The following is a 56,450-nucleotide window of genomic DNA, read 5'->3' as shown; positions in this document are numbered from 1 at the left end:
ACGATCCCGGCCGGCGTTTCAAGCCTGACGGTGACAGCAGACAAAGTTGACCGCAGGATCAGCACTGCCTCTGGAGCATGACGGCCACGCGCCAGCGCCACTGTGATTTCCGTCTGCCAGCACCTATCTATGTTGCAGTGCAAAAAGAAAGGTCGCGAGCGGTGGCACGCGAAGGGTATTTGTCATGGACCGCGGATTGTTTTTCGTAATCGGTGATTTTCTAACCACGTTCGGCAGCGCCGCAGCCGCATCGCGCTCCGTCGAGGCCGGCCGCAAGCCGCGCCGCGGCGATCTGAAGAAGCTCGGCATCGACCCTACCGCCTTCGACAAGATCGGGCGCTTCTAAATTAGGGGGCAGGTGACTGGGGCGCTTCGCCCTCTGAGATTTCCGGGGCTACTTCCGGATAAAGGTCAAATAGGCAGGCCGCCCTCCCTCGCGGATAGCCTTGGACTCGTAGCGCGTGCCGGGCCAGCCCTGATAGGAGGTGTGCCAATCGGCGGCCTCGCTCGCCTGCCAGGCGAAGTTGCCATTGGCACGGCAGGCGAGCAGCGTCCAGTTCACGTAGCTGTCGATATCGGAGGCGAAGCGGAACCTGCCGCCCGCTTTCAGCACCCGGACGAACCGATCGAGATTGGCCGAGTTGACGAAGCGCCGCTTCCAGTGCTTCTTCTTCGGCCAGGGATCGGGATAAAGCAAATCGATGCCGTCGAGCGAGGCCGGCGGCAGCCAGTCGAGCAGGCGCGTGGCATCGTCGTCATAGACCCTCAGATTGGCCAGCGGCGCCTTGGCGAGCGCCGTCATCATCTTGGCCATGCCGTTGACGAAGGGCTCGACGCCGATGAAGCCGATCGCCGGCGCCTCCGTCGCGCGATGCAAGAGATGCTCGCCGCCGCCGAAGCCGATCTCGAGCTGAAGAGCCGAAACGTTCGCCTTGAACAGCGTGTTGAGATCCGCCGGAGCCTCCGCCGTCAGGTCGAGCCGGTAGGTGCGCAGGCCGCTTTCAAGCGCCGCGGCCTGCTGCGGGCGGATGGTCTTGCCGTGCCGGCGGCCGAAAAATCCTTCGGTCGCGCGGCTCGGCCTGTCGTTTGGCACCATGAATAGGCTTGGCGACGCCGTCAGGCGGCAATCGCATCGGCAACCGCGTCCTTGAGGGCCTTGGCGAGGTCCGTCTTCTCCCAGGAGAAGGAACCGTCGCGGCCGGCCTTGCGGCCGAAGTGGCCATAGGACGAGGTTTTCGCGTAGATCGGCTTGTTGAGGTCGAGATGACGGCGGATGCCGGAAGGCGACAGGTCCATCACCTTGCGCAGCGCCTCCTCCAGCCTGGCCTCGTCGACCTTGCCGGTGCCGTGCAGGTCCACATACACCGACAACGGCTGGGCGACGCCGATGGCGTAGGACAGCTGGATGGTGCAGCGGTCAGCGAGCTTGGCCGCCACCACGTTCTTGGCGAGATAGCGTGCCGCATAGGCGGCCGAACGGTCGACCTTGGTGGTGTCCTTGCCCGAGAATGCGCCGCCGCCATGGGGTGCCGCGCCGCCATAGGTGTCGACGATGATCTTGCGGCCGGTGAGGCCGGCATCGCCGTCGGGACCGCCGATCACGAACTTGCCGGTCGGGTTGATGTACCAGTTGCAGTCTTCGGCGACCTTGAGATCGCCAAGCGCCTCGCGGATATAGGGCTCGACGACCTTGCGGACCTTCTTGGAATCCCAGCTCGAATCGAGATGCTGGGTGGAAAGCACGATCTGCGTCACTTCCGCCGCCTTGCCGTTGGCATAGCGCACGGTGACCTGGCTCTTGGCGTCCGGGCCGAGCTTGCCGGCCTCGCCATTGCCTTCATGGCGCGCGGCGGCCAGGAGTTCGAGAATCTTGTGGCTGTAATAGATCGGCGCCGGCATGAGGTCCGGCGTCTCGCGGCAGGCATAGCCGAACATGATGCCTTGATCGCCGGCACCTTCCTCGCCCTGACGGTCGGCGGCATTGTCGACACCCTGGCCGATATCCGGCGACTGGCCGTGCAGCAGCACTTCGATCTTGGCCGTCTTCCAGTGGAAGCCTGCCTGCTCGTAGCCGATCTCGCGAATTGCCTTGCGGGCGACCGATTTGAACTTGGCCGGATTGACGACAGGGTGGCCCGACGCATCCTTGAGGACGTTGCCGGCCTTGTCCTTCTTCAGCAGGGTCTCGGGAACCCTGACCTCGCCGGCGATGACGACGCGGTTGGTGGTGGCCAGCGTCTCGCAGGCGACGCGCACCTTCCACGGGTCCATGCCCGTCTTCTTGGCTTCGCGATAGACGAGATCGACGATTTCGTCGGAGATACGGTCACAGACTTTGTCGGGATGGCCCTCGGAGACCGATTCCGAGGTGAAGAGATAGTTCTGCCGCGTCACGGGTGTCCCCTCTTGAAAAAAAGATCGGCAGGGCTGCCGATTTTTTGGCGCGCCACGTGTTAGCGGTGCCGGGCGCCGCTCGTCAAGCGGCGCGACGGATCTGGCATGAATGTCGGCACAAGTGGCTTGTGCCACCAGCGGCAGGCACCGCCGGTAGCAGAGCCTGGAATTACTCGGCGTCATCCGGGGAAAGGGACTTCACAAGATCGATGATCCTGCGCCGCACCTTGACGTCGGGTATCTTGACGAAGGCGCGATTGAGCTGAAGTCCCTCCGGGCTGCCGCAGAATTCGATGGCGAACGCCATCGAAGCATCTTCGGCGAATCCTCGATTGCCGGCCCCGGCCTCCTGCCCCGGGGCATCCTCGAAGAAGAACGCGACGGGCACGCTCAGGATTGAGGCGATCGCCTGCAGACGACTGGCCCCAACCCTATTCGTCCCCTTTTCGTACTTCTGGATCTGTTGAAACGTGATACCGAGATTTTCACCCAGCTTTTCCTGGCTCATTCCAAGCATATTGCGACGCAGCCGAATACGACTCCCGACATGGATGTCGATCGGATTCGGCTTCTTCTTGTTCTCTTCTGTCATTTTTTCCTCGCCGAATTTTTCCGGCTTTTTCTATTTTTGCCGCCCAAACGAAGCCGGAGCCACCTGCCCCAACAGACCCCTCCAGCCGACTTCGAGAAAATTTTAGGCGTTACAGTATGAGTTTCTAATGTGCCGACTGTCAATTCACCCGTAGCCGCTGCCTTACATTCAATGTGAAGGCGGCCAGGGCAAACAGCAACATGATCAGCAATCCGTTAATGCGCCGCTGATCGGCGGACAGCAGGGCGTGCCCGGAAATCGGTACATGCGCATCGATGGCGCCGCGCGCGTCGACCGCCAAGGCATCGACGATGCGTCCCCGCGAATCGACAACGGCGGAGATGCCGTTGTTGGCGGCACGCAACAAAGGCAACCCGTTCTCCACCGTGCGAATCTGCGCCTGCCTGAAGTGCTGATACGGGCCTGGAGTGTCGCCAAACCAGGCATCGTTCGTAACGTTCACAATAAGTTCAGATGACGCCGCGTCAACCGCCACAAGGTCAGGAAAAATGACCTCGTAGCAGATGAAGGGCGCGGCGCTGAGGCCGTTCGGCACCGCGATCGGATGCCGCTCGTTGCCGGCGGCGAAATTCATCGGTCCGGCGACGAGCTGACCTATGCCGAAACGCTCGAACAGCTCGGCAAAAGGCAGATACTCGCCGAACGGCACCAGATGCACCTTGTCGACGGCATCGACGATCTCGCCCTTGTCGTTGATTGCCACCACGGAATTGTAATAGCGAGTGCCGGCGTTCCCTGCGCCGCCCTCCTCGCGCACGACGCCGGCGACCAACATCTGGCCCTCGCCCAGCATGTCGCCCAGCGCCGTCAGCGCATCCGGACGCTCGGTGAACAGGAACGGCACGGACGTTTCCGGCCACAGGATCAACTGCGGCTTGGCGTGGCCCTGCTCCGGTGCCTTTGCCGATATCCCCATCAGCGTGGCGAAGATGCGGTCGCGCACCGAGGCATCCCACTTCTCGCTGAGGTCGACGGCGGGCTGGACGATGCGAACGTCGATCGAGCGGGTAGCCGGCTCGGCCGGGGTTGCAAGCCTGAAATAGCCGAAGCCGACATCGGCGGCGACAAGGATGACGGACAGGGCAAGGCCCAACCTCAGATGCCGGCGCGCGGCGACAAGAGCGGGAAGCGAAAAGACGAAGACGGCAAGCGCGTTCATGCCGATCATGCCGGTCACCGACACGCTTTGCATCAGGAGCGGCACCGGCATCGCGGCATAGCCGACGGCGTTCCAGGGGAAGCCGGTGAAGAGGAAGTCGCGCAGCCATTCGGCGAGGCCGAAGCCGAAGGCGAGCGCCGCGATGCGGCCGATATCGCTGCTCCAGAAAAGCCGCGCCACAACTGCCGCAAAGCCGTAGAAAAAGGCGAGCGCGAAGGGGATGCCGACTACTGCCAGGGGCAAAGCCCAGGCGAAGGTGTCGGCCTCGACCAGAAGCGCCTGGCCGATCCACCAGAGGCCAGCGAGGAAATAGCCGAACCCGAACCACCAGCCGATGGCGAAAGCCGGACGGAGGCGACGCAGCCAGCCGTCGGAGGCCTCACCCGTCGAGCCGTCGAGCAGCCAGACCAGTACCGGAAACGAGACGAAGCAGACGGCGAAGAAATCGTAGGGCGCCTGGGCGAGGACCGCGAGCGCTCCGGCGGCAAACGCCACCAGCGCCCGCCGCCACCCCCAAAGCAGAATTATCCGGCCGGCAAAGCGCTGCATATAGCTTCCCAAGTCGCGCGAATCAGGGTGCCAGAGATTTAACAGGCCGCGCCGCCTGCTCCAAATGGCGGTGATTTGAGGGACGGCTTTCTAAGGCGCGTAGCATCGAAGCGCCACACACCTCGGGCGACATGCATCAGCGATGCCAGCCCTCGATCCGCAGACCGCTCAGCCGCTCGGCCTCCTCTTTGGGCACCACCCGCATGGTTTGCGTGAAGGTCCATATATGCCCTTCGGGATCGCGGGCACGGTATTGCCGCTCGCCATAGAAATGGTCGACGGGTTCTTCGAGAATTTCCGCGCCCGCCGCGCGCCTTCTCGCAATGGGCGTCGAGGTCTTCCTGCAAACGGATGTAAACCGACTGAGTGTTCCTGCCGCCGACCGAAGCCGGGCTGGCAATGTGCTCGGCCCATTCGGAATCGACGATGATGTAGCCATCGCCGAACCGCATTTCGGCATGGACGAGCCGTCCATCCGTATCGCTGACCAGCATGCTCGGCTCGAAGCCGAACGCCGCCTGAAGCCAGGCCAGAGCCGTATGCGGATTTTGATAGAAGACGCCGGAACCGAGGACAGCATGCTTGAACGGATCGTCGACCGGCATGACGCGACGAAATCAAGCCTGCTCGGTGCGCGCGGCGCGGCGGCGCTGCCGTTCGCCCTTCGGGCTCTGCACGATGCGCACACGCTTGACGCGGCGCGGATCGGCGTCGAGCACGTGGAATTCGAAGCCCGGTATGGCCTGCACCACTTCGCCCCTGGCCGGGACTCGGCCGAGCGTGTTGAAGATCATGCCGCCGATGGTGTCGACATATTCGCCATGCTCGCCGGCGGCGAAATCCTCGCCGATCATTTTGGCGACCTCGTCGATCTCGGCCTTGCCGTCGACCACGAAGACGCCGTCGCCGGCCTGGGTGATCATCGGCTCGTCGTCATCGTGCTCGTCCTCGATGTCGCCGACCACCATCTCGACGATGTCCTCCAGCGAGGCGAGGCCGTCGGTGCCGCCATATTCGTCGATGACGAGCGCCATCTGGGTGCGCGTCGTCTGCATGCGCCCCATCAGGTCGGAGGCAAGCATGGAGGGCGGCACGAACAGCACCGGTCGGATCAGGTCGAGATCGCCGATGGTGCGCGCGAGGTCGACCTGGGCGAGATCGAGAACGATCGGCGCCGGGGTCTTCCTGTTGGCGCGGCCCTTCTTGACGCGGGCGACCTTGGTGATGTGGGCAAGAACGTCGCGGATGTGGACCATGCCGCGCGGATCGTCGAGCGTTTCGGAATAGACCGGCATGCGGGAATGGCCGGATTGCTCGAAAAGGCCGAGCAGATCGCCGAGCGAGGTGGTGATCTCGACCGCCTCGATGTCGGCGCGCGGCACCATCACATCCTCGACGCGCACCTCACGCAGGCGCAGGATGTTGTTGAGCATGGCGCGTTCGCCGGGCGAGAAGGATTCGGCATCGGTGGCCGTCTCGGCGAGGGCGTCGGCGATCTCCTCGCGCAGGTTGGTGCCGTTGCGGTGCCGGAACAGGCCGAGCACGCGATCGAAGAGCGAAGGACCGGCATGCGAAGGCTCAGCGGCCGCGCTGCCGGTCGGAATACTCGGACTGGAGCCTTCTTCCGACTTTTCGGAAGGCTTGGCCGCACTGCCGGCGTCCGGAAGGGCGGCAGTTTCTGGTTTGTCGTTCATCGCCATCAGGTCAATTGGTCTTTTTTGTTACGCGTAGGGATCGGGAATGGCAAGCCTCGCGAGCGCGGCGCGCTCGATCGCTTCCATCTCCTCGGCCTCGGCGTCGGTCTCGTGATCATAGCCCAGAAGATGCAGCAGGCCATGGATGACGAGATGGGTGATATGGTTCGCCAGCGGCTTGTCTTCCAGTCCAGCCTCGCGCGCGACCGTCTCGGAGGCCAGCACGACGTCACCCAGCATCGGCGGCAGCGGACCGCCTTTCGGGAAGGAAAAAGCCGGGAAAGACAAGACGTTGGTCGGCTTGTCCTTGCCGCGCCACTCGGCGTTGAGGGTCTGGACATGGGCATCGTCGGAAAAAACGATGCTGAGCTCGGAGGCGCCGCTTGCGCCGGTTTCGGAAAACGCTGCCGCGACGGCGCGATCGACGAGGCGCGTCAGCTCGGCCTCCGCGGGCCAATCGCCGGCCTCGACGAAAATATCGATGTCGACCGGCGTCCCGCCGCTGGATTCCGGATTTTCAGCCATATGGCTTGATCAGTTCTCGGCGCCCAGGCCCCTGGCCAGCTTGCCGTCGCGGTCATAGGCCTTGACGATCTCGGCAACCAGCGGATGCCGCACGACGTCGCCCTCGTTGAAGCGGACCGTGACGATGCCCGGCACGCCGTCGAGGATGCGCAGCGCCTCGACCAGGCCCGACTTGGTGTTGGGCGGCAGGTCGATCTGGGTCGGATCGCCGGTGACGATCATGCGCGAGTTCTCGCCGAGACGCGTCAGGAACATCTTCATCTGCATCGGCGTGGTGTTCTGCGCTTCGTCGAGGATCACCGCGGCGTGCGCCAGCGTGCGCCCGCGCATGAAGGCGAGCGGCGCGATCTCGATGACCTCGGCGGCGATCGCGCGCTCGACCTTGTCGGCCGGCATCATGTCGTAGAGCGCGTCATAGAGGGGCCGCAGATACGGATCGACCTTCTCCTTCATATCGCCGGGCAGGAAGCCCAGCCGCTCGCCGGCCTCGACGGCCGGGCGCGACAGCACGATGCGCTCGACCATGCCGCGCTCCAGAAGCATCGCCGCATGAGCCACCGCCAGATAGGTCTTGCCGGTGCCGGCCGGGCCGATGCCGAAGACCATTTCGGAGCGCTCCAGCGCGCGCATATAGGCGTCCTGGTTGAGCGAACGGGCATAGATCGTGCGCTTGCGCGTCGCGATCTGGGCGGCCGAGACCTTGCCCTTGCGCTCCATGGTCGGCAGCGTCAGCTGGTCGTCGGCGGCGATCGCCATGCGCACGGCGCCGTCGACGTCCGACTGGCCGATGTCGGCGCCCTTCTGCAGGATGCCGTAGAGCGTATCCAGCGCGCGGCGCGCCTGCTCGGCCGCCGAAGCCGATCCCTTGATCGCAAGCTGGTTGCCGCGCGAGCGGATGTCGACGCCGAGCTTCTGCTCGAGCCGGGCCAGGTTCTCGTCGAACTGGCCGTAAAGGGCGCTGGCAAGCTTGTTGTTGTCGAAGGTCAGTACGATGTGCGCCATGTCGGAGGCCCCGGATGCCTGGTTCTGGGGCGGGTTCTTCAGTTCAGCAGCGCTCAACCGTCTCTCCTCATCTGCCGAGGCTTGTGGCTATGCATGTCGTTGTCCCAAACCGCGAGCACTTTGGGCGACATGCATCAGGCCAACTCGGCGAACAGGCTGTTTTGACCTGTCTCCGTGATTCGTACGTCAATAATGTCACCGATTCCGCCGGCCTTGTCGTCAACAATAACCGGCTGCAGCCATGGCGATCGGCCAACTTTCTGGTGGGGACGGCGGCCCGGCTTCTCGATCAGCGTGCTGACCGTGCGGCCGACCATGCCGGCGATGAAATCCTTCTGCTGCTCGTTGATCAGCGCCTGCAGGCGCTGCAGCCGCTCGTCCTTCACGGCTTCCGTCACATGACCGTCCATTTCGGCGCCCGGCGTGCCGGGACGCGGCGAATATTTGAACGTGAAGGCCGAAGCGTAATTCACCTCTCGCACCAGCTCGAGAGTCGCCTCGAAATCCTCGTCCGTCTCGCCGGGGAAGCCGACGATGAAATCGCCGGACATGGCGATATCGCCGCGCGCGGCGCGGATGCGCTCGATGAGGTTCAGATAGTCGCGTGCCGTGTGCCTGCGGTTCATCGCCTTCAGTATCCGGTCGGAGCCCGACTGCACTGGTAAATGCAGATAGGGCATCAATGTCGGCAGGTCACGGTGCGCGGCGATCAATTCATCGTCCATGTCGCGCGGATGGCTGGTGGTGTAGCGCAGGCGCGCCAGGCCGGGGATTTCCGCCAGGCGGAAAAGCAGGCGGCCGAGACCCCATTCCTTGCCGCTCCCACCCTCGCCGTGCCAGGCGTTGACGTTCTGCCCGAGCAGCGTCACCTCGCGCACGCCGGCCTCGGCCAGGCGCTCGGCCTCGGCGACGATCTGGGCAACCGGCCGCGAGACTTCCGAGCCGCGCGTATAGGGCACGACGCAGAAGGTGCAGAACTTGTCGCAGCCTTCCTGGACGGTGAGGAAGGCGGTGACGCCGCGCCTGGCCACCTCGGCGCGCTTCGGCTGCGGCAAATGCTCGAACTTGTCCTCGATGGCGTAGTCGGTCTCGACGATCTTCTGCCCGCCACGGACCCTGGCCAGCACATCGGGCAGACGGTGATAGGTCTGCGGGCCGATGACGAGATCGACCGCCGGCGCGCGGCGGATGATCTCCGCGCCCTCGGCCTGCGCCACGCAGCCGGCGACGCCGATCAGCAGCTCGCGTCCGGCCTCGGCGCGCTCAGCCTTCATGTCGCGGATACGGCCAAGCTCGGAATAGACTTTTTCGGCCGCCTTCTCGCGGATATGGCAAGTGTTGAGCAGCACCAGATCGGCATCGTCGACGACATCAGTCGCGACATAGCCGTCGGCGGCCAGCGCATCGGTCATGCGCTGGGAATCGTAGACATTCATCTGGCAGCCGTAAGTCTTGACGAAGACTTTTTTCGGCGCCGGGACAGTGCTGGCCGGGTGCTCGGGCGCCGTGCCGATGTCGTGGCTTTCAATCGTGTTCAATTCCATCGGGCGGCTTCTAACGCCTTTCCGTGACAAAAAACAGACGATTCTGGCGGGTTACGGCGCCGGGCGTCCGGTCTTCAGGCTATGCGCTGGCGACTAGGACGCGGATCGGCGAGCGCCGCCTGCATCATCTCGCGCACCTTGGCTTCCATAAATCTTGCCGTTTCCTTGCGGTTCGAGCCCTTCGCGAACGGCACCGGATCGCCGAAATGCACCTCGGCATCGACGGCGCCTTCGGCAAGCAGGACCTTCAGATGCGGCATCAGATCCTGGTCGCCGATCCAGGCGGCCATCGGCCGGTGGCGGCGGCCCATCGGCACGCCGTGCAGGCGCGTATAGGCGATCGCCACCGGCTGGATGAACACCTGCTCCGCAGCCCCTTCGGAAATCGCCATCGATGCCGCGCCGAACAAAGTGCTCTTGAACGGCAGCACCAGATTGCCGTCACCGGTCGAGCCCTCGGCGAACAGCACCATGGCATCGCCCTTGGCCATGCGCCTGGCGATCTCGCTCGCTTGGTCGCCGGAGGTGCGCCTGCGCTCGCGCTCGATGAAGACGGTGCGCTGCAGCTTGGACAGCATGCCGATCATCGGCCAGCCCTCCATATCGGCCCGGGCGATGAACTTCACGTCGACAAAGGAGCCGAGCACCATGATGTCGGTCCAGGAGATGTGATTGGCCGCGATGAGCAGGGGGCGCTGCTTGGCCAATGCGCCCTTTACGTGCACGCGCATGCCGAGCGCCTTGAGGATCATACCGTGCCAGATTTTCAGGACGACCGTCTCCGGCCAGAGCCCGGTCTTCATCGACAGGAGCTGCAGCGGCACCATCACCAGCGTGCCGGCGGCGACGAGGCCGAACGCCATGAAAATCCGCAACCTCTTGATCATTCGCTCCGGCCCTATCATTACAGCGCCGCGCGCCCTCTCGGGCGCACAAACGACGCTGTAACACCCCAATTTGGCGCATGATCCTGAACCTTCGGTTCGGGGTCATGCGCCATGTCGCTAGCGAAGATCGCGGCGCATGACAAGCGCGCCCGTCGGGCCGTGCTCGGTCGACCGGTAGTAGTTCGGACGCTGGCCGACCTGGCGGAAGCCGAGCCTGCGGTAGAGCGCGATCGCCGGCGCATTGGTCTCGTCGACTTCGAGGAAAAGCGCCTCGGCGCGCTGCGCATGCAGTTCGCGCAGCACCGCATCCATCAGTTGCCAGCCGAGCCCCTGGCGGCGATGCGCGCGAGCCACGGCAACCGTCAGGATCTCGCCCTCGCCGGCCGCGAGACGCGCCAGAACGAAACCGACCGGAGGCTTCGATCCCTGTCCTGTCTCGCGCGCTGCGTAACCGAACACGGTGTCCTGTTCGAGCAGCGCTGCGAATTCGCCGTCGGTCCAGGGCCGGACAAAATCCTCGCGATGCAACACCGAAACGGCGGCGCTGTCGGCAACCGTCAGCGGCTCCAGCGCATAGTCCCTGCGGCGCGGTTGAAGGAAAGGTATGCGCATCAGGACTGTTTTCCCTTCGGACCGTGATCTCTTCGGTCTTGTCTTGGCAATATGAACCCGGCCTGCGGCTTGGCGTCGGCGCCGCGCAGATAGAGCGGCTTCGGCTTTTCGCCTGGCCCCTTGGCGGCGGCCAGCCGGGCATAGGTCGCGATATCCGCCGTTGCGGAAACCGGCCCGAAGTCGAAGCTGTTTCCGGCGGCCGCGGCAATCTGCGGCGCAGCGGTGCCGGCGAGGATCGCGGACGCGTTGACCGCCATTGCGGTCGCCTCGGAAAGCGTGGCCACCGCAGGACCGTAAGTCAAGACTAACGCTTTGTCGAAAAGGGCCGCGTGGATCTCCTCGCGGCCGGCGTCGAGCGCGGCAAGTACGGCGCGGCCGGGAAAGGCATTCGCTGCCTCCGCCGCCAGCGCTTCCAGGGTCGTCACGCCGATGGCCGGGATCTTCAAGGCCAAAGCCAGGCCGCGCGCGGTGGAGACGCCGACGCGCAGGCCGGTGAAGGAACCAGGGCCGATCGAGACGGCGACGGCGCCCAGCTCCCGATAGCCGATCCCGCCGGCCTTCAAGGCGGCCTCGATGACGGCCATCAGATGCTCGGCGTGCCCCTTGCCGAGGTCGAGCACCTTGCGGCCAAGCTCAGTGGCCGCACCCGCGTCGTAGACGCAGGCGGCACAGAGACTGGCGGCGCAGTCGATGGCAAGCAGTTTCATGCGGGCAGCTTCATACGGGCAGCTTCATGTGGCCGGTTGACGAACGCCTTCCCTCTGCCCGGCATGGCCCGCCGCCGCAAGTGCCAGGCCGCATAAATGTTAAGCGGCTTTGCTTCCGGGCGACACCAGGCACAAGGCCCGTCGGCGGTCAGGCAGCGCCCGTGATGCGCAGCATGTGGTTGTCCCAGACATAGTCGGGCTCGGAGCGCGCGGCACCGGCGCCGCCGACGATCTCACCGGCGCCCGTCGTCGCCATGAAGCCGGCGCGATCGGGAGCCAGGCCGCAAACTTCGACAAGCGATCTGGTCGCGACAACGCGCCCGCTGGCGGCATCAATGACCGCCAGCGAGTTCCCCTCCGGCGAAGTGACGGCGACCGTCCCGGCGACGGGATTGGCGGCTACGGAACCGATATAGTTGCGGAGGCTGGAGAGCACGTCCTGCGGCATCTCCAGCAGTTCGAGTTCCTTGCCGCGCGCGGCGCGCCCGACCAGAGCCGGACTGTCGGTCGCCGGTCCGCGATACTGGCAGCCGAACCAGACGGCGCCGGCCTGATCGCGGTCCATGTGGCGGATCGAGAGCTGGTGCAGCGCCGGCGGCAGCTCATGCTTCTCGATCAGGTCGCCGGTGACGCGGTCGACCAGCGTGTAGGAAGGCTTCATCGTCGCGATGTTCAGCTCGGCGCGACCATAGTCCGGATGGGTTTCGATGCCGCCATTGGCGATGGCGAGTGTGCGGCCATCGCCAAGCAAAAGCAGTTCATGCGGCCCCATGCCGTAGGTCGGGAACTCGCCGATACGATCGAATTTCGCCCGCGCGTCATAAACGCCAACGACGCCCGCGGCGTTATCAAAATCGTTCTCGGTCGCATAGAGCAGCGCGCCGTCGGGAGAGAACACGCCGTGGCCGAAGAAATGCCGGCCGGCGATGCTGGCGATGGTCAATGGCTTCTCGCGACCGGCATGGTCGAAGACGACGGCGAAGGTGCCGGGCTGGCGGGCAAAGACGACCGAACGCTTCGACACGAGATCGAAGGTGACGTCATGGCCGCGGTCGGGCAGATCGAGGATATGCAGGATCTTGCCGGCCTCGGAGAGCACGGCGGCGCCGAAGCCGCCGTCGCGCCTGACGAAGGCGGTGGCGAAGATCGCGTCCGCTGCCAGCGTGTCCGCCCAGGCGCGCGGCGCCATGGCCGCGGCGAAGCTCGCGCCGGCCGCCTTCAGGAAATCGCGGCGATCGATGAGCGAGGTCGTCACGGCATCAATCCCCGTCAAGCGACGAAAAGCCGGCGGTCAGGCCGAACTCGGCGGTCATCCTGGTGCCGATCAGGGTCGAGAGGCTGGAGGTGATCAGGGCGAAGTGCTCGAGCTTGGCGCGCAATGCCGGATCGGCGAGCGACTTGTCGATCGGGCCAGCGACAGACTTGGCCGTCGCCACACCATTGGTAAGCTGGATATGGATGGACTCTGCCATCCACCGCGCATCGGCGGGCAGCGCATCGCCGAGTTCCGAGGCCTGGAACAACTGGTCGATGCCGGACAGGTTCCCGGCCAGCGAATTCGTTGTGTTCTGCGAGCGCCAATAGATCGCCTGCTTCGGCTTGTCGGCGTCCGGCCTAGCGCCGAGGAAGCCTTTGAGCCGCACGTCGCGGATCATGTCCAGCTCGTTGATGAAGACGTCGACCAGTTCCGTCACCGCTTCGGCGCCGTCGTGATAGAGCGGGTTCTTCGGCCCCGGATTGGCCCAGAGCGAGGCAAAGCCGTCAGGCTTGTCCCAGGCGTCGCGGACCTCGCCGGCGATCGCCTCGATGTTGCCGGCCACCGCCGACCCATACGCGCATCGATAGGGCTCGTCCTTGCCGGCAAGCGTTTCGGCGCCATCGCCGAACAGCACGTATTCGAGCGCGCCGAGCCCCTGCATGGCGACACTCTTCCCGGCAAGCTGCGCCGGATCGGTGGCGGAGGGATCCTTGGCGGCGAGCGTCGCCTGCACCTGCCTCAAACCGATGCTCTTGCGGTCCGGCCAGTAGAGCATGCGCTCCAGGCGGTTGTTCTCCTTGACCGGTCCGAAGGCAATGATCTCGGCCACCGACCAGGCTTCGACCGTGGCGGAAAAGTCCGCGCGCGCCTCATCCAGATTTTGCCGTGATGGAGTATCGCAAAGCTGGTGTATTGCCTTGGTCAGGCTCGCGGCATGATCGTCAAGCCTGGCATAGGCGGGGCGGACGAAGCCGTCGATCGCGCGCCCGATAACGTCGGAAGCCTTGACCGCGGCCGAAGCCGGCCGAGCAACCACCAGCAGGAGGGGAAGGACAACCGCGGCGGCCAAGCGTTTCGACATCAGAGCGACTCCAGGAATTTGATCAGCGCATCGCGATCGGCCGCGGCGGCGCCAGCAAAGCGGTCGCGCGCCTTCCGGCTCTCGCCGCCGTGCCAGAGGATCGCTTCCTCAAGCGTGCGGGCGCGCCCGTCATGCAGGTAGAAGGTATTGCCGTTGACCGTCGCGGTCAGGCCGATACCCCAGAGCGGCGGCGTGCGCCATTCGCTGCCGCTCGCTTCCCCTACACGCTGGCCGTCGGCGAGGCCTGCGCCCATGTCGTGCAGCAGGAAGTCGGAATAAGGCCAGATCAGCTGGAAGGCCTGCGCCTTGTCGGGCGTGCCGCGCAGAGTGACGAATTTCGGCGTGTGGCAGGAAATGCAGCCCATCTCGTAGAATTGCCTCTTGCCGACAAGGACCTCCGGCTTGTCGAGGTCGCGCCGCGCCGGCACGGCCAGGTTCCGCGAGTAGAAGGTAACGAGGTCCATGACCGGGGGCGGCGCTTCTGCCGTGCCCAGCCGCTGCTGCACGCCGTTCGGCAGGACTAGGCAATCCTTTTGCGCTTCGGTGCAGTCGCCCCAATGCTTCGGCACTTCGGGCGTGGAAATGCCGATGTCGCCGGCAAAGGCATCGGCCGCCTGCTGGCGGATCGAGGCAGCCTGCGCCTTCCAGCCGAAACGGCCGAGCGTCAGTTCGCCGCTCAGCTCGTCGCGAACGATGTTCGGCCTGCCGGAGATGCCATCACCATCGCGATCGTCCGGATCGGCATGGGCGAGGATATCAGCCGGAGCGATCTGCTCGATCAGGCCGAGCCCGATCATCGGCGGCGTAAGGCGCGGCGACAGCGTGGTGCGAGGATCTAGCGGGCCATAGCCAAGGCCCTCGACCGAGTAGCTGGGCTTGCGCAGCCAAACCACGGTGCCGTCGCCGAGCCTGACCTTCTCTTCCGAATAGTCGACACGCATGCGGCCCTCGCCTTTGAGGCCAGGGACAGCGAGCTCCTGCAATTGCGAGCCATAGACCGGGTCGGGAAAGTTCACCAGCTTGTGGTCGGCGAGCTCGGCCCTCTCCTGCGCATCGCTTGCATCGCGCGCCAGCCGCAGGAACATGGAGGTCGAGCCGGTGGCATTTCCCGGTGGCCGCCCCCGACCGTCCTTCAAATGGCAATTCTGGCAGGCGCGTTCGTTGAACAGCGGACCGAGCCCGTCGGAGGCCTGCGTGGACGATGGCGACGACACCCAGTTCTTGCGGAAAAGCGCGTTGCCGAGCTTGAAGGTCGCTTCTTCCGCGAAGGTGATGTTGGCGGAGGATTGCGAGAAGGCATCGCGGTTGATGTCTTTCCTGGACGTGCCGGCGCCGCCCTGCATCAGCTCGAACGGCTCGGGTTTGGTAAAGTCGCTGGTTTGCCTGGTGACGGCCAGAACCCGCGCCTGGTCGTTCGGGGTCAGGTCAGTGCGGCTGGTCGACAGGCCGGCCGGCACGCCAGCCGAAGCGGATGCTAAGAGCGTGACCGCCAGCAAAAGCCAAGGCCCGCGACGGGTCCAATATCGCGGGTTCTTCGGAAGCGGCAGGCCAACATCTTTGGCCCGCCGCGAGCGACGCGAAAAATCTATGGGGCGCCGCATTCCCGCATGTCCTTACTCCGCCTCGTTGGCCGAGTCGGCGTTGAGCTGGCCGTATTTTTCCTCGCCGATCGAGGCGAGCAGGTCGAGCTGCGTCTCGAGGAAGTCGATGTGGCTTTCCTCATCCGCAAGCAAGTCCTCGAAGAGCTTCATCGACACGTAGTCGCCCTCATCCTGGCAGATCTCGCGCGAGCGCTTGTAGGAGATGCGCGCGTCATATTCGCCGGCGAGATCGGATTCGAGCACTTCCTTCACGTTCTGGCCGATGCGCAGCGGCGCGACGGATTGCAGGTTCGGATGCCCTTCGAGGAAGATGATGCGGGCCACCAGCCGGTCGGCATGATGCATTTCCTCGATCGATTCCGCCCGCTCCTTCTTTGCCAGCCTGGTGTAACCCCAGTCCTCGAGCAGACGATAATGGACCCAGTACTGATTGACTGCTCCGAGCTCCAGAAACAGAGCTTCGTTAAGCCGCTCGATGATCTGCGGTTCGCCTTTCATGGAATCTGCTCCCGTATTGGATGCGCAGGTTTCTCACGCGATCCAGGTGTGAAACGATGTCCGCGCCGCTCCCCTCTGAACGGGCGTGATAGTTCTCGGTGACCCGAATGATCGTTTCCACCACATTTGGGAAGCAGCCGCAACAGCGGCCGCGCTTGCCCATGGCATGATAAACCTTGGCCGGCACAATAAGCTGCCAGGGATCTTCATGCAGCAGACCGATGATCGTCTGCTCGATCTCCTTTTCGGTGATGATGTTGCAATGGCAGATCAGCATTTACTTGCTCTGGCTGACGGCGCCGCTTGGCTGTTATTGGCCCGACGATCCTACTTGAACACCTTGTCCGGCGCATCGAGGCTGTCGGAGCCCTCGAAGGCGATGGCGTTGAGCTTGAGCGAGCCGACGGCGCGCTCGATCGACTTGGTCTGATCGATCAGCGCGTCGATCGCCGCCTGCACCGTGGCATTGCCCTCCGCATTGCCTTCGGCGATCTGCTGGTCATAGGCCTCGCCGGCCAGCGCCTGCGCCTTGATAGCCTCCATCTTGGCGATGGTGACATCGAGCTTGTCGGACAGTTCCTTGTCGATCGCCGGATCCGCTGCCTTCACCATGTCGGAGACAGACGGGCCGGAAACCACGGTGCCGTCGAGCCGCGTGTAGCTGGCGTGATAGGCGGCGCGGATGCCGACGGCGTCGTAGAGATGCGAGTTGTAGGTGTTGTCGGAGAAGCAATCGTGCTCCTCCTCGGGGTCGTGCAGCAACAGGCCCAGCTTCATGCGCTCGCCGGCCAGTTCGCCGTAGGAGAGCGAGCCCATGCCGGTGAAGATGGTGGAGATGCCGGCATTCGGCTCGCCGTCGGTAAGGTTCTTGCGCGCCGCGCCGCCTTCCTTCCAGTTGTCGACCATCTCCTGCAGGTCGGACACCAGAAGGTCGCTCGCCGATTTCAGATATTCGGCACGCCGGTCGCAGTTGCCGCCGGTGCAGTTCTTGAGATCGTAGTCGGTGTAAGGCCGCTCACCGGCTCCGGGGCCAGTGCCATGCAGGTCCTGGCCCCAGAGCAGGAATTCGATGGCGTGATAGCCGGTCGCCACATTGGCCTCGACGCCGCCGGCCTCCTGCAGCGTGCCGGAGAGGAATTCGGGCGTCAGCTTCGAGGCGTCGACCTTCTTGCCATTGATCTCGATCTCTTTGTTGGCGATGACGTTCGCGGTATAGAGCGCGTTCTCGTCCGACTCGGTGCCGTAGCTCTTGGCGACATAGTCGATCAGGCCTTCGTCCAGCGGCCAGGAATTCACCCCGCCTTCCCAGTCGTCGACGATCTTGTTACCGAAGCGATAGACCTCGGTCTGCTGGTAGGGGACGCGCGCCGCCTTCCAGGCCTCGCGAGCGGCATTCAGCGTCACGGCCGAGGGCGTGGCGATGAGCGCGTCGACGGCCTTGTCGAGCGCCTGCGCGGTGGTCAGCGAGTCCTCGTACTTGGCCAGCGCGATGTCGGCATAGGTCTTGATCACAGCCTTCGCGTCGGTTTCGGCTTTCGCAGGCAGCACGAACACGGCGGCCGTCAGCGCCGCGGTGGCGCCGATCGCGGCAAGCCTGCCGCCCCAACGTGGCGTAACAATGCGCGGCATGATCGTCGCTTTCATCAATCTCATCTCCTCAGAAATTCAGTGACATAGGTGTACGGCCGCAGGCGAGCAGCGCCAGCGCGAGCACGAATGACCGGAAAGGCAAAATCGCCGCGCAATGGCGCGGCCAATCAGCAAAAGACACCGAAATGCCTCCAATCGAAAGGGTTCAAGGCCCAGACATCAAAGGAATGCGCCAGGAGCGCAGGCTCTCCATAAAGCGGCGGAAAGGCCGGAAGTCAACTGGCGAGGCAGAGAAAATTCAATTGAAACAACAGTTTAGAATTATTCTAAACTAGAATTATCAACTTTAGCCGGCGACGCGCCGAACATCCGCATTGACAGGCGGCCATCCTGGGTGCGACCCGGACCAAGGCTCTTGCGGCGGCGGCAGGCAATCGCCACTTGCCGGAAGATACTAGATTTCAAAGAAAAAAGGGCTGCCATGAGGAACGGGGTGGTGATTGTCGGCGCGGGCCATGCCGGCGTGCAGGCGGCAGCGAGCCTGCGCGACGAAGGCTATGACGGACCGGTCATCCTGATCGGCGACGAGAACGAGCTGCCCTACCACAAGCCGCCGCTGTCCAAGACCTTCATCAAGGATGCGGAAGCCAAACCGCAGCCTTTGCGCGGCGAAGCCTTCTATTCGGGCAACGCCATCGATTTCCGGCCGGGGGTTTGGATCGACAGCATCGATATTGGCGCGCGGCGGCTCGAGGTTTCCGGCGGCGGCGCAATTCCCTTCGACCGGCTGGTGCTTGCGACCGGATCGCGGCCGCGCTTCCTCAGGCTCGATGGCGCAGAGCTCGCCGGCGTGGTGTCGCTGCGCTCGCTGGCCGACGCGCGGCTGATCCGCGAGTTAAGCGCCCAGAGCGAGGACGTCGCCATCCTGGGCGGCGGCTTCATCGGGCTGGAGATCGCGGCGACGCTGAGGGCAGCCGGGCGCAGGGTCACGGTCGTCGAGGCTCTCGACAGGCTGCTCGGCCGTGCCGTGGCGCCGGTGATAGCGGCTCATGTGCGACAGCGTCTCGATGCGATGGGCGTGCGCATCCTGGCCGGCACCACGGTTGCCCGACTGGAAGGCGAAGGCGGCCGCGTCTCGGCCGCGATCACCTCGAGCGGCGAGCGCCTGGCGGCGCAGATGGTCATCATCGGCATCGGCGTGGTGCCCAATGTCGAGCTGGCGGAAGCCGCCGGCATCGTGATCGGCAACGGCATCCGCGTCGACCAGCATATGCGAAGCTCGATCCCGGAAATCCTCGCCGTCGGCGATGCCGCTTCCTACCGGCACTGGTTCACCGGCGCCGACGTACGGTTGGAATCGGTGCAGAACGCCACCGACCAGGCGCGGCTTGCCGCGCGCACCATCCTCGGCCATGCCGAACCCTTCTCCGCCCTGCCGTGGTTCTGGTCGGATATCGGCGACATGAAGCTGCAGATGGTCGGCCTGACGCAAGGCGGCGACAGCCATGTCGTGCTCGGCGAGCCGGCCGAGAACAAGTTCTCGATCTATCACTATGCGGGCAACCGGCTGCTCGGCATTGAATCCGTCAATCGCCCGGCCGACCACATGCTCGGCCGCAAGATGCTCGGCGCCGGCTTCTCGCCCGCGCCGCAGATGGTCGCGGCTGGGCCGGACGCGCTGAAGGCGGCACTTGCCGGCTTTCAGACCACGGAGACGGCCAAGGCAGATGCGTAGAGTTGCCAATTTTTGCCATACGCCATAAAATGGCAAAATGAGCACCATGAATATCTCACTGCCTGATAGCCTGAAGCATTATGTCGATCAGCAAGTGGCGGATCGCGGCTATGGCACGAGCAGCGAGTATGTGCGTGAATTGATCCGGAACGATCAGGATCGTCAACGTCTGCGCCGTTTGCTCCTCGAGGGCGCGTCGTCCGCGCCGGGCGCTCCAGTTGACGACGACTATTTCGCAGCGCTGCGAAAACGAGCCCAAGGCCAATAATTAGTGGCCACAAAGGCAATCATTCCTCGAAACCTTGCTTTGCGGGATATCGAGGACGCTATCGATTACTATGCGCGCGAAGTCGGTTCGCACATGGCGTTGGGCTATGTCGAGGATCTTCAAAATGCCTACGAACTGATAGCCAACCATCCGGCATCGGGCTCGCTGAGGCACGGCTACGAAATTGGATTACCCGGTTTGCGCAGCGTGCAATTCAAGCGCTATCCGTACCTGATTTTTTATCTCGAACAGGCCGACCATATCGATGTGTGGCGGGTTCTGCACGCCAAGATGGTTGCAGAATCCGGACTCCTGCCGGCACGTTCGCCCGGCTCTGTGAAAGCCGTCAGGAGAAATGCGAGGCCGCCCTTCACGCCGCGCGCGCCTCGCGGATCGAGCTCTCCAGGATATCCAGCGCCTCAGTCATCACGCCGTCCTGGATGGTGATCGGCGAAAGGAAGCGGATGACGTTGCCGTAGACGCCGCATGTGAGCAGGATGAGGCCCTTGTCGAGCGCCTTCAGCCGCACCGCATTGGCGAATTCTGCAGAGGGCAGGCCTTTGCTGACGTCGTTGAACTCGACGGCGTTCATGAAGCCCGGGCCGCGAATGTCGACGATCTCCGGCACATCCTCGCGGATCGAAACCAGGCGCTGCTTCAGCCTGGCGCCCAGCGCGTTGGCGCGGTCGCAGAGTTTTTCCTCCTCGATGACGTCAAGCACCGCATGGGCCGCGGCGACGCCGATCGGGCTGCCGCCATAGGTGCCGCCAAGGCCGCCGGGGCCAGGCGCATCCATGATCTCGGCGCGGCCGGTGACGGCCGAGAGCGGGAAACCGCCGGCGAGGCTCTTGGCCATGGTGGTGAGATCGGGCGCCACGTCGTGGTGCTCCATGGCGAACATCTTGCCGGTGCGGGCAAAGCCGGTCTGCACCTCATCGGCGACGAGCAGGATGCCATGCTGGTCGCAGATCTTGCGCAGCGCCGTCATGAAATCGCGCGGCGCCTCATAGAAGCCGCCCTCGCCCTGCACCGGCTCGACGATGATGGCAGCGACCCTAGCCGGATCGACATCGGCCTTGAACAGCTTGTCGAGCGCGGCGAGCGAATCCGCAACCGAAACGCCATGCAGCGCGACCGGGAACGGCGCGTGGAAGACATCGGCCGGCATGGCGCCGAAGCCAACCTTGTAAGGCACGACCTTGCCGGTCAGCGCCATACCCATGAAAGTGCGGCCATGGAAGCCGCCGGAGAAGGCGATCACCGCCTGGCGGCCGGTGGCGTTGCGCGCGATCTTGATGGCGTTCTCGACCGCCTCGGCGCCGGTGGTGACGAAGATCGTCTTCTTGTCGAACTTACCGGGCAGCATGCCGTTGAGCCGCTCGGCGAGGCGCACATAGCTCTCATAGGGCACCACCTGATGGCAGGTGTGGGTGAAGCGGTCGAGCTGCGCCTTGACCGCCTCGATCACCTTCGGATGCCGGTGACCCGTGTTGACCACGGCGATCCCCGAGGAGAAATCGATGTAGCGGCGGCCCTCGACGTCCCAGATTTCCGAATTCTCGGCGCGATCGGCATAGATCTGCGTGGTCATACCGACGCCGCGCGAGATCGACTGGTTCTTGCGTTCGGAAATGGCTGAATTCTTCATGTCGTCCCTCATCGGGCCTCCCTCATCGAGACTGGGCCCGTTCCGTTTGATGGAGCTCTTCTCGCCTTATTTCACGTTTTCCTCAAGTTGGCACCATGGCCCAGTCGATTGGGCCTGGCGCAAGGCGGAAATCGATCTTAACCAGCCGGCCGGTCGCCAGGCAGAAACAGTTTCCTTTTCCCGTCGATCGATTATCCTCATTTCATCCGCGACGTAGCGCCGTCAGGAGCGGCTCCCGCGGCCGAGGGGAACCATGAGCAGGATCGCGACGTCCGCCTTGCCGTCTTCGCCGCCCCCTCTTTCGTCTCGTCCAAACGTCCTGCTGCTCTTCATCTGCGCCGCAGCCCTTTCAGTGGCCGGCTGCCAGAAACAGCAGGCGGCGGAGAAGAGGCTGCCGGTGATGGTCACCACGCAGACGGTCGCGCTCGCCGACTACGCGCCAAGAACCTCGCTGACCGGCGTGATCGCCGCGCGCACGCTCAACAATCTGTCGTTCCGCGTCGGCGGCCGGGTCGCCGAGCGACTGGTCGATGTGGGCCAACATGTCGACCAGGGCGCGGTGCTTGCCCGCATCGATCCGCAGGAACAGGAATCGGACCTGCGCTCGGCGCAGGCCGATCTCGACGCCGCGCAGGCGCAGCTCACCCAGGCCGAGGCCACCTACCAACGGCAAAAGACGCTGCTTTCGCAGGGGTTTACGACCCGGCGCGACTTCGACAGCGCCGACCAGACGCTGAAAGTGGCGCAAGGCAGCGTCGAGGCCGCGCAAAGCGCCCTGGCCAACGCCAAGGAAAACCTGTCCTTCACCGAACTCAAGGCGGGTGCCCCAGGTGTGATCACCGCGCGCCAGGTCGAGGCCGGACAGGTGGTGCAAGCGGCGCAGACCGTCTTCACCATCGCCGAAGATGGCGACCGCGATGCGGTGTTCAACGTGCATGAGACGCTGGTTGCCCAGACGCCTTCGGCGCCGGCCGTGACGATCACGCTGCTCTCCGACCCGCAGGTCAAGGCGACGGGCAAGGTGCGGGAAATCTCGCCGGCAGTCGACACCGCGTCCGGATCGATCCGGGTCAAGGTCGGCATACCCGACACACCTACAGGTATGCCACTGGGTGCGGCCGTCATCGGCACCGTCAGCGCCAAGGCGGTGAAAGCCGTGCTGCTGCCCTGGCAGGCGCTGACGTCCACCGCCGGCAAACCGGCCGTCTGGATCGTCGACCCGTCGAGCAAGGCCGTGACGACGGCGCCGATCGAGGTGCTTGCCTTCGAGTCCGGCGTGGTCGTCGTCGACAAAGGGCTTGAGGCCGGCCAGAGCGTCGTCACCGCCGGCGGGCAATTACTCAGCCCCGGCCAGACGATCGATATAGCGGGAGCCGGTCAATGAACCCACGGCTTGGCGTTTCCGCTCTTGTTCTGCTCGCATCGCTCGCCGCCTGCTCGCGCTCGGAAGAGAAGCCGCCCGAGATCATCCGGCCGGTGCTGTCGATGGTCGTCGAACCGAAGTCGGTCGAAACCTTCGGTTTTGCCGGAACGGTCGAACCGCAATACAGCGCCGATCTTGCTTTCCGTCTGCTCGGCCGCGTCGTCTCGCGCGACGTCAAGGTGGGGGACATGGTCACCAAGGGCACGACGATCGCAGCGCTCGATCCGACGGCACTCGAGCTCGCCCTCCAGGCGTCGAAAGCGGATTTGTCGAACGCGCAGGCGCAATTCGCCAATGCGGCGGCGAGCGAGGAGCGGCAGCGCGCCCTGCTTGCCTCCGCCAACACTCCGCAGTCCGTCTTCGACGCCGCGCAGCAGGCCTGGCAAGCGGCGGCGGCCGGCGTCGAGCGGGCCAACGCCGCTTTGGCCAAGTCGCAAGAGCAGCTCGGCTATGCGCGGCTGTTCTCCGATTTCGACGGCGTCGTCACGGCGACAGGCGCGGAAGTCGGCCAGACGGTATCGCCGGGCCAGACGGTCGTCACCGTGGCGCGCACCGATCCGCGCGAGGCGGTGGTCGACATCCCCGACCAGCTGACCGGCGATCTCGCCGTCGGCACCCCGTTCCACATCATCCTGCAGTCACTGCCCTCGATCACCACCGAGGCCAAGCTGCGCGAGATCGCACCACTGGCCGAAGGCTCGACCCGCACCCGCCGCGTGCGGCTGACGCTCACCGATCCGCCGCCGGCGTTCCGGCTGGGCTCGACCATCACCGCGACCCGCATGACGAAGGTGGCGCCCACGATAGAGCTGCCGATGTCGGCGCTGCTCCAGGAGAACGGCGCCGACAAGGTGTGGATCGTCGATCCGCGGTCATCGAGCGTGAGCGCGCGCGAGATCAAGGTCGCTTCGAAGAACGGCGCCGCCTTCACGGTGGCGCAAGGGCTGGAGGCCGGCATGCGCGTGGTCACCGCCGGCGTCCACAGCCTCGTCGAGGGCCAGAAGGTCAAGGTGCCGGAGGGAGGGGTCTGATGAAAGGCTTCAACCTCTCCGACTGGGCCCTCAGCCACCGCTCGCTGGTCTGGTATTTCATGCTGGTCTTCGTCGTGGCCGGCATCTTCTCCTACCTTCACCTCGGCCGCGAGGAAGATCCGGCCTTCACCATCAAGACGATGCTGATCCAGGCGAACTGGCCGGGCGCTTCGGTCAACGAGACCGTGCGCCAGGTGACCGACCGGATCGAAAAGAAGCTCGAGGAGCTCGACAGCCTCGACTACACCAAATCGGTCACGACCGCCGGCAAGACCGTCATCTTCGTCAACCTGAAGCCGACCACCAAAGCGCGCGACGTCGTGCCGACCTGGCTGCAGGTGCGCAACATGGTCAACGACATCTGGGCGCAATTCCCGCAAGGCGTGCAGGGGCCGTTCTTCAACGACCGCTTCGGCGACGTCTACGGCAACATCTACGCCTTCACCGCCGACGGACTGACGCCGCGCCAGCTGCGCGACTATGTCGAGGATGTGCGCACCAAGATCCTGACGGTGCCAAATGCCGGCAAGGTCGATCTCGTCGGCGCCCAGGACGAGGCGATCTATCTCGAATTCTCGAGCCGCCAGATCGCGGCGCTCGGCCTCAACCAGCAGCAGATCGTCGCCAGCCTGCAGGCACAGAACGCCATCACGCCGTCTGGTGTCATCCAATCCGGGCCGGAGCGCGTCAGCGTGCGCGTCGGCGGGCAGTTCACCTCAGAGGAAAGCCTTCGCGCCATCAACCTGCGCGTCAACGACCGCTTCTTCCGGCTGAGCGACGTGGCGACGATCACGCGCGGCTATGTCGACCCGCCGACGGCCTTGTTCCGGTTCAACGGCCAGGATGCGATCGGGCTCGCCATCGGCATGAAGCCCAACGCCAACCTGCTCGAATTCGGCGAGGCGCTGCACAAGGAGATGGAAAAAGTGCTGGCCGACCTGCCGATCGGCGTCGGCGTGCACCTGGTGGCAGACCAGCCGGTCATCGTCGAGGAGGCGGTCTCCGGTTTCACCCGTGCGCTGTTCGAGGCGGTGGCGATCGTGCTTGCCGTGTCCTTCATCAGCCTCGGCCTGCGTGCCGGCTTCGTCGTGGCGTTGTCGATTCCGCTGGTGCTGGCCATCACCTTCACGGTCATGGCCTATCTCGGCATCTCGCTGCAGCGCATTTCGCTCGGCGCGCTGATCATCGCGCTCGGCCTTTTGGTCGACGATGCGATGATCGCGGTGGAGATGATGGTGGCGCGGCTGGAGGTGGGCGACAACCTGCGCAAGGCGGCGACCTATGTCTACATCTCGACCGCCTTCCCGATGCTGACCGGTACGCTGGTGACGGTCGCCGGCTTCATTCCGATCGGCCTCAACAACAGCGCCGCCGGCGAATACACCTTCACGCTGTTCGTCGTCATCGCCGTGTCGCTGCTCGTATCATGGATCGTCGCGGTGCTGTTCGCCCCGCTGCTCGGCGTCACCATCCTGCCGGCCAAGATGAAGGCGAAACATCACGACCAGCCTGGACGCTTCACCACGCTGTTCCGCCGCGTGCTCGTCTTTTCGGTGCGCCGCCATTGGCTGACCATCATCGCGACCGTGCTTTTGTTCGCGGCCTCCATCGCCGGCTTCGGTCTCGTCCAGCAGCAGTTCTTCCCGCCCTCGGATCGGCCTGAGCTGATCGTCGACTGGAACCTGCCGCAGAACTCATCGATCGCCGAGACGCGCGATCAGATGGAGCGCTTCGAGCAGCGCGCGCTGGTCGGAAACCCCGACATCGACCATTTCTCATCCTATGTCGGCCAGGGCGCGGTGCGTTTCCTGCTCGCTTTCGACGTGCAGCCGGCCAATCCGTATTTCGGCCAGACCGTCATCGTCACCAAGAGCATCGAGGCGCGCAACCGCGTCAAGCCGGCACTGGAGAAGCTGCTGCGTGAGGAATTCGTCGGCACCGATGCCTTCGTCAAGCCGCTCGAGCTCGGGCCGCCGGTCGGACGCCCCGTGCAGTACCGCGTCGGCGGCCCGGATATCCAGACCGTGCGCGAACTGGCGCAGCAGTTTGCCGGCGTGATCTCGGCCAATCCGAAGCTCGCGGCACCCACCTTCGACTGGAACGAGCCGCAGCGCGTGCTGAGGGTCGACGTGCTGCAGGACAAGGCGCGCCAGCTCGGCATCACCTCGTCCGACATCGCCAGCGCGTTGAACAGCACGGTGGGCGGCGCGACGATCACGCAGGTGCGCGACGCCACTTACCTGATCAATGTCGTGGCGCGCTCGCGCGAGGCGGACCGCAGCTCGATCTCCACGCTGCAGAACATGCAACTGCCGACCGGCAAAGGCGACGCGATCCCGCTCGCCGCGGTCGCCAACATCCGCTACGACCTGGAGCAGCCGACGGTGTGGCGGCGCAACCGCACGCCGACGATCACCGTGCGCGCAGGCATGGTCGGCGACGTTTTGCCGGCAACCGTCGTCAACGAGCTGAAGCCATCGGTCGACGCCTTCATCGCCAAGCTGCCGCCCGGCTACTCGGTGCAGACCGCCGGGTCGGTCGAGGAGAGCGCCAACAGCCAAGGGCCGATCGCGGCCGTCGTGCCGCTGATGCTGTTCATCATGGCGACCATCCTGATGGTGCAGCTGCAGAGCTTCCAGCGCCTGTTCCTGGTGGTGGCGGTGGCGCCGCTCGGCCTGATCGGCGTGGTGGCGGCGCTGGTGCCGAGCGGCGCGCCGCTCGGCTTCGTCGCCATCCTCGGCGTGCTGGCCCTGATCGGCATCCTGATCCGCAACTCGGTCATCCTGATCGTGCAGATCGAGGATCTCGTCGCCGAAGGGAAGGAGCGCTGGGCAGCCGTGATCGAGGCGACCGAGCACCGCATGCGGCCGATCGCGCTGACCGCAGCCGCCGCCAGTCTCGCGCTGATCCCGATCGCGCGCGAAGTGTTCTGGGGGCCGATGGCCTATGCCATGATGGGCGGCATCATCGCGGGCACGGCGATCACGCTGCTCTTCCTGCCGGCGCTCTATGTGACGTGGTTCCGGATCAAGGAGCCAAAGCGGGGACCGGAGGACGAGGCTGGGCACAACGAAGCGGTATCGGAGGGCGCGACGGCCTGAGGCGGTCGCCCTACACTCTCACAAACCCCTCGCTGGCTCTGAGCAAATTGCGCGTATAATCCTCGCTGACGCGATGGCCGATAAGCTGGCTGGCGGTCAGTGTCTCCACCGCCTCGCCGTTCTGCATCACCATCAGCCGCTCGCACATATGGGTGATGATGGCGAGGTCGTGGCTGACCATCAGGAAGGTGAGCTTGCGCCGCCGCCGCACCTCTTCGAGCAGGTTCAGCACCTCCGCCTGAACGGAAGCGTCGAGCGCCGAAGTCGGCTCGTCGAGCAAAAGGATCGAGGGTTCGAGGATCAGCGCCCGAGCGATCGCCACACGCTGGCGCTGGCCGCCGGAGAGCTGGTGCGCGTAGCGGAAGCGAAAGCCCTTGCCGAGGCCGACCTCGTCCAGCGCGCGTTCTATGCGCTTCTCGCCGTCGGCAATGGCATGGATGGCTAAAGGCTCCTGCAGCAGCCGGTCGACCGTCTGGCGCGGATGCAGCGAGCCGTAAGGGTCCTGGAAGACCATCTGCACGTCGCGGTAGAAGGCCTTGTTGCGGGTTCTGCCCAGCGTTTTGCCGTTGACGGTGATGGTGCCGCCGGCGACAGGAGCAAGGCCGGTGATTGCCCTAAGCAGGGTCGACTTGCCGGAGCCGCTTTCGCCGACCAGCCCGTAGGATTCGCCTTCCCTGACTTCAAGGTCAACACCCTTGAGCGCGCGAAAACGGTCGAACACCACCTCCAGCCCTTCGACGGAAAGCGCCGCGGTCATGCCGCCCACTCCGGCTTGCGGTCGAGCACCGGCAGCGGATGACGCTCGAAGCCGATCCTCGGCATGCAGTTGAGCAGGCCGCGCGTGTAGGGATGCCGGGCGTCACGCAGCTCGGACGCCTTAAGCTGCTCGACCACCTTGCCGGCATACATGACGACGACGCGGTCGCAGAAGGAGGAGACCAGGCGCAAATCGTGCGAGATGAAGATCAGCCCCATGCCACGCTCGGCGACCAGCCTGTCGAGGATGTTGAGCACATCGAGCTGCACGGTGACGTCGAGCGCCGAGGTCGGCTCGTCAGCAATCATCAATTCCGGTCCGGCGATCAGCATCATGGCGATCATCGCGCGCTGGCCCATGCCGCCCGAGACTTCATGCGGGTGAAGATCGAACACACGCGCCGGATCGCGTATCTGCACCGCCCGCAACATCTCCAGCGCCCGCTCGCGGGCTTCCGCCTTTCCGACCTTCTCATGCGTGCGCAGCGTCTCGACGATCTGGCGGCCGATGGTCATCACCGGATCGAGCGAATATTTGGGATCCTGCAGGATCATGGCGATGCGATTTCCGCGCAGCGCGCGGCGCTGGCTGGATGACACCGAGAGCAGATCGATGCCGTCGAAGCTGAGCTTCTTCGCCGACACCTCGGCCTGCGGCGGAGTCAGACCCATGATGGCACGACCGGTCTGCGACTTGCCGGAGCCACTCTCGCCGACAATGCCCAGCCGCTCGCGGCCGAGCGAGAAGGAGACGCCGCGCACCGCCTGCACGATGCCGGTGCGGGTCGGGAAAGTGACGCGCAGGTCGTCGACTTCGAGCAGCGTGGCTTTTGTCTGCTTGTCCGGACTGCCGCTCACTGGTCGCCGCTCCGTGGGTCGAGCGCGTCGCGCAGGCCGTCGCCGAGCAGGTTGAAGCCGAGACTGACGATGAGGATGGCAGCACCCGGCGCGGCAGCTACCCACCACTGGTCGAGGATGAAGCGGCGACCCGACGCGATCATCGCGCCCCATTCGGGCAGCGGCGGCTGCGCGCCGAGCCCGAGGAAGCCGAGGCCGGCGGCGGTAAGGATGATGCCGGCCATGTCGAGGGTCACCCGGATGATCAGCGAGGAGATGCAGAGCGGCATGATGTGGCGGAGCACGATGCGGAAGGGCGAAGCGCCCATCAGCTGCACCGCCTTGATGAAATCGGAATTGCGCACCGTCAGCGTCTCGGCGCGCGCGATGCGCGCATAAGGCGGCCAGGAGGTGATGGCGATCGCCAGCACCGCGTTCTCGATGCCAGGCCCGAGCGCCGCGACAAAGGCAAGCGCCAGAACCAGCTTCGGGAACGCAAGGAAGATGTCGGTGATGCGCATCAGGATGGTGTCGGTCCAGCCGCCGGCATAGCCGGCGACAGTGCCGACCAGCAGGCCGATGGGGGCGGCGATGACGGCGACAAGGATGACGACGTAGAGCGTCCAGCGCGAACCGTAGACGATGCGCGAATAGATGTCGCGGCCAAGGTCGTCGGTGCCGAACCAGTGGGCCGCGCCGGGCGGAAGCAAACGGGCATTCTTCAGATCACCCACGGTCGGCGAATAGGGCGCCAGCACGTCGGCAAAGGCGGCGACCGCCACCAGCGCGAGGATGATCAGCAGACCGACAAGGGCCAGACGGTTGGCCGAGAAGCGCCGCCACGCCACATAGGCGCGGCCGAGCCTTGCCTGCGCGCGCGAGGCCGGTCGCTCGCTGAGCAGCCACGCGCGGCGGGAGAGAGGACCGGCGTCGGAGGCGGTCATGATGATGCCTCTTGAAGCTGTCGACCCCCACTCCGGTCTGCTTCGCAGACCACCTCTCCCCCGCTCGACGGGGGAGAGGAAAGGCGCCAGGCGTGCGACCGGCCTTTCCTCTCCCCCTGGCAGGGGGAGAGGTGGCCCGAAGGGCCGGAGTGGGGGTGATTGGCCGCGGCCAAGCCCGAAAGTGCGATACCTCTGCTCATCCGGCCTTCGTCCTTGGGTCAAGAAGCCGATAAAGCAGGTCGGACAGAAGATTGATGGCGATGAAGACCGAGCCGATGATGATGGTGCCGCCGAGCACCGCGTTCATGTCGGCGTTCTGCAGCGAATTGGTTATGTAGAGTCCGATGCCAGGCCAGGAGAAAACGGTCTCGGTCAGCACCGAGCCTTCAAGCAGGCTGGCATAGGAGAGCGCGATCACCGTCACCATCGGCACTGCTGCATTGCGTAGCGCATGGCCCCAGATGATGCGCGTTTCCGACAGGCCCTTGGCGCGCGCGGCGACGATGTATTCCTGCGCCATTTCGTTCAGCATGAAGGAGCGCGTCATGCGGCTGATATAGGCGAGCGCGAAATAGCCGAGCAGCGAAGCCGGCAAGATGATGTGGCGGTAGGCGTCGTAGAAGACGTCCCACTGGCCCTGCATCGCCGCGTCGAGCAGGTAGAAGCCGGTGATCGGCGTGAACGTATATTCGTAGACGACGTCGAGACGCGCCGGGAAGGCGACCCATTGCAGCTTGGCATAGAACAGGACGAGGCCGAGCAGCCCCAGCCAGAAGATCGGCACGGAATAGCCGATCAGGCCGATGATGCGCACGACCTGGTCGATGAGGCTGCCGCGCCGAACCGCCGCCAGCACGCCGAGCGGCACGCCGATGACGGCGCCGATGATGGTGCCGAGCGTCGCAAGCTCTATGGTCGCCGGGAAGACGCGTCGGATGTCGGACATAACCGGATTGGTGGTCAGCACCGAGGTGCCGAAATCGCCGTTGAGCGCGCTTTTGACATAAATGTAGAACTGTTCGATCAGCGGCAGATCGAGCCCCATCTCGCGGCGCGTGCGCTCGACGACGGCGATGGGAGCACGGTCGCCGAGCACCGCCAGCACCGGATCGATGGGGATGACGCGGCCGATGAAGAAGGTCACCGCGAGAAGACCGAGATAGGTCGTCACCGCGATGACCAGGAAGCGGCCGATCGACAGCAAGATAGCGACGGCACGGGCGCTGCCGCGCCCTGCCGCCGCCTGACTCTCAGCTACGCTCATGCGCGGCGTCCGCCGGCGTCACTCTTTCGAGACCGACCCGACGAAGTTGGTGTCGAAGCTCGGGCCGAGGGCGAAGCCCTTGAGGTTCTTGCGCAGGCCGGCCACTTCGAGCTGCTGATGGATGATGACGAAGGGGCTGGTATCGAGGATCTTCTGCTGCAGGTCCTTGTACATTTCGGCGCGCTTGGCCGAATCCTTCTCCAGCAGCGCCGCCTCGGTTTCCTTGGTCAGATCCGGAATGTCCCAGCTGTTGCGCCATGCAAGCGTGTGCGACTTGCCGGCGTCCGAATTGTCGGGGTTCGAGGCAAAGGTCTGGGCATTGGAGTTCGGGTCGAAATAGTCCTGGCCCCAGTTGCCGATGTAGATGTCGTGGTTGCGGGCGCGGTATTTGGTCAGCGTCTGCTTGCCATCGCCGGGGATGATCTCCAGCTTGATGCCGGCCTGGCCGAGCGTCTGCTGGATCGATTCCGCCATGCCGGTGGTCGGCTGGCCGGTGCGCACGTCCATGGTTACCTTGAAGCCGTCTGCCAACCCGGCCTTGGCCAGAAGTTCCTTGGCCTTGGCGACATCGAGCTTGAACGGATTGTCATCGATCGCGCCGAGATCGCCCTTGGGCAGGAAGGACTGGTGGATCTCGCCGATGCCCTTGAGGATCGTCGAGGCCATCGCGTCATAGTCGACCAGATATTTGAACGCCTGGCGAACTTCGGGCTTGGCGAGGTTCGGATTCTTCTGGTTGAGGCTGATGTAATAGACCGTGCCCTTCGGCGCGCTGGTGGTGGTCAGATCGGCGTTCTTGGCGACGGCGTCGAGATCGTTCGGCTCGAGGTTGCGGGCGACGTCGATGTCGCCGGCCTCGAGCGCTAGGCGCTGCGCCGAGCTCTCCTTCATGTTGCGGTAGATGACGCGGGCGAGCTTGGCTTTCTCGCCGTTGTAATTGTCGTTGCGCTCCATGACGACGGCTTCGTTGGCGCGCCATTCGCGCAGCTTGAACTGGCCGGAGCCGGCATAGCCGGTCTTCAGCCAGGCATTGCCGAAGTCGTTGTCCCATTTGTAGTCGGCGCTCGGCGTGACGGCCGCGACGTGTTCCTTGACCAGCTTGGCATCGACGACCGAGGCGACTGTGGCCGACAGGCAGTTCAGCACGAAGCTCGGCGCGTAGGCCTTGTCGACGACGAATTGGAAAGTCGTGTCGTCGACCGCCTTGGCCTTTTGCGTGACATTGTCGCCGTTTATGCCGAATTGACCGATGATGAAGGCTGGGCTCTTGTCGAGCTTGATGGCGCGCTCGAAAGAGTAGGCGACGTCGGCTGCGGTGATCGGATTGCCCGAGGCGAACTTCATGCCGGGCTTGAGCTTGAAGGTGTAGGTCAGTCCATCGTCGGAAACGGTCCAGCTCTCGGCGAGGTCGCCCTTCACCTTGGAGGTGTCGCTGAGGTCGAGTCGTACCAGCAGATCATAGGTGTTGCCGGTGACCTCGGCGGTCGACAGCTCGAACGCCTCGCCCGGATCCATCGAGATGATGTCGTCGATGGCGAAGCCTTCGACCAGCGTGTCGGCAGGCGTGACCGCGAAAGCGGGCGCCGCAAGCAGCGCAGACATCGCCACACCCGCAAGCAAGCTACGGAGAGCAAACTTTTCCAGCATCATGATGATCGTTCCCTGTTTTGTTGACCTGAGGTTCCCGGCTCAGGGCTGCTTTGTTCTTCTCGAAGCCGACGGCGGCTTGGACCACTTACCGTCGTGGTTTTTGTCCAGTTGGTCAACACCCTATTCGGGAGCGTTCGAACCGGCAACGCGCATTTTGCGAAACAGCTTATTGGGCCAGAACCGGCGGTCACGAGTCGACCCGTGCGCCGGCTAATCGAAGCCTTCAATCAGGAAAAATCTGCTAAACTTTCGACCCTTGGAGGTCGCCGTCATTTCAGCTGCGCGACCAGGCTCGCGTCGGGAAAGCAGGTCGCAGGCTTGCCGTTCTTCGCTTGCCAGACGCCGATCGAGCGGCGCGTCTTGAAGCCGGGCAGGCCGTCGGCGCTGCCGACGTCGTAGCCCTTCGCCTGCAGCGCCCGCTGAAGTGCCGCGATGTCCGACCGGCGGAGATCGCCCACCGGACCCCAGGTGCCGGAGAAGGTGGCGTCGCCTTTGGCGATGCGGTCGGCGGCGTGGCCGATGAACAGCGCATAGAGGTCGCTGGTGTTGTATTCCTTCAGCACATAGAAGTTCGGCGTGACGATGAAGGCCGGGCCGCTGCGCCCGGCCGGCATCAGGAGGAAGCCTTCGGCCTTCAGCTCGCTGGCCTGGAACGCCTTGCCGTCGGCGTGCCTGATCCCCATCGCCACCCAGTCGGAAATCTTCTTGCCCTGGTCCGGTCCTTCAAGAGAGCAGGAGACGTTTGCCGGCGCGATCACCTCCGTCCCCCAGCCGCGGCCCCTCACCCAGCCATAATGGACGAGATAGTTGGCGATGGAAGCGAGCACGTCGGGCGTCGAACTCCAGATGTCGGGTCGACCGTCGCCATCGAAATCGACGGCGTGCTTCAGAAAAGACGTCGGCATGAATTGCGGCTGGCCGAGCGCGCCGGCCCAGGACGACTTCATCGCATCGACCGGGGCGAGCCTGCGCTCGACGATCTCGAGCGCCGCCAGAACCTCGGTGCGGAAGAAATCCTTTTTCGTCGACATGAACGCCTTGGTGCCCAGCACCTCGAAGGCGTCGTAAGGCATCTTGGCGGCGCCGAAACCGGTCTCGCGGCCCCAGATCGCCAGCACGATGTCGCCAGGCACGCCGTAGCGCTTTTCGATCAGCCCGAGCACCCTCGCATTGGCGCTCTCGCGCGTCCGTCCACCGGTGGTGACGGCGCGAATGATCTTCTCGGCGAAATAATTGGCGGGCGGACCGAACTCGGCCTGATGCTGTATCTGCGGCGTCGCCGGCTTCTCGCCGGGCATGACGAGGTCCGGCAGCTTCAGGTTCGGCTTCACGCCGATGAAGGCTGCGTCGAAAGTTTTTTTCGAGATGCCTTTGGCCTTGGCCTCTGGCCAGAGGTCGTTTTGCAGCCAGGCTTGAAACTGATCGTCGACGGGGGTGGCGTGGGTGGGGATGGTGAGGAACAGCCCGACAAGTGCTGCAAGGAAGGAAAGTACAGCCAATCTGAGAAGCCGGCGCCAGGCACCCCCCTCTGTCCTGCCGGACATCTCCCCCGCAAGGGGGGAGATCGGACGTCGCGCAGGCTTTCGCCAATCACCAACGATGCAGAAGGAGCGCCGGGACGAAACTGCCAATCTCCCCCCTTGCGGGGGAGATGCCCGGCAGGGCAGAGGGGGGTGTGACAGAGTGCAATCGTTTGAGGAAATCCGCCTGTCACCCACTTCTCCACCTCAAAACGCCGTCCTCGATCGCAGCGCCGCGGCCAGCGTGCCTTCGTCGAGATAATCGAGCTCGCCGCCGACCGGAACGCCGTGCGCGAGCCGTGTCACCTTGACTTCGAAGCCCGAGAGCTGGTCGGTCAGGTAGTGCGCGGTGGTCTGGCCCTCGACGGTGGCGTTGACGGCGAGGATCACCTCCTTCACCTCGCCGCCGGCGACGCGGTCGATCAATGAGCGGATGTTGAGCTGGTCCGGGCCCACGCCGTCGAGCGGCGACAGCGTGCCGCCGAGCACGTGGTAGCGCACGTTCATGGCAGCGGCGCGCTCCAGCGCCCAGAGGTCGGAGACGTCCTCGACGACGATCAGCGTGGCAGCATCGCGGCGCGGGTCGGTGCAGATCATGCAGGGGTCGGAGGTGTCGACATTGCCGCAGGTCGAGCAGACGCGCACCTTGTCGACCGCCTCGCCCATGGCGGCGGCGAGTGGCTGCAGCAATTGCTCCTTCTTCTTGATGAGATGGAGGGCCGCGCGCCTTGCCGAACGCGGCCCGAGCCCCGGCACCTTGGCCAGGAGCTGGATCAGGCGTTCGATCTCTGGGCCGGCGATTCGCTTCGACATCGCTCTGATCTAGGATTTTTCGGAGCGCTTTGGAACAGTCGCAACGGCACACGGCCCGCCTTGCTGCCAGGGCGGGCCGTGTGTCGAGGGTCGACTGAACAGGTTAGAGCGGACGGTTCTGGCTGACGATCAGCGCGCCGATGGCGTCAGTGTTCTCAGGCGTCGACTGGAAGCCCATCGCCGCTTCCTGGGGCGTGCTCGGAACGGAGGTGACATACCGGCCTTTCAGCGTGCCGCCGAAGCGGGACGCGTCCGGCTCTTCCATCGGCTCCTGCATCGCCACCACCACCGGCTTCGCCGTGACGCGGCCAGACTTCTGCGAGGGAGCGGCGGAAGCCGTCATGTAGGTCTGCTCGGTCGGAACGGCCGCTGGCTTGGCCGAAGGCACCGGCGCCGCTACCGCGGTCATTGCTGCCTGCTTGGCAGGATCGGCATGGACGATGGTCTTGACCACCGGCTCGGCGGCGGAAGCGACGAGCACTGGAGCGGCGGGGTCGGTCTTCTGCGACTTGTCGGAGGCCATGGCGACCATGGGCTCGTCCGGCAGCGGCTGCCAGTTGCGGCCGCGCTTCTCATAGAAGGCGTTGCCGCCGGCCACCATCGTGTAATGCATGTTCTTGTAGGGGAAGCGCAGGCCGGCGGTGTGGAAATACATCGTGTTCTTGAGCTTGGCCTTGCGCTCGCCCTTGAGCACCGCCTGGGCGGCCTCCTCGACATCGGGCAGCGCCCGCGAGTTCATCGGCCGCGTCATCACGCCAGGGGCGAACTGGCCCCTCTCGCCGACGACCTCGCAAATGGTGCTGCCGTGCTGGCCCGAGCGCAGCCGGTTCATGACGACCGTGCCGACGGCGATCATGCCGTCACGGCTCGACCGGTTCGACTCGAAGAACATCGCCCTTTGCAGGCACTCCTTGTCCCTCATCGAGTATTTGTAGGAGCGCGAGCTGAGGAAGCTCGGCGTGACGGCGTCGGTCAGGCTCGCCACCGACATGCCATGTGACGTGGTCTGGCTGCAGCCGGCCAGGAACAAGGGGGAAGCGGCGATGCCGATGAGCAGCAGCGGCGTCTTCCATCGCGTCGCGATCAACAAAAAAGCCTCATTTCCAGATGCCAGCCCGCCCCGAGATGTGGCAAGAATGAGACTCTTTCAGGCAAAAAGATGGCTAGATGGTTAGCAATCCCTGGACTTGGGTAAAACTTTATGAATGCCGCGAAATGAGCTCGTGAGCAAAGCCGGCAAAATGGTTAATATTGCGGCCCGCGCTCGATTTTCGTTCATAATCAATTAACTGGCGGCAGGCGCCTCAGAACGGCAATTTCATTCCGGGTGGAATCGGCAGGCCGGCAGTCAAGGCCTTGGTCTTTTCCTGCATGACCTGCTCGACCTTATTTTTGGCGTCATTGTGAGCGGCCAGCAGCAGGTCTTCGAGGATCTCGACCTCGTCGTCCTTGAGCAATGACGGATCGATCTTCAGCGCCTTCATTTCGAACTTGCCGGTCAGCGTCACGCTGACCAGGCCGCCGCCCGACTGCCCGGTGGCTTCGAGCGTCGCGATCTCGTCCTGCATGGCCTGGAACTTGGCCTGCATTTCCTTCGCCTTGCCCATCAGGCCGAGAAGATCCTTCATCGCAAATATCCTCTTTGTTTCTTTTGTCGGAGCATCCGAACCGTAGGTCAGCGAAGCAAAAATCGGTTCCTACTTTTCGCCGGTTCGGAATCATGCTCTAGATTTCGTCATCGTCCGCCGCCGGCTCGACAGGCAGATCGGCCTCGGTGCCTTCGACCTCCGGCACATCCGGAATGCGCACGTCGATGATCTTGGCCCCGGGAAAGCGGGCGAGGATGGCTGCGACCGTCGGGTCACTCCTGGCGTCCGAGAAGGCGTTCTCGCGCTTCGTCGTCTCCATCTCGGCCAGCGTCTGGCCACCCTCTTCCTTCGACAGCGACACCAGCCAGTTGCGGCCGGTCCAGGCGCGCAGCTTGGCCGTCAGGTCATTGAGCAGCATCTTCGGCGCGTCGTCGGTCAGGCTGACGTCGATGCGGCCGGGCTCGATGCGCACCAGCCGCACGCAGCGCTTCAAGAGCACCTTGAAGGCGATGTCGCGATTGGCGTCGGCAAGCGCCGCGATGTCGGCCAGCGACTTCACCGGAACGGCAGGCGTCCCGACGACCGGCTCGGGCGCAGGAACGAAGGCGGCAGGCACCGGCCGCGCCTCGACCAGCCGCATCGTCTGCGCGCCGCCGGTGGAGGTCGGCATGCGTGTTTGCGCCACCGCGCTGGCGCCGCCATTGCCGGGACTTGCCGGCGTTCCGTTGGCACGCGGCGCGCCATTCGGCACCGGTGCCGCGCCTTCCAGCGATTTCAGCGCTTCGTCCAGGGTCGGCAGGTCGGCGGCGTGCGCCAGCCGGATCAGCACCATCTCGCCGGCGCTGACCGGGCGGTTGGAGGACTGCACCTCGGGGATGCCCTTGAGCAGCATCTGCCAGGTACGCGACAGCACGCGCACCGACAGGGTGCTCGCGAATTCCGCGCCGCGCCGCCGCTCGTCCTCGGAGAGCGAGGCATCCTCGGCCGCCGCCGGCACGAAACGCAGCCGGGTGACGAGATGATTGAATTCGGCAAGGTCGGTGAGCACGGCGGCCGGGTCGGCGCCAGTGTCGTACTGCGCCCGGAACTCGGCCAAAGCAGCCGCCACGTCGCCCTTCATGACATGCTCGAACAGGTCGATGATGCGAGCGCGGTCAGCAAGTCCCAGCATGGCGCGCACCGCCTCGGCGCTGACCGTGCCGCTGCCATGGGCGATCGCCTGGTCGAGAATCGAAAGCGAATCGCGCGCCGAGCCCTCGGCGGCGCGGGCAATCATCGCCAGTGCCTCGTCGTCGACGTAAATGCCTTCCTTGGCGGCGATCGAAGAAAGATGCGCGACGAGCGCGCCGGCATCGATGCGCCTCAGATCGAAGCGCTGGCAGCGCGACAGAACCGTGATCGGCACCTTGCGGATTTCGGTGGTGGCGAAAATGAATTTGACGTGCGGCGGCGGCTCTTCCAGCGTCTTCAGCAGGCCGTTGAAGGCCTGGGTGGAGAGCATGTGCACTTCGTCGATGATGTAGACCTTGTAGCGGGCCGAGACCGGCGCGTAGCGGACACGGTCGATGATGTCCCTGATGTCGTCGATGCCGGTGTGGGAGGCGGCGTCCATCTCGATGACGTCGACATGGCGGCCTTCCATGATCGCCTGGCAATGCTCGCCGCGAATGGAGAGGTCAACGGCGGGCTGGTCGACGGTCGCTGTCTTGTAGTTGAGCGCCCGTGCCAGGATGCGCGCCGTCGTCGTCTTGCCGACACCGCGCACGCCGGTCAGCATCCAGGCCTGGGCGATGCGGCCAGTGGCGAAGGCATTGGTCAGAGTGCGAACCATCGGCTCCTGGCCGATCAGCTCGGAGAAATTGGAGGGGCGATATTTGCGCGCCAGCACGCGATAGGCGCCGGCCTTGCCTGTCTCCAGACCTTCAGCCCCCAAATTTCCGGCTTCGCTCATTCGCCGTCAAAAGCTCCAAAGACCGCGACGGAAGGCGGCCGATTCCTGCGCATAGTCTCGCCCGCACGGCTTGGCGCCGTCAATGTCGCGGGAGAAAGGCGAAGAGGCGGGAGGCTGGAACAATGACCCGTTCCGGGCTCGTTAGGGCTGCTTCCTTCCGGACCTGACCCGGTTGGCGAGTGGATCGTCCACCACCAACCTCCCGTGCTCCATATCGGCAATTCAGCGGCGAAATGCAAGGGTCGAGGTGATGGCCGGCCAGGCCGTGCGAAAAGGGAAGGCCTTCAAATCAACAATAGCGGCCAATGATTCACTTGCAGCCATCCTGCCGCCGCTCTAGCGTTCCCCGGGTTGCAAAATATGACAAAAGCGAAGGAAACGCCCATGCTGCCTGGCCTCAAGGCCGGTTTCACGCTGGACGCCCGGTTGGAGGCGGACAGTGAGCAGCTCATGTGGCTGGGCCTGTGCGAACTCAGGGTGATGAACGATCGCCGCTGGCCATGGCTGGTCCTGGTGCCGCAGCGGCCGGGGATCGAGGAACTACACGACATGACGCCGCTCGACCAGGCGATGCTGACCTTCGAGACCAACATGGTGGCGCAGGCGCTGAAGCGGGTGACCGGCTGCACCAAGATCAACACCGGCGCCCTCGGCAACATCGTGCGCCAGCTGCATGTCCATGTCGTCGCCCGCAGCGAAGGCGACCCCGGCTGGCCCGGGCCGGTCTGGGGGCATGGCATGCGCGAACCCTATCAACGCCCCGATATCCGCCGGTTTGCCGAAACGATCAAGGCAGCGCTATAAGCCGTCCAGTGTCCATCCTGCACCTTGAGTCCCTATGAGCTTCCGCCTGTTTGACGCGCCACTGCGCGAGCCGAGCCAGTTCGTCGGCTTCGCCGGCAACCGGATCGACCGCCAATCGGAAAACCGCGCCGACGACGCGGTCGAAAAGGCGCTCGCCGATCAATCGGCGCGGCTGATGCTGATGCTTGGCGGCAGGCTTTACCTGAAGCTCGACGACGGCAGGTTCGATCCGTGGTTCGAGACGGCGGAAAGCCAGGCCTTCGAGGTTTCGCTCGAACGCGGCGTGCTGCTCGGCTTTTCAGAGGACGGTCCGGTGATTGCCGTGCCCGCCGGCATCGAGCCGGAAAAGCTGCCAGAGACGATCAAGGCGATCGACTACCGTTCAGTCTATATGCAGGGGCTGATCGACGAGGCGGCGGCTGGCGCGCTGGCGCAAGGGGCCGCGCTGCTCGCCTGGCATGCCAGCCACGCTTTCTGCAGCAAATGCGGCAGCCCTTCGGAAATGCGCGCCGGCGGCTACAGACGGCACTGTCCGGCCTGCGGCACCGACCATTTCCCGCGCACCGACCCGGTGGCGATCATGCTGACGGCGACGCGCGAGAAATGCCTGCTCGGGCGCGGCCGGCATTTCGCGCCGGGCATGTATTCGGCGCTGGCCGGCTTCATCGAGCCCGGCGAGACGATCGAGGCGGCGGTGCGCCGCGAGACGCTGGAGGAGGCCGGCATCCGGCTCGGCCGTGTCGTCTATCATGCTAGCCAGCCCTGGCCGTTTCCCTATTCGCTGATGATCGGCTGCTTCGGCGAGCCGCTCAACGAGGATATCCAGGCCGACCTCAACGAGCTGGAGGCCTGCCGCTGGTTTTTCCGCGACGAGGTGCGCTCGATGCTGGTCAGGGAGCATGCCGGCGGGTTGATAACACCGCCGAAGGGGGCGATCGCCCACCACCTCATCCGCGCCTGGGTCGACAGCGAATAGGAGCAGCCGAAAAATGATTCGTCATACCGTCGTGTTCACCCTGAAGCATCCGCCGCATTCACTGGAGGCGAAGCGTTTCCTCCACGACGCGAAGAAGATCCTCACCGCGATCAAAGGCGTCACGCATTTCGAGCAGCTGCGCCAGGTGAGCCCCAAGAACGACTATCAGTTCGGCTTCTCGATGGAGTTCGCCGACCAGGCCGCCTACACCAGGTATAACGAGCACCCCGACCATATCGCCTTCGTACGCGACCGCTGGGTTCCGGAGGTCGAGGCGTTCATGGAGATCGACTACGTGCCGTTGGGTTGGGGCTGATAAGCGGGTTGAGCGCAAACGTCGGAGATTGGCGAAGGCCTTCGTGCTTCGTCATCCACGGGCGAAGCAAGGAGCGAAGCGACGCGCGTAGATCCGAGGATCCATTCCGTGACGTCGACGCGTTACAACGGTCCAGAATTCTGCTCCGCCGCGCCCCTTGACTAAGGTAACGGCATGGATCCTCGGGTCTGCGCTCCGCTTCGCGTCGCTCCGCCCGTGGATGACGACCTCGCGAAGGCTTCCGCCAATCTCGAAGGTCGTGAGCTCCGGACCGCCGGTTGACGGACCGAAGACCGTTCAGTCCGCGACCTTCCACTGCTCGCGCGACGCGCTTGCCGGATAGACGCCCAAGATGCGCATCTCGCGCGAGAAGAAGCGCAATTCGTCGAGCGCCAGCTTGACCAGCGGATCATCGGGGTGGCCCTCGATGTCGGCGTAGAACAGCGTCGCGGTGAAGGCGCCGAGCTGATAGCTCTCGAGCTTGGTCATGTTGATGCCGTTGGTGGCGAAGCCGCCCATGGCCTTGTAGAGCGCGGCCGGCACGTTGCGGACGCGGAAGATGAAGGTGGTCATCATCTTGGCGTCGGGCGACGGCCGCTCGGCCCATTGCTTGTTCTTGGTCAGCACGACGAAGCGGGTGACGTTCGAGTCGGTATCCTCGACATTCTTCTCGATGATGTCGAGACCGTAGAGCTCCGCGGCGAGCGCAGGCGCCAGCGCGGCCATGGTGCGATCCTTGACTTCGGAAACCATCTTGGCCGAACCCGCCGTGTCGCCGGCGATCACCGGCTTCCAGCCGTTCTTGCGGATGTATTTGCGGCACTGGCCAAGCGCGTGAATATGGCTGTGAACGGTCTTGATCTCTTCGCGCCTGACGCCCGGCAGCACCATCAGCTGGAAATGGATCGGCAGGAAATACTCGCCGACGATGTGCAGGTGCGATTCCGGCAACAGATGATGGATGTCGGCGACGCGCCCTGCGATCGTGTTCTCGATCGGGATCATGGCGAGATCGGCCTTGCCGGTCTCCACGGCGTTGAAAGCGTCCTCGAAAGTCGGACAGGGCAACGGATCCATCGATGGGAACATGTTGCGGCAAGCGGTGTCGGAGTTGGCGCCGGGCTCGCCCTGGAAGGAAATTCTGTTGATCTTTTCAGGCATTCGCCAATGTCTCGCTTACGGATGTCTCAATTTGAAAGGATTTGCCTGGCGCGTTCGAGATCGTCGGGCGTGTCGACGCCGAGCGGCAGCGACCGGACGATCTCGGCATCGATGCGCATGCCGGCTTCGAGCGCCCGCAACTGCTCCAGCCGTTCACGGCGCTCCAGCGGCGACGGCTTCAACGCGACGAAGCGTTCGAGCGCCCCGCGCCGATAGGCGTAGAGGCCGATATGGTGATAGAGCGGGCCTTCCCCCCAAGGCGCCGTGGCGCGGGTGAAATAGAGCGCCCTGAGCCGCGTCGGGGACAGCGGCGAGCCGACGATCTTGACGACGTTCGGATTGGTCCTTTCCTCGTCGCGCACGATCTCGACGCCGAGCGTGGCGATGTCGACCGACGGGTCGTCGAAGGGCCGCAGTGATGCGCCGATGATTTCAGGGTCGATCGTTGGCAGATCGCCCTGCACATTGACGATGGTTTCGATCTCTTTCCTCGGGTCAATCGCGGCAAGGGCCTCGAAGATGCGGTCGGAGCCCGATTCGTGGTCGGCGCGCGTCATCACCGCCTCGAAACCGTGCTCCCGGACCGCCGAGGCAACCGCTTCCGTGTCCGTCGCCACCACCACGCGGCCGAGCCCGGCCTCGGCGCCACGGCGGGCGACATGGACGATCATCGGCGCGCCGGCGATGTCGGCCAGCGGCTTGCCCGGCAGGCGCGTCGAGGCCATGCGGGCGGGGATCAGGATCAATGTCGACATGGGACTTTCAGGGCGGCCGGGAAAGCGGATGGAAAGTGGCAAAACGTCTCACTGGAAGCGCCCTTATAGGTGTTGCAACGCCGAAGCAAAAGACCTAGTTTCCGCGCGATTTGACTGGCCCTCCCGGGCCTTTAGCGATACCGACGGACGGAGTGGACGGGACGGTCCGCCGGAAAAGGGAGCAAGGGGCGTATGGATTCCAACGAAGTCAACAAGCTGCTCGGCGGATTCCTCGGAACCTGCTTCGTCGTCTTTTCCGTGGGCATCGTTTCCGACGGGCTGTTTGCTTCCCCCGCGCCCGAGAAGCCCGGCTTCGCCATCGAGGCCCAAGAGCCGGCCGAAGGCGGCGGTGCCGCAGCGCCCGCCGCCGAAGCCAAGCCGATCGCCGACCTGCTCGCCACCGCCAATGCCGAGGCGGGCGCCGCCATCTTCAAGAAGTGCCAGGCCTGCCATTCCGGCGAGAAGGGCGGCCCGAACAAGGTCGGACCGGACCTCTGGGATGTCGTCGACCGCCCCGTCGCCGAGCATGAAGGCTTCGCTTATTCGGCCGGCATGAAGGACTTTTCCAAGGGCGGCGCCGAGAAGTGGACCTACGACAACCTCAACCACTTCATCACCTCGCCGAAGAAGTTCGTGAAGGGCACGGCGATGGGCTTTGCCGGCCTGCCGAAGGATGAAGACCGCGCCAACGTGATCGCCTATCTGCGCACGTTGTCGGACAATCCGAAGCCGCTGCCGCAGCCGGGTGCTTCGGCCGAGGCCAAGCCCGCGGAAGGTGCCGCACCCGCCAAGCCGGCCGAAGGCGCCGCTCCGGCCAAGCCGGCCGCACCTGCTCAATAAACAATTTGTCATGAAGACACATTGGAAAAGCCGGGTTCGTCCCGGCTTTTCTGTTAGGAAAACCGCATATGCGGCGACAAAAGCCGGCGCTTGCGGTTTTCACCGGCGTCAAATGATCTAGATTGCCGGTGGGCAGAGCAATTCCAGGAAAAGTGGGAACCGGTTTTCCGTCCGGAATTGCGTCGAAACAAAGCGAAGGAGCGGTCGTCGTTTCCGTGAAACGATGAACGCTCCAGAGCTCGCGACGAGGAGAACGCATGACGGTTTGCCGCTCCCGGACGTTTTTCGCATCGATGCTGGCGGTTGCTTTCGCCGCCTGTCTGCAGGCCCGCGCTGCGGACGAATGGCACACCAGCTCCTCGCTGATCGGCCCCTCCAAATACGGCGACAATTTTCAGCGCTACGACTACGTCAATCCGGATGCGCCGAAGGGCGGCACCTACAACTCCGTGGTCGTGGGCACCTTCGACAGCTTCAACCCCTATATCGTGCAGGGATCGCCGGCCTCCGGCTTCGCGCAGTTCGGCGGCGGCCTGCTCTACGACACGCTGATGGACCAAGCGACCGACGAGGGCAGCGTCAGCCACCCGCTGGTCGCAGAGGCCTACAAATACCCGTCCGACTATTCGTCGGCTACTTACCGGCTCAACCCTCAAGCCAAGTGGCATGACGGCCAGCCGATCACGGTCGACGACGTGGTCTGGTCGTTCCAGGTGCTCAAGGCCAACAGCCCGATGTACAATCGCTATTTCGAAAACGTGACCGAAGCGGTCGCCATATCGGACCGCGAGGTCGAGTTCCATTTCAACCAGAAAGGCAATCGAGAACTGCCCAAGATCCTCGGCGACCTCGTCGTTTTGCCGAAGCACTGGTGGGAGGGCACCGACGCCAGCGGCAAGAAGCGCGACATCACAAGGCCGACGCTGGAGCCGCCGCTGGGCTCCGCCGCCTACAGAATAGCCAGCTTCAAGCCGGGCTCGGAGATCGTCTGGCAGCGCGTGCCCGATTACTGGGGCGCCAAGCTGCCGGTGAAGATCGGCCGCGAGAATTTCGATACCCAGCGCTTCACCTATATCCTGGACGACAATGCCGCCTGGCAAGCCTTCAGCAAGGGCGGGCTCGACGACATCAAGCCGGAAAACAGTTCGCGGCGTTGGGCGACGGCTTACAACTTTCCGGCGGTGAACGCCGGCGACGTGATCAAAAAGGAATTCAAAACCACCTCGCCCGAGCCCATGCAGGCTTTCGTGCTCAATCAGCGGCGGCCGCTGTTCCAGGACCGGCTGGTGCGCGCCGCGCTGACTTATCCGTTCGACTTCGAAACGATGAACCGCACGCTGTTCTACAATTCGAACACGCGCACCCACAGCTATTTCGAGGGCACAGAGCTGGCGTCGAGCGGGCTGCCGCAAGGCAAGGAACTCGATATCCTGGAGAAGTATCGCGACAAGCTGCCGCCGGAGCTGTTCACGCAGGAATTCAAGCTGCCGGTCTACGATTCACCGCAAGCGGAGCGGAAGAATCTGAAGCAGGCGGTCGACCTTTTTGCAAAGGCAGGCTGGGTGATCAAGGGCGGCAAGATGGTGAATGCCAAGACCGGCCAGCCCTTCAAGTTCGAGATACTCGGCTCGAACGACACCGACCAGGTCATCGCCAGTCCGTGGATCGCAAACTTGCGCAAGATCGGCGTCGATGCCACGCTGCGCATCATCGACCAGACGCAGTACATCAACCGCGTCAACAATTTCGACTACGACGTCATCACCAGCATACTCCAGCAATCGGAATCGCCTGGCAACGAGCAGCGCGATTTCTGGAGCTCGAAGGCGGCGGACACGCCGGGATCGCGCAACCATTCCGGCATCAAGAATCCGGTGGTCGACGCGCTGGTCGATCACATCATCTTCGCCACCGACCGCGACGATCTCGTCGCCGCCACCCATGCACTCGATCGCGTTCTGTTGTGGAACTACTATACCGTGCCGCAGTACTACCGCGCGGTGGTTTGGCTTGCCTATTGGAACAAATTCGGCATGCCGGAAAAGCAGCCCAGCTACCGTGGCGCCGACATTGATTCCTGGTGGATCGACCCCGCGAAGGAAAAGGCGCTGGCCGCTAAATACAAGGGCGTCAATTGATGGGGCGGCAGAAATTGCTTGCTCGTCGTGACTTCCTGACGCTCGGCGCCGCAGCGGCAGCCATGTCGCTGGCCCCCGGCAAGCTCTTTGCCGCCATTCCGGCCGGCGTCAAGGTGCACGGCCTGTCTGCCTTCGGCGACTTGAAATACAAGCCCGACTTCACGCATTTCGACTATGTCAATGTCGATGCGCCGCAAGGCGGCACCTTCAATTTCTCGCCGCCCAATTGGGGCCAGAACCAGAGCCCTTTGACGTTCAACACGCTGAACTCATTCGTGCCCAAGGGCGATGCGCCGCAGCGCATGGAAATGTGCTTCGATTCGCTGATGGTGCGGGCGCTCGACGAGCCCGATGCCGTCTATGGGCTGATCGCCGACGGCGTCACGATTTCCGACGATCGCAACGGCTTCACCTTCTCGCTGCGGCCGCAGGCGCATTTCCACGACGGCACGCCGCTGACCGCCGACGACGTCGCCTTCACCTTCAAGCTGCTGAAGGACAAAGGTCATCCGGATTTCTCGCTGTCGCTGACGCATCTGGACGATGCGGCGGCGAAGGACGCCCACACGGTCGAGCTCAAATTCTCCGGCAAGCAGTCGGCCCGGACCATCCTCAACGTCGTCGGCTTTCCGATCCTGTCCAAGGCCTTCTTCACGGCCAACCCTTTCGATTCCTCGCAGCTCAATCCGCCGCTCGGATCGGGCGCCTACAAGGTCGGTCGCTGGTCGGCGGGGGCCTGGATCGAATATGAGCGGGTGGCCGATTATTGGGGCAACGAGCTGCCGGTCAATCGCGGCCAGAACAATTTCCAGCGCATCCGCGTCGAGTTCTACCAGGACCGCACGGCAGGCTTCGAGGCCTTCAAGAAGGGCGAGATCCTCTATCGCGAGGAATTCACCTCGCGCGTCTGGGCCACCGCCTACGATTTTCCAGCCTTCACGGCCGGCAAGGTGGTCAAGCACGAGTTCCCGGCCGAAACGGTGCCATCGATGCAAGCCACGGCCGTCAACCAGCGGCGCGCGCAATTCCAGGACCCGCGCGTGCGGCAGGCGATCGCCCTCTGCTTCGATTTCGAGTGGACGCGGCGCAATTTCTTCTACGGCTCCTACGAGCGCTCGCAATCCTGCTTCGAGAAATCCGACTTTCGCGCCGAAGGCATGCCGGCACCGGAAGAGCTCGCGCTGCTGGAGCCGCTGCGCGACAAGCTGCCGCCGGAGGCCTTCGGCGAAGCGGTGACGCAGCCGGCCTCGGACGGTTCGGGGCGCGACCGAAAGCAGCTCGGCAAGGCGGCGAAGCTGCTTGCCGAGGCCGGCTGGAAACGCTCCGGCGATTTCGTCGTCAACGACAAGGGCGCGAGGCTGCCGGCCGAATTCCTCGTCGACGACGAGACCTTCGTGCAGGTCTATTCGCCCTGGGTCGCCAACATGAAGGCGATCGGCATCGAAGCATCCATCCGGCTCGTCGATTCCGCCCAGTACCAGCTCAGGCAATCGACATTCGATTTCGACCTGATCTCGGCCGCTTTTTCCTTCAGCGCCACGCCGACGCGCGACGATCTCGAGATCTTCTTCCATTCACGAAGCGCGTCCGTTTCGGGCTCCCGCAACCTGCCAGGCACTGCGAACCCGGCCATCGACGCGCTGATCGACGCCGTCGGCGTGGCCAAGGACCGAGAAAGCCTCACCGTCGCGATGCGGGCGCTCGACCGGGTCTTGCGCGCGCGGCGCGATTGGATTCCAAGTTGGTATCTGGCGAATCACCGAAGCGCCTATTGGGACATGTTCGGCTTTCCCGAGCAGAAGCCCGATTTCGGCTTTCCGGTCGAAGCGCTGTGGTGGGTCGACAAGGGCAAGGCGGCAAAAATTGGCAAAGCCTGACACTCCCCTTCGCGCGGGGCCGGCAGCCTGATGGGCGCCTATATCCTGCGCCGCATCCTTTTGATGATTCCGACGCTGTTCGGCATCATGGCGATCTCCTTCGCCGTCATCCAGTTCGCGCCGGGCGGCCCGGTCGAGCAGGTCATCGCCAAGCTCACCAACCAGGGCGGCGCCGATCGTCTCGGCGGCGGCGGTGGCGATGCGGGCGCCACCAATCTCGATGTCGCCGGCGACGTCAGCTCGAAATATCGCGGAGCGCAGGGGCTGGACCCCGAATTCATCAAGAAGCTCGAAAAGCAGTTCGGCTTCGACAAGCCGCCGCTCGAACGCTTCGGCATGATGCTTTGGAACTATGCCCGTTTCGATTTCGGCGACAGCTATTTCCGCGACATCTCGGTGCTCGACCTGATCCTGGAAAAGATGCCGGTGTCGATCTCGATCGGGCTGTGGATCACGCTTCTGTCCTACCTCATCTCGATCCCGCTCGGCATCCGCAAGGCGGTGCAGGACGGCTCGACCTTCGACGTCTGGACGAGCGGCGTGGTGATCGTCGGCTACGCCATCCCCGGCTTCCTGTTCGGCATTCTCCTGATGGTGCTCTTCGCCGGCGGCTCGTTCTGGGACTGGTTCCCGCTGCGCGGCATCGTTTCCGACAACTGGGACCAGCTGTCCTGGCCGGACAAGATCCTCGACTATTTCTGGCACATGACGCTGCCGCTGACGGCGCTGGTGCTGTCGGCCTTCGCCACGACGACGCTTCTGACCAAGAACTCCTTCCTCGAGGAAATCCGCAAGCAATATGTGGTGACGGCGCGGGCCAAGGGCCTGTCGGAGCGCAAGGTGCTCTACGGCCATGTCTTCCGCAACGCCATGCTGATCGTCATCGCCGGCTTTCCGGGCGCCTTCATCTCAGCCTTCTTCACCGGCTCGCTGCTGATCGAGAACATCTTCTCGCTCGACGGCCTCGGCCTGCTCGGCTTCAAGTCGGTGATCGACCGCGACTATCCGGTGGTCTTTGCCAATCTCTACATCTTCTCGCTGCTCGGCCTGTTCGTCGGCCTGCTGTCGGACCTGATCTATACCTGGGTCGACCCGCGCATCGATTTCGAGCGGAGAGACGTCTGATGGCGGCAGTCTCGGCCGAAACCAAGCCGGCTCGTGCCGCCCGGCCGTGGCTCTCGCCGCTCAACCAGCGGCGGTTGCAGAACTTCAAGGCGAACCGGCGTGGCTACTGGTCGCTGTGGATCTTCCTGCTGCTCTTCGTGCTGTCGTTGTTTTCCGAGCTGATCGCCAACGACAAGCCTATCATCGCCTCTTACAAGGGCGAGATCCTGTTCCCGGTGCTGGTCGCCTATCCGGAAGAGAAGTTCGGCGGCTTCTATGCCGTCACCGACTATCGCGATCCGGTCATCCAGGACGAGATCAATGCCAATGGCTGGATGATCTGGCCGCCGGTCCGCTATTCCTACCAGACGGTCAACAACGCCATCCCCGAGGCGGCGCCCGCCAAGCCGTCCTGGCTCTATGACAAGAAGGCGCGCTGCAGCCAGTATCCGCAAGGCGAGGCCGACCCCAACTGCGTCGTCGGCAACTGGAACTGGCTCGGTACCGACGACCAGGCGCGCGACGTGCTGGCGCGCGTGCTTTACGGCTTCCGCATCTCTGTGCTGTTCGGGCTCATCCTGACGCTCGGCTCATCACTGATCGGCGTCGCGGCGGGCGCGGTGCAGGGCTATTTCGGCGGCTGGACGGATCTTCTGTTCCAGCGCTTCATCGAGATCTGGTCGGCGATCCCGGTGCTCTATCTGCTGCTCATCGTCTCCGCGATCCTGCCGCCCGGTTTCTTCATCCTGCTCGGTCTGATGCTTTTGTTCTCCTGGGTGGCGCTGGTCGGCGTGGTGCGCGCCGAATTCCTGCGCGCGCGCAACTTCGAATATGTCAACGCGGCGCGCGCGCTCGGCGTACCCAACCTCACCATCATGTTCCGCCACCTTCTGCCCAACGCCATGGTGGCGACGCTGACCTTCCTGCCCTTCCTGCTCAGCGGCTCGATCTCGACGCTGACCTCGCTCGACTATCTCGGCTTCGGCCTGCCGCCTGGCTCCGCCTCGCTCGGCGAACTGCTGAAACAGGCGCAGCGCAATCTCAACGCGCCATGGCTCGGCATCTCAGGCTTCATCGTGATCTCGCTGATGCTGTCGCTGCTGGTCTTCATCGGCGAGGCGACGCGCGACGCCTTCGATCCGCGCAAGACGTTCAAATGAGCGAACCCCTGCTCTCCGTCCGCGATTTGAGCGTCGCCTTCGCGCAAGGCGGCAGCCAGTCGACGGCCGTCGACCGCATCTCTTTCGACATCGCCAGGGGCGAGACGCTGGCGCTGGTCGGCGAGTCCGGTTCCGGCAAATCGGTCTCCGCGCTCTCGGTGCTGAAACTTCTGCCCTACCCCGCGGCCAGCCATCCCTCGGGAAAGATCCTGTTCCACGGCGCGGATCTGCTCGATGCCGACGAAAGGACGCTGCGCGGCGTGCGCGGCAACAAGATCACCATGATCTTCCAGGAGCCGATGACCTCGCTCAATCCGCTGCACACGATCGAGCAGCAGATCGTCGAGGTGCTGAAGCTGCATCAGGGGCTGGGCGACCGGCAGGCTCGCGCCCGTGTACTGGAATTGCTGACCGAGGTCGGCATCCGCGATCCGCAGAAGCGGCTCGACGCCTATCCGCACCAGCTCTCCGGCGGCCAGCGCCAGCGCGTCATGATCGCCATGGCCCTGGCCAACGAGCCGGAACTCTTGATCGCCGACGAGCCGACGACGGCGCTCGACGTCACCGTGCAGGCGCAAATCCTCGAACTGCTCGCGGACCTGAAGAGGCGCAAGGGCATGTCGATGCTGTTCATCACCCACGACCTCGGCATCGTGAGAAAGATCGCCGATCGCGTCTGCGTGATGACCAAGGGCAGAATAGTCGAGACCGGGCCGACCAAGGAGATTTTCGCCAACCCCCAACACGCCTACACGAAGCACCTCCTGGCCGCCGAGCCGAAGGGCAAGCCGCCGGCGGCGAATGCCAATGCCACGGCGGTGATGACCGGCAAGGACATCAAGGTCTGGTTCCCGATCAAGCGCGGCTTCTTCCGCCGCACCGTCGATCACGTGAAGGCAGTGGACGGCATCGACGTCACCGTGCGCGCCGGCCAGACGCTGGGCGTCGTCGGCGAATCCGGCTCCGGCAAGACCACGCTCGGCCTGGCGCTGGCCCGGATGATCTCTTCGACGGGCGCGATCAATTTCAACGGCCGCGACATCAACGAGCTTTCCTTCAGCGCCATGCGGCCGCTGCGGCGCGAGTTGCAGATCGTCTTCCAGGACCCGTTCGGATCGCTCAGCCCGCGCATGTCGGTCGCCGAGATCATCGAGGAAGGGCTGAAGATCCACGCGTCGAAACTGTCGCCCGACGAGCGCGACGACAAGGTGGTCGAAGTGCTGAAGGAAGTCGGTCTCGATCCCGAAACCCGCCACCGCTATCCGCATGAATTCTCCGGCGGCCAGCGCCAGCGCGTTGCCATCGCGCGCGCCATGGTGCTCAATCCGCGCTTCGTCATGCTCGACGAGCCGACCTCGGCGCTCGACATGAGCGTGCAGGCGCAGGTGGTCGACCTTTTGCGCAACCTGCAGGCCAAGCATAACCTCGCCTATCTCTTCATCAGCCACGACCTGAAAGTCATCCGCGCCCTTGCCAATGACGTCATCGTCATGCGCAATGGCCAGATCGTCGAAGCCGGACCGTCCGAACAGATTTTCGGCAGCCCGCAAACCGACTATACCCGGGCGCTGATCTCGGCCGCGTTCCGGATCGAGACCGCGCCGACCGGCGTGGTCAGCGAGTAGGCTGACCGAACCGAAATACAGGGAAGACATTCCGCGAATGGAAAAAGGTAAAGTCCTGCTTGCCCTAACCGGCTTTCACCCGCAGCGCTGGCGCGAACTGCTCGCGGCCGAGCGCGAGGTGGTGCTGGAGCCCGACGGTCCCAGCGATCCCTCGATCGCCTATGCGGTGGTGTGGAAGCAGAAACCCAACCTTCTGTCGTCGCTGCCCAATTTGCGCGCCATCTTCTCGATCGGCGCCGGCGTCGACCACATCTTCGCCGATCCAGGCCTGCCCGACGTGCCGATCGTCAGGATCGTCGCCGAAAATCTTACGCAATACATGACCGAATATGTCGTCTGGCGCGTGCTCGATCACCATCGCCAGGGCATGCTCTACCGCGCGCAGCAGCAAAAGAAGACCTGGCACGAACCGCCGCAGCGGCCGGCAGGCGACATCTCCGTCGGCATTATGGGGCTCGGCCATCTCGGCCGCGCGGCGGCCTCGGTGCTGCTCTCGCTCGGCTTCGCCGTCAACGGCTGGTCGCGCAGCGAGCGCCCGATACAGGGCGTTTCAACCTATTCCGGGGAGGCGGGGCTGATCCCCTTCCTCAACGCCACCGATATCCTGGTGGTGCTGCTGCCGCTGACGCCGCGCACGCAAGGCATCGTCAATTACGGCGTGCTGAAGGAATTGCGCAGGCGCAACGGCCTCGGCGGCGCGGTGCTGATCAATGCCGGGCGCGGGCGGCTGCAGAAGGATGCCGACATCCTGCGCGCGCTGGATGACGGCACGCTGAAGGAAGCAAGCCTCGACGTGTTCGAGGTCGAGCCGCTGCCGAAGACAAGCCCGCTGTGGAGCCATCCGAAAGTGTTCGTGACGCCGCATGCGGCGGCGACCTCGGACCCGGCCCATCTGGTGCCGATCATGCTTCGGCAGATGGAGGCGTTCGAGCGCGGCGAAAAGCTCGAGAACCTGGTCGACCGCGAAGCGGGCTACTGAGCCGGCGAAGTCGGCTTCGAGCCCGGCAGCGCGAACTTGTCCTTCTTCTTCGGCTTGCCGCAGTCGCGGCGCTCGATCGAGCGGCTCATGGCGTCGATCTCGCCGCTCGCCTTGTCGCTGTCGCGCTGCGCCTTAGAGCGCATGTCCGGCATGAACGGGCCAAAACCCATCGCCGGATTGGAGAAGCTCGGCTTGGCGGTGACCGGCAGATTGTACTGCTGCGCCACCTGATTGCGCTGCGCCACCAATTGGTCGCAAGGCACATCGTCATATTGCAGCGAGGACTGCACGGCCTCGTCCTGGCGTTCGGCCATCGAGGTGCCGCCGACGCAGCCCGCCACCATCAGGCAAGACGCCAACGCAACCGTGTTCCAGCGCAAGGTATCCCTCCGTGCGGTAATCCGCCCCACGCTTAAACGGACACGCGATTCGGGCTTTTTCGCGAGCAGCCGCCGCATCATTCCGCCATACTGCGACGAGCTATTACCGCAAGCCCTTCAACAGGCTCGCCGCGATCTTGGCGGATGGTCGTGCTCTCCAGCGACAGGATCGCAAACCCGCTGGCAGCGAGAATGCGCCGCACATAAGCCTCGGAATGCGCATAGCGCCGCGACGGCAGCAGGGCGAAGTCATCGCCGCCGGCTGTGGCCTCGACCGAGAAGGCGAAGACGCCGCCATCGACGAGTATATCGGCAACGGTTCCGACAATGCGTTCGAGCGCCCCGACATAGATGAAGACGTCGGCGGCGACCACGAGGTCGGCTTTCGCGCCGGGTCGAGAGAAATGCTGAAGGTCGGCCTTGGAAAGCTGATCGTAGATGTCCTTGGCGCGCGCCTTCCGCAACATGCTGGCCGAGATGTCGTAGCCTTCCAGCCGGTCGACGATGGGGCGCAGCCTTTCGCCCATCAGGCCGGTGCCGCAGCCGAGATCGAGCGCGAGCCGGAACCGGCCGGGCCCTGCCGCACGAATGGCCGGATCGAGGACCTCGGGCATCCGGTAGCCGAGTTTTCCGACCAGCGATTCCTCGAACCTGTCGGCATAGTGGTCGAACAGGGTTTCGACGAAAGCGCTGGGCGGAGCCGCTGCCGGCGGCGCATGGCCGATCAACTGCAGTTTGAGCGAAGCGCCCAGCCGATCGGCGGGATCGAGCTGCAGCGCCATCAGCCAAGCCTGGGCGGCCTGGTCGAGAAGACCCGCAACCTCCTGCATTTCGCCGAGACGGTACCATCCCGCCGCCCATTGCGGCGCCAATTCCAGCGCGCCGAGCAACAGCTCGGCCGCCTGTATGGGCTCGCCGGAAGCCAGCAGCATCTCGGCGAAGTCGGCGCGACGGTCGGCGGTCAAGTCGCCGGACGAGGCCTGAAGCGGTTTCATGGTTGACGGATCCAACCGGCAAAGCGGAGCGGCGGCTGGCTGTAGGACGAGTCAGCAGCCTCTTGCAACAGGCTTCCCGCGGAGAATTTAGCCATTATCTTCAAGCCATGCGTGCCAGCGACCTGCTCAAGCCACGACCCGAAGGACTCTACTGCCCGCCAGGCGATTTCTTCATCGACCCAGTGCGATCGGTGGACCGCGCGCTGGTCACGCACGGCCATTCCGACCATGCCCGCTCCGGCCACCGCTCGGTGCTGGCGACGCAAGAGACGCTCGACATCATGGGGCTGCGCTACGGCGAGGATTTCGCCGGCGCGACGCAAGCGGCGATCCTCGGCGAGACGATCGACATCAGTGGCGTCTCCGTCACCTTCCATCCGGCCGGCCATGTGCTGGGCTCGGCCCAAATCGCCGTCGAGCATCAGGGCATGCGCATCGTCGCCTCCGGCGATTACAAACGGCAGAAGGACGCCACCTGCCTGCCCTTCGAGCCGGTGCCGTGCGATGTCTTCATCACCGAGGCGACCTTCGGCCTGCCGGTGTTCCGCCATCCACCGGATCACGAAGAGATCGCGCGGCTGCTGAAATCGGCGGCGCAGTTTCCCGAGCGCTCGCATCTGATCGGCGCCTACGCGCTCGGCAAGGCGCAGCGCGTGATGCGGCTTTTGCGCGACGCCGGCTACGACAAGCCGATCTATATCCATGGCGCACTGGCCAAGCTCAGCGAATATTACCAGAACCAGGGCATCGATCTCGGCGAGCTCGAGCCGGCAACGGTCGAGAGTGGTGGCAAGGCCGATTTCACCGGCACCATCGTCGTCGGCCCGCCCGCTGCATTCGCCGACCGCTGGGCGCGGCGCTTCCCCGACCCGATCTCCTGCTTCGCTTCAGGCTGGATGCGCATCCGCCAGCGCGCCAAGCAAGGCGGCGTCGAGCTGCCGCTGATCATTTCCGACCATGCCGACTGGGACGAGCTCATCGCCACGATCAAGGAAACGGGCGCCCGGGAAATCTGGGTGACGCATGGCCGCGAGGAGGCGCTGGTGCGCTGGTGCGAGCTGGAGGGCATAGCGGCAAGGCCGCTGCATCTGGTGGGGTACGAGGACGAGGGCGATTGATGATCCTTTTTGATGAAGCAATCGCCGATGCCGCGATCCTTCCCACCCCCCTCTGGCCTGCCGGCCATCTCCCCCGCAAGTGGGGAGATCGGATGTCGCGACGGCTTTCGCCAACCATCAACGTTTTAGGATGCGCGGCAGGGTCGAAGCTGCCAATCTTCCCCCTTGCGGGGGAGATGGCCGGCAGGCCAGAGGGGGGTGCCTCGCGCCGGCGTTCGCCACTGGCGCGGTGCATCCAGCCATGAACCGCTTCGCCGAACTCCTCGACCGTCTCGTCCTGACGCCGTCGCGCAACGGCAAGCTGACGCTGCTCACCGATTACTTCCGCGGCGTCGAGGACCCCGACCGCGGGCTGGCGCTGGCGGCGATCACAGGCGATCTGTCGATCGCGGCGGTGAAGCCGGCGATGCTGCGCGCGCTGGTGGTCGAGCGCATGGATCCGGTGCTGTTCGGTTATTCCTACGACTATGTCGGCGACCTCGCCGAGACGGTGTCGCTGGTCTGGCCGCAGCCGGCCGGCCATCTCCCGAACCACGCGCCGACATTAGCCGAAGTGGTCGGCAAGCTGCAGGCGGCGAGCCGCTCCGACGGGCCGCAGGTGCTGGCGCGGCTGCTCGACAGCGCCAGCATCTCGGCGCGCTTCGCCATCATCAAGCTGGTGACCGGCGGCCTGCGCATCGGCGTTTCGGCGCGGCTCGCCAAGCAGGCGCTGGCCGATCTCGGCCAAGTCGATGTCGTCGAGATCGAGGAGCTCTGGCACGGGCTGACGCCGCCCTACATCGAGCTTTTCGCATGGCTGGAAGGACGGGCGGAAAAACCGAGGAGCGCGGCGCTCGCGCTGTTCCGCCCGGTGATGCTCTCCAATGCGGTCGACGACGGCGATCTCGAAAAGCTCAACCACGCCGACTATGCGGCGGAGTGGAAGTGGGACGGCATCCGCGTCCAGGCGGTGTGCGAAGGCGGCATCCGACGGCTCTATTCGCGCACCGGCGACGATGTCTCCGGCGCCTTTCCCGACCTTGCCGCGGCGATGGACTTCGAGGCGGCGCTCGACGGCGAGCTCTTGGTCGGCGATCCGCGCGAGGCGACCGGAACCTTTTCCGACCTGCAGCAGCGGCTGAACCGCAAGAGCGTGTCGCCAAAGATCCAGCAGCAATATCCAGCCTTCATGCGCTGCTACGACGCGCTGCAGATCGATGGCGAGGATATGCGCGGCCTCGCCTTCGCCGAGCGCCGAACTCGCCTCGAAGCCTTCATCGGGACGCTCGACCCCAGCCGCTTCGACCTCTCGCCGCTGGTCGAGTTTCCGGATTGGGAAACGCTCGAACGGCTCCGCCAAGCGCCGCCGCATCCGATCATCGAAGGGGTGATGCTGAAGCGCTGGGATTCGCCCTATCTCGCCGGCCGGCCGAAAGGTCCCTGGTTCAAGTGGAAGCGCGACCCGCACACGGTCGACGCGGTGCTGATGTATGCGCAGCGCGGCCACGGCAAGCGCTCGAGCTTCTATTCCGACTACACTTTCGGCGTCTGGGCCGGCCCGGAGGGATCGGAAGAGCTGGTGCCGGTCGGCAAGGCCTATTTCGGCTTCACCGACGAAGAGCTGCGGCAGATCGATAAATATGTCCGCGACAACACGGTCGAGCGTTTCGGGCCCGTACGCTCGGTGCGCGCCGACCGCAAGAACGGACTGGTGCTGGAAGTGGCCTTCGAAGGCCTCAACCGCTCGACGCGGCATAAATCGGGCGTCGCGATGCGGTTTCCCCGCATCTCGCGGCTGCGCTGGGACAAGCCGGCCGCCGAGGCCGACCGCATCGAGACGCTGCAGGCGCTGCTAGACTAGCTAGCAAAATCCAACGCCAGCGCTCACCCCACCCGGCGCTTCGCGCCGACCTCCCCGCCGAGGTAGGGCTATCGCATATGAGTGAAGATGCGGAGCAGATCTTGGTCAGCCCATCGTGCCTTGAGACGTTTGTGGCTG

Annotated in this window: 51 protein-coding genes, 1 other RNA gene and 1 pseudogene; 19 read left to right on the top strand and 34 right to left on the bottom strand. The window is 64.4% G+C overall.

What is annotated here, in order from left to right:
• Window positions 1–196: 196 nt before the first annotated feature.
• The gene (locus P9236_RS19410; RefSeq protein WP_278076203.1) at window positions 197–346 is read left to right on the top strand and encodes a hypothetical protein; all 150 of its coding nucleotides are present in this window, start codon (window positions 197–199) and stop codon (window positions 344–346) included.
• 48 nt (window positions 347–394) lie between these two features.
• Here the strand turns inward: P9236_RS19410 and P9236_RS19405 are convergent, their stop codons facing one another.
• The 18 genes from P9236_RS19405 to P9236_RS19320 all read right to left on the bottom strand — a co-directional run bounded on the left by P9236_RS19405 (window position 395) and on the right by P9236_RS19320 (window position 17,768).
• Window positions 395–1,096 carry a tRNA (guanosine(46)-N(7))-methyltransferase TrmB gene (locus P9236_RS19405; protein ID WP_278076095.1) on the bottom strand — a complete coding sequence of 234 codons (702 nt, stop codon included), beginning with the start codon at window positions 1,094–1,096 and terminating at the stop codon, window positions 395–397.
• A 20-nt stretch (window positions 1,097–1,116) separates the two neighbouring features.
• Window positions 1,117–2,394, bottom strand: coding sequence for a methionine adenosyltransferase (gene metK / locus P9236_RS19400; protein ID WP_278076094.1), 1,278 nt, complete (start codon window positions 2,392–2,394; stop codon window positions 1,117–1,119).
• Between the two features lie 169 nt (window positions 2,395–2,563).
• A complete protein-coding gene (locus tag P9236_RS19395) occupies window positions 2,564–2,986 on the bottom strand; it encodes a helix-turn-helix transcriptional regulator (RefSeq protein ID WP_126086026.1) in 423 nt (140 codons plus the stop codon).
• A gap of 139 nt (window positions 2,987–3,125) precedes the next feature.
• Window positions 3,126–4,715, bottom strand: a complete 1,590-nt coding sequence (gene lnt / locus P9236_RS19390) for an apolipoprotein N-acyltransferase (protein WP_278076093.1) — start codon at window positions 4,713–4,715, stop codon at window positions 3,126–3,128.
• 136 nt (window positions 4,716–4,851) lie between these two features.
• Window positions 4,852–5,190 (bottom strand): VOC family protein, encoded by a 339-nt coding sequence (locus P9236_RS19385; protein ID WP_347405194.1) that lies wholly within the window; start codon window positions 5,188–5,190, stop codon window positions 4,852–4,854.
• A 142-nt stretch (window positions 5,191–5,332) separates the two neighbouring features.
• Window positions 5,333–6,409: a hemolysin family protein gene (locus tag P9236_RS19380; RefSeq protein WP_278076092.1), complete on the bottom strand. Its 1,077-nt coding sequence runs from the start codon at window positions 6,407–6,409 to the stop codon at window positions 5,333–5,335.
• 27 nt (window positions 6,410–6,436) lie between these two features.
• Complete coding sequence (ybeY, locus tag P9236_RS19375) at window positions 6,437–6,934, bottom strand: rRNA maturation RNase YbeY (protein WP_278076091.1); 498 nt, start codon at window positions 6,932–6,934, stop codon at window positions 6,437–6,439.
• A 9-nt stretch (window positions 6,935–6,943) separates the two neighbouring features.
• Entirely contained in the window at window positions 6,944–7,936 is a 993-nt protein-coding gene (locus tag P9236_RS19370) for a PhoH family protein (RefSeq protein WP_278076198.1), read from the bottom strand.
• A gap of 134 nt (window positions 7,937–8,070) precedes the next feature.
• Complete coding sequence (miaB, locus tag P9236_RS19365) at window positions 8,071–9,480, bottom strand: tRNA (N6-isopentenyl adenosine(37)-C2)-methylthiotransferase MiaB (protein ID WP_278076090.1); 1,410 nt, start codon at window positions 9,478–9,480, stop codon at window positions 8,071–8,073.
• 74 nt (window positions 9,481–9,554) lie between these two features.
• On the bottom strand, window positions 9,555–10,367 hold the full coding sequence (locus P9236_RS19360) for a lysophospholipid acyltransferase family protein (RefSeq protein WP_278076089.1): 813 nt from the start codon (window positions 10,365–10,367) through the stop codon (window positions 9,555–9,557).
• 117 nt (window positions 10,368–10,484) lie between these two features.
• A complete protein-coding gene (gene rimI, locus P9236_RS19355; RefSeq protein ID WP_278076088.1) occupies window positions 10,485–10,979 on the bottom strand; it encodes a ribosomal protein S18-alanine N-acetyltransferase in 495 nt (164 codons plus the stop codon).
• A complete protein-coding gene (tsaB, locus tag P9236_RS19350; RefSeq protein ID WP_278076087.1) occupies window positions 10,979–11,686 on the bottom strand; it encodes a tRNA (adenosine(37)-N6)-threonylcarbamoyltransferase complex dimerization subunit type 1 TsaB in 708 nt (235 codons plus the stop codon). Before tsaB ends, rimI begins: the two co-directional genes overlap by 1 nt.
• A 148-nt stretch (window positions 11,687–11,834) precedes the next feature.
• Window positions 11,835–12,941: a DUF1513 domain-containing protein gene (locus P9236_RS19345; RefSeq protein WP_278076086.1), complete on the bottom strand. Its 1,107-nt coding sequence runs from the start codon at window positions 12,939–12,941 to the stop codon at window positions 11,835–11,837.
• A gap of 4 nt (window positions 12,942–12,945) precedes the next feature.
• Window positions 12,946–14,025, bottom strand: a complete 1,080-nt coding sequence (locus tag P9236_RS19340) for an imelysin family protein (protein ID WP_278076085.1) — start codon at window positions 14,023–14,025, stop codon at window positions 12,946–12,948.
• Window positions 14,025–15,626, bottom strand: a complete 1,602-nt coding sequence (locus P9236_RS19335; protein ID WP_278076084.1) for a di-heme oxidoredictase family protein — start codon at window positions 15,624–15,626, stop codon at window positions 14,025–14,027. Before P9236_RS19335 ends, P9236_RS19340 begins: the two co-directional genes overlap by 1 nt.
• 12 nt (window positions 15,627–15,638) lie before the next feature.
• Window positions 15,639–16,124 (bottom strand): bacterioferritin, encoded by a 486-nt coding sequence (gene bfr, locus P9236_RS19330; RefSeq protein ID WP_278076083.1) that lies wholly within the window; start codon window positions 16,122–16,124, stop codon window positions 15,639–15,641.
• Window positions 16,090–16,401: a (2Fe-2S)-binding protein gene (locus tag P9236_RS19325; protein ID WP_278076082.1), complete on the bottom strand. Its 312-nt coding sequence runs from the start codon at window positions 16,399–16,401 to the stop codon at window positions 16,090–16,092. The genes bfr and P9236_RS19325 overlap by 35 nt, the downstream gene beginning before the upstream one ends.
• 50 nt (window positions 16,402–16,451) lie before the next feature.
• On the bottom strand, window positions 16,452–17,768 hold the full coding sequence (locus tag P9236_RS19320; RefSeq protein ID WP_278076081.1) for an imelysin family protein: 1,317 nt from the start codon (window positions 17,766–17,768) through the stop codon (window positions 16,452–16,454).
• 427 nt (window positions 17,769–18,195) lie between these two features.
• Here P9236_RS19320 and P9236_RS19315 point away from each other — a divergent pair, with 427 nt between their 5' ends.
• The 3 genes and pseudogenes from P9236_RS19315 (at window position 18,196) to P9236_RS19305 (ending at window position 20,057) form a co-directional block, all read left to right on the top strand.
• On the top strand, window positions 18,196–19,449 hold the full coding sequence (locus P9236_RS19315; protein WP_278076080.1) for an FAD-dependent oxidoreductase: 1,254 nt from the start codon (window positions 18,196–18,198) through the stop codon (window positions 19,447–19,449).
• 37 nt (window positions 19,450–19,486) lie between these two features.
• Window positions 19,487–19,717: a type II toxin-antitoxin system ParD family antitoxin gene (locus P9236_RS19310; protein ID WP_278076079.1), complete on the top strand. Its 231-nt coding sequence runs from the start codon at window positions 19,487–19,489 to the stop codon at window positions 19,715–19,717.
• A 3-nt stretch (window positions 19,718–19,720) separates the two neighbouring features.
• Window positions 19,721–20,057 (top strand): annotated as a pseudogene (locus P9236_RS19305) (type II toxin-antitoxin system RelE/ParE family toxin).
• A 30-nt stretch (window positions 20,058–20,087) separates the two neighbouring features.
• On the opposite strand, the gene P9236_RS19300 reads toward P9236_RS19305, so the two are convergent.
• Window positions 20,088–21,365, bottom strand: coding sequence for a 4-aminobutyrate--2-oxoglutarate transaminase (locus P9236_RS19300; protein WP_278076078.1), 1,278 nt, complete (start codon window positions 21,363–21,365; stop codon window positions 20,088–20,090).
• Between the two features lie 253 nt (window positions 21,366–21,618).
• Here P9236_RS19300 and P9236_RS19295 point away from each other — a divergent pair, with 253 nt between their 5' ends.
• The 3 genes from P9236_RS19295 to P9236_RS19285 are packed head-to-tail and all read left to right on the top strand — an operon-like array spanning window position 21,619 to window position 26,920.
• Window positions 21,619–22,749 carry an efflux RND transporter periplasmic adaptor subunit gene (locus tag P9236_RS19295; RefSeq protein ID WP_278076077.1) on the top strand — a complete coding sequence of 377 codons (1,131 nt, stop codon included), beginning with the start codon at window positions 21,619–21,621 and terminating at the stop codon, window positions 22,747–22,749.
• Window positions 22,746–23,819, top strand: a complete 1,074-nt coding sequence (locus tag P9236_RS19290; protein ID WP_278076076.1) for an efflux RND transporter periplasmic adaptor subunit — start codon at window positions 22,746–22,748, stop codon at window positions 23,817–23,819. The genes P9236_RS19295 and P9236_RS19290 overlap by 4 nt, the downstream gene beginning before the upstream one ends.
• Window positions 23,819–26,920 carry an efflux RND transporter permease subunit gene (locus tag P9236_RS19285; protein WP_278076075.1) on the top strand — a complete coding sequence of 1,034 codons (3,102 nt, stop codon included), beginning with the start codon at window positions 23,819–23,821 and terminating at the stop codon, window positions 26,918–26,920. Before P9236_RS19290 ends, P9236_RS19285 begins: the two co-directional genes overlap by 1 nt.
• 10 nt (window positions 26,921–26,930) lie before the next feature.
• On the opposite strand, the gene P9236_RS19280 is transcribed toward P9236_RS19285, so the two are convergent.
• From P9236_RS19280 to ffs, 11 genes are all read right to left on the bottom strand, one after another.
• Window positions 26,931–27,677, bottom strand: coding sequence for an ABC transporter ATP-binding protein (locus tag P9236_RS19280; protein ID WP_278076074.1), 747 nt, complete (start codon window positions 27,675–27,677; stop codon window positions 26,931–26,933).
• Entirely contained in the window at window positions 27,674–28,534 is an 861-nt protein-coding gene (locus P9236_RS19275) for an ABC transporter ATP-binding protein (RefSeq protein ID WP_278076073.1), read from the bottom strand. Before P9236_RS19275 ends, P9236_RS19280 begins: the two co-directional genes overlap by 4 nt.
• Entirely contained in the window at window positions 28,531–29,457 is a 927-nt protein-coding gene (nikC, locus tag P9236_RS19270; protein WP_278076072.1) for a nickel transporter permease, read from the bottom strand. The genes P9236_RS19275 and nikC overlap by 4 nt, the downstream gene beginning before the upstream one ends.
• A gap of 196 nt (window positions 29,458–29,653) precedes the next feature.
• Window positions 29,654–30,721: an ABC transporter permease gene (locus P9236_RS19265; RefSeq protein WP_278076071.1), complete on the bottom strand. Its 1,068-nt coding sequence runs from the start codon at window positions 30,719–30,721 to the stop codon at window positions 29,654–29,656.
• Window positions 30,722–30,739: 18 nt separating this feature from the next.
• Window positions 30,740–32,368, bottom strand: a complete 1,629-nt coding sequence (locus tag P9236_RS19260) for an ABC transporter substrate-binding protein (RefSeq protein WP_278076197.1) — start codon at window positions 32,366–32,368, stop codon at window positions 30,740–30,742.
• Window positions 32,369–32,640: 272 nt separating this feature from the next.
• A complete protein-coding gene (locus P9236_RS19255) occupies window positions 32,641–33,915 on the bottom strand; it encodes a lytic murein transglycosylase (protein WP_278076070.1) in 1,275 nt (424 codons plus the stop codon).
• A 183-nt stretch (window positions 33,916–34,098) separates the two neighbouring features.
• Entirely contained in the window at window positions 34,099–34,704 is a 606-nt protein-coding gene (gene recR, locus P9236_RS19250; RefSeq protein ID WP_278076069.1) for a recombination mediator RecR, read from the bottom strand.
• 103 nt (window positions 34,705–34,807) lie between these two features.
• Window positions 34,808–35,791, bottom strand: a complete 984-nt coding sequence (locus tag P9236_RS19245) for a cell wall hydrolase (RefSeq protein ID WP_278076068.1) — start codon at window positions 35,789–35,791, stop codon at window positions 34,808–34,810.
• Between the two features lie 217 nt (window positions 35,792–36,008).
• Window positions 36,009–36,332 carry a YbaB/EbfC family nucleoid-associated protein gene (locus P9236_RS19240; protein ID WP_278076067.1) on the bottom strand — a complete coding sequence of 108 codons (324 nt, stop codon included), beginning with the start codon at window positions 36,330–36,332 and terminating at the stop codon, window positions 36,009–36,011.
• Between the two features lie 97 nt (window positions 36,333–36,429).
• Complete coding sequence (locus P9236_RS19235; RefSeq protein WP_278076066.1) at window positions 36,430–38,244, bottom strand: DNA polymerase III subunit gamma/tau; 1,815 nt, start codon at window positions 38,242–38,244, stop codon at window positions 36,430–36,432.
• Between the two features lie 106 nt (window positions 38,245–38,350).
• An RNA gene (gene ffs, locus P9236_RS19230) (signal recognition particle sRNA small type) lies at window positions 38,351–38,447 on the bottom strand.
• Between the two features lie 181 nt (window positions 38,448–38,628).
• Between ffs and P9236_RS19225 the strand changes: the two genes are divergently transcribed.
• From P9236_RS19225 to P9236_RS19215, 3 genes are read left to right on the top strand one after another with little or no spacing between them, the layout of a single operon-like run.
• Window positions 38,629–39,048: an HIT family protein gene (locus P9236_RS19225; RefSeq protein WP_278076065.1), complete on the top strand. Its 420-nt coding sequence runs from the start codon at window positions 38,629–38,631 to the stop codon at window positions 39,046–39,048.
• Window positions 39,049–39,082: 34 nt separating this feature from the next.
• Window positions 39,083–40,024, top strand: a complete 942-nt coding sequence (gene nudC, locus P9236_RS19220; protein WP_278076064.1) for an NAD(+) diphosphatase — start codon at window positions 39,083–39,085, stop codon at window positions 40,022–40,024.
• 13 nt (window positions 40,025–40,037) lie between these two features.
• Window positions 40,038–40,340 (top strand): Dabb family protein, encoded by a 303-nt coding sequence (locus P9236_RS19215; protein WP_278076063.1) that lies wholly within the window; start codon window positions 40,038–40,040, stop codon window positions 40,338–40,340.
• Between the two features lie 297 nt (window positions 40,341–40,637).
• On the opposite strand, the gene P9236_RS19210 is transcribed toward P9236_RS19215, so the two are convergent.
• Window positions 40,638–41,501: a prephenate dehydratase gene (locus tag P9236_RS19210; RefSeq protein ID WP_278076062.1), complete on the bottom strand. Its 864-nt coding sequence runs from the start codon at window positions 41,499–41,501 to the stop codon at window positions 40,638–40,640.
• 26 nt (window positions 41,502–41,527) lie between these two features.
• Entirely contained in the window at window positions 41,528–42,256 is a 729-nt protein-coding gene (locus tag P9236_RS19205; protein WP_278076061.1) for a 3-deoxy-manno-octulosonate cytidylyltransferase, read from the bottom strand.
• Between the two features lie 192 nt (window positions 42,257–42,448).
• Here P9236_RS19205 and P9236_RS19200 point away from each other — a divergent pair, with 192 nt between their 5' ends.
• The 7 genes from P9236_RS19200 (at window position 42,449) to P9236_RS19170 (ending at window position 51,979) form a co-directional block, all read left to right on the top strand.
• Window positions 42,449–43,096: a cytochrome c family protein gene (locus P9236_RS19200; protein WP_278076060.1), complete on the top strand. Its 648-nt coding sequence runs from the start codon at window positions 42,449–42,451 to the stop codon at window positions 43,094–43,096.
• Window positions 43,097–43,353: 257 nt separating this feature from the next.
• Window positions 43,354–45,234 carry an extracellular solute-binding protein gene (locus P9236_RS19195; protein WP_278076059.1) on the top strand — a complete coding sequence of 627 codons (1,881 nt, stop codon included), beginning with the start codon at window positions 43,354–43,356 and terminating at the stop codon, window positions 45,232–45,234.
• Window positions 45,234–47,111: an extracellular solute-binding protein gene (locus P9236_RS19190; protein WP_278076058.1), complete on the top strand. Its 1,878-nt coding sequence runs from the start codon at window positions 45,234–45,236 to the stop codon at window positions 47,109–47,111. Before P9236_RS19195 ends, P9236_RS19190 begins: the two co-directional genes overlap by 1 nt.
• Before the next feature lie 30 nt (window positions 47,112–47,141).
• On the top strand, window positions 47,142–48,236 hold the full coding sequence (locus tag P9236_RS19185) for a microcin C ABC transporter permease YejB (protein WP_278076057.1): 1,095 nt from the start codon (window positions 47,142–47,144) through the stop codon (window positions 48,234–48,236).
• A complete protein-coding gene (locus P9236_RS19180) occupies window positions 48,236–49,375 on the top strand; it encodes an ABC transporter permease (RefSeq protein ID WP_278076056.1) in 1,140 nt (379 codons plus the stop codon). Before P9236_RS19185 ends, P9236_RS19180 begins: the two co-directional genes overlap by 1 nt.
• A complete protein-coding gene (locus tag P9236_RS19175) occupies window positions 49,372–51,000 on the top strand; it encodes an ABC transporter ATP-binding protein (protein ID WP_278076055.1) in 1,629 nt (542 codons plus the stop codon). The genes P9236_RS19180 and P9236_RS19175 overlap by 4 nt, the downstream gene beginning before the upstream one ends.
• A 37-nt stretch (window positions 51,001–51,037) precedes the next feature.
• Window positions 51,038–51,979, top strand: coding sequence for a glyoxylate/hydroxypyruvate reductase A (locus tag P9236_RS19170; protein ID WP_278076054.1), 942 nt, complete (start codon window positions 51,038–51,040; stop codon window positions 51,977–51,979).
• Here P9236_RS19170 and P9236_RS19165 read toward each other — a convergent pair.
• Window positions 51,973–52,359 carry a hypothetical protein gene (locus tag P9236_RS19165; RefSeq protein ID WP_278076053.1) on the bottom strand — a complete coding sequence of 129 codons (387 nt, stop codon included), beginning with the start codon at window positions 52,357–52,359 and terminating at the stop codon, window positions 51,973–51,975. The two genes, P9236_RS19170 and P9236_RS19165, sit on opposite strands and share 7 nt — an antisense overlap.
• Window positions 52,360–52,436: 77 nt before the next feature.
• Window positions 52,437–53,354 carry a methyltransferase domain-containing protein gene (locus P9236_RS19160; protein WP_278076052.1) on the bottom strand — a complete coding sequence of 306 codons (918 nt, stop codon included), beginning with the start codon at window positions 53,352–53,354 and terminating at the stop codon, window positions 52,437–52,439.
• 107 nt (window positions 53,355–53,461) lie between these two features.
• Here P9236_RS19160 and P9236_RS19155 point away from each other — a divergent pair, with 107 nt between their 5' ends.
• Together P9236_RS19155 and P9236_RS19150 are read left to right on the top strand one after the other, a co-directional pair.
• Window positions 53,462–54,472 carry a ligase-associated DNA damage response exonuclease gene (locus P9236_RS19155; RefSeq protein WP_278076051.1) on the top strand — a complete coding sequence of 337 codons (1,011 nt, stop codon included), beginning with the start codon at window positions 53,462–53,464 and terminating at the stop codon, window positions 54,470–54,472.
• 241 nt (window positions 54,473–54,713) lie between these two features.
• A complete protein-coding gene (locus P9236_RS19150) occupies window positions 54,714–56,312 on the top strand; it encodes a cisplatin damage response ATP-dependent DNA ligase (protein ID WP_278076050.1) in 1,599 nt (532 codons plus the stop codon).
• Window positions 56,313–56,450 lie beyond the last annotated feature (138 nt).

Source organism: Mesorhizobium sp. WSM4884, assembly GCF_029625675.1.
Lineage (GTDB): Bacteria > Pseudomonadota > Alphaproteobacteria > Rhizobiales > Rhizobiaceae > Mesorhizobium.
The sequence above is the reverse complement of the archived record's forward strand: the minus strand, read 5'-3'. Positions and strand labels throughout refer to the sequence as shown.

What these genes read in the sequence shown, in the direction of transcription:
- P9236_RS19405 (WP_278076095.1), bottom strand. Translation starts at nt 1,096, where the DNA reads ATGGTGCCAAACGACAGGCCGAGCCGCGCGACCGAAGGATTTTTCGGC.
- P9236_RS19395 (WP_126086026.1), bottom strand. Translation starts at nt 2,986, where the DNA reads ATGACAGAAGAGAACAAGAAGAAGCCGAATCCGATCGACATCCATGTC.
- lnt (WP_278076093.1), bottom strand. Translation starts at nt 4,715, where the DNA reads ATGCAGCGCTTTGCCGGCCGGATAATTCTGCTTTGGGGGTGGCGGCGG.
- P9236_RS19385 (WP_347405194.1), bottom strand. Translation starts at nt 5,190, where the DNA reads ATGGACGGCTCGTCCATGCCGAAATGCGGTTCGGCGATGGCTACATCA.
- P9236_RS19380 (WP_278076092.1), bottom strand. Translation starts at nt 6,409, where the DNA reads ATGAACGACAAACCAGAAACTGCCGCCCTTCCGGACGCCGGCAGTGCG.
- ybeY (WP_278076091.1), bottom strand. Translation starts at nt 6,934, where the DNA reads ATGGCTGAAAATCCGGAATCCAGCGGCGGGACGCCGGTCGACATCGAT.
- P9236_RS19370 (WP_278076198.1), bottom strand. Translation starts at nt 7,936, where the DNA reads ATGGCGCACATCGTACTGACCTTCGACAACAACAAGCTTGCCAGCGCC.
- miaB (WP_278076090.1), bottom strand. Translation starts at nt 9,480, where the DNA reads ATGGAATTGAACACGATTGAAAGCCACGACATCGGCACGGCGCCCGAG.
- P9236_RS19360 (WP_278076089.1), bottom strand. Translation starts at nt 10,367, where the DNA reads ATGATCAAGAGGTTGCGGATTTTCATGGCGTTCGGCCTCGTCGCCGCC.
- rimI (WP_278076088.1), bottom strand. Translation starts at nt 10,979, where the DNA reads ATGCGCATACCTTTCCTTCAACCGCGCCGCAGGGACTATGCGCTGGAG.
- tsaB (WP_278076087.1), bottom strand. Translation starts at nt 11,686, where the DNA reads ATGAAACTGCTTGCCATCGACTGCGCCGCCAGTCTCTGTGCCGCCTGC.
- P9236_RS19340 (WP_278076085.1), bottom strand. Translation starts at nt 14,025, where the DNA reads ATGTCGAAACGCTTGGCCGCCGCGGTTGTCCTTCCCCTCCTGCTGGTG.
- P9236_RS19335 (WP_278076084.1), bottom strand. Translation starts at nt 15,626, where the DNA reads ATGCGGCGCCCCATAGATTTTTCGCGTCGCTCGCGGCGGGCCAAAGAT.
- bfr (WP_278076083.1), bottom strand. Translation starts at nt 16,124, where the DNA reads ATGAAAGGCGAACCGCAGATCATCGAGCGGCTTAACGAAGCTCTGTTT.
- P9236_RS19325 (WP_278076082.1), bottom strand. Translation starts at nt 16,401, where the DNA reads ATGCTGATCTGCCATTGCAACATCATCACCGAAAAGGAGATCGAGCAG.
- P9236_RS19320 (WP_278076081.1), bottom strand. Translation starts at nt 17,768, where the DNA reads ATGAAAGCGACGATCATGCCGCGCATTGTTACGCCACGTTGGGGCGGC.
- P9236_RS19315 (WP_278076080.1), top strand. Translation starts at nt 18,196, where the DNA reads ATGAGGAACGGGGTGGTGATTGTCGGCGCGGGCCATGCCGGCGTGCAG.
- P9236_RS19310 (WP_278076079.1), top strand. Translation starts at nt 19,487, where the DNA reads ATGAGCACCATGAATATCTCACTGCCTGATAGCCTGAAGCATTATGTC.
- P9236_RS19300 (WP_278076078.1), bottom strand. Translation starts at nt 21,365, where the DNA reads ATGAAGAATTCAGCCATTTCCGAACGCAAGAACCAGTCGATCTCGCGC.
- P9236_RS19295 (WP_278076077.1), top strand. Translation starts at nt 21,619, where the DNA reads ATGAGCAGGATCGCGACGTCCGCCTTGCCGTCTTCGCCGCCCCCTCTT.
- P9236_RS19290 (WP_278076076.1), top strand. Translation starts at nt 22,746, where the DNA reads ATGAACCCACGGCTTGGCGTTTCCGCTCTTGTTCTGCTCGCATCGCTC.
- P9236_RS19285 (WP_278076075.1), top strand. Translation starts at nt 23,819, where the DNA reads ATGAAAGGCTTCAACCTCTCCGACTGGGCCCTCAGCCACCGCTCGCTG.
- P9236_RS19280 (WP_278076074.1), bottom strand. Translation starts at nt 27,677, where the DNA reads ATGACCGCGGCGCTTTCCGTCGAAGGGCTGGAGGTGGTGTTCGACCGT.
- nikC (WP_278076072.1), bottom strand. Translation starts at nt 29,457, where the DNA reads ATGACCGCCTCCGACGCCGGTCCTCTCTCCCGCCGCGCGTGGCTGCTC.
- P9236_RS19265 (WP_278076071.1), bottom strand. Translation starts at nt 30,721, where the DNA reads ATGAGCGTAGCTGAGAGTCAGGCGGCGGCAGGGCGCGGCAGCGCCCGT.
- P9236_RS19260 (WP_278076197.1), bottom strand. Translation starts at nt 32,368, where the DNA reads ATGCTGGAAAAGTTTGCTCTCCGTAGCTTGCTTGCGGGTGTGGCGATG.
- P9236_RS19255 (WP_278076070.1), bottom strand. Translation starts at nt 33,915, where the DNA reads ATGTCCGGCAGGACAGAGGGGGGTGCCTGGCGCCGGCTTCTCAGATTG.
- recR (WP_278076069.1), bottom strand. Translation starts at nt 34,704, where the DNA reads ATGTCGAAGCGAATCGCCGGCCCAGAGATCGAACGCCTGATCCAGCTC.
- P9236_RS19240 (WP_278076067.1), bottom strand. Translation starts at nt 36,332, where the DNA reads ATGAAGGATCTTCTCGGCCTGATGGGCAAGGCGAAGGAAATGCAGGCC.
- P9236_RS19235 (WP_278076066.1), bottom strand. Translation starts at nt 38,244, where the DNA reads ATGAGCGAAGCCGGAAATTTGGGGGCTGAAGGTCTGGAGACAGGCAAG.
- P9236_RS19225 (WP_278076065.1), top strand. Translation starts at nt 38,629, where the DNA reads ATGCTGCCTGGCCTCAAGGCCGGTTTCACGCTGGACGCCCGGTTGGAG.
- nudC (WP_278076064.1), top strand. Translation starts at nt 39,083, where the DNA reads ATGAGCTTCCGCCTGTTTGACGCGCCACTGCGCGAGCCGAGCCAGTTC.
- P9236_RS19215 (WP_278076063.1), top strand. Translation starts at nt 40,038, where the DNA reads ATGATTCGTCATACCGTCGTGTTCACCCTGAAGCATCCGCCGCATTCA.
- P9236_RS19210 (WP_278076062.1), bottom strand. Translation starts at nt 41,501, where the DNA reads ATGCCTGAAAAGATCAACAGAATTTCCTTCCAGGGCGAGCCCGGCGCC.
- P9236_RS19205 (WP_278076061.1), bottom strand. Translation starts at nt 42,256, where the DNA reads ATGTCGACATTGATCCTGATCCCCGCCCGCATGGCCTCGACGCGCCTG.
- P9236_RS19200 (WP_278076060.1), top strand. Translation starts at nt 42,449, where the DNA reads ATGGATTCCAACGAAGTCAACAAGCTGCTCGGCGGATTCCTCGGAACC.
- P9236_RS19195 (WP_278076059.1), top strand. Translation starts at nt 43,354, where the DNA reads ATGACGGTTTGCCGCTCCCGGACGTTTTTCGCATCGATGCTGGCGGTT.
- P9236_RS19190 (WP_278076058.1), top strand. Translation starts at nt 45,234, where the DNA reads ATGGGGCGGCAGAAATTGCTTGCTCGTCGTGACTTCCTGACGCTCGGC.
- P9236_RS19185 (WP_278076057.1), top strand. Translation starts at nt 47,142, where the DNA reads ATGGGCGCCTATATCCTGCGCCGCATCCTTTTGATGATTCCGACGCTG.
- P9236_RS19180 (WP_278076056.1), top strand. Translation starts at nt 48,236, where the DNA reads ATGGCGGCAGTCTCGGCCGAAACCAAGCCGGCTCGTGCCGCCCGGCCG.
- P9236_RS19175 (WP_278076055.1), top strand. Translation starts at nt 49,372, where the DNA reads ATGAGCGAACCCCTGCTCTCCGTCCGCGATTTGAGCGTCGCCTTCGCG.
- P9236_RS19170 (WP_278076054.1), top strand. Translation starts at nt 51,038, where the DNA reads ATGGAAAAAGGTAAAGTCCTGCTTGCCCTAACCGGCTTTCACCCGCAG.
- P9236_RS19160 (WP_278076052.1), bottom strand. Translation starts at nt 53,354, where the DNA reads ATGAAACCGCTTCAGGCCTCGTCCGGCGACTTGACCGCCGACCGTCGC.
- P9236_RS19155 (WP_278076051.1), top strand. Translation starts at nt 53,462, where the DNA reads ATGCGTGCCAGCGACCTGCTCAAGCCACGACCCGAAGGACTCTACTGC.
- P9236_RS19150 (WP_278076050.1), top strand. Translation starts at nt 54,714, where the DNA reads ATGAACCGCTTCGCCGAACTCCTCGACCGTCTCGTCCTGACGCCGTCG.